This is a genomic window from Qipengyuania aurantiaca, from assembly GCF_019711375.1.
In the GTDB taxonomy this organism is placed as follows: domain Bacteria; phylum Pseudomonadota; class Alphaproteobacteria; order Sphingomonadales; family Sphingomonadaceae; genus Qipengyuania; species Qipengyuania aurantiaca.
In genome coordinates, this window is the sequence record NZ_CP081295.1 from 2,256,391 (window position 1) to 2,311,782 (window position 55,392).

The following is a 55,392-nucleotide window of genomic DNA, read 5'->3' on the forward strand; positions in this document are numbered from 1 at the left end:
GGCGCCTCTTCAGCCGCGCCGATGAAGCCGACCAGATCGACGTGCTTCTGGCCCAGCGCTTCGCAGGGGCCGCGGGGCAGGGCCGCCGTGCGGTGACGATCGAGTGGGACGGGGTCGAAGAAATGAACCCCTGGCGCTTCGCGCTGTCCCATGCGCTGGGCGAGCCGATCCCGGAAAACCTCGCAGAAGACCTCGGGCCTTATTACCGCAAATCCACCGCGCTGATCCCCGCGCTGCCTGTTGCGCAGCGCCTCGGCGGCGCGGACGATGCTGCGGAAGCGGGTATCCTCTCGGCGCGCGCGATGGTGGATCTCTATTCGCAGCTTTATGCAGCGCGCGAAGAGCAGCAGGACGATGCGGCCGTGGCGCTCTCCACCCGCCTGCGCGACGCCTATACCGACCCGTCTCCTTCGGGGCGTCTCGCCGCGATCAAGGATGTCTGGGGCAATGACCCTTCGGCCTATGGGCGACTGGTGCTGACCGCCTATGCGGCCGCGCGCCTGACGCCGAGCGAGGATTTCGAAGAGGATGCGGGCGCGCTGATCGCCTCCATGCTCACCGCCGGGCTCGACCGGGACGCGATGCGCTGGTCGGGCGTGGTCGAAGAAGGCTCGCTGGGCTGGGCGCTGCTGGCGCTCGCCAATCCGCAAGGGGGACAGGTGAGCGACGGGCAGCTCGACAGTTTCCAGGACGCGGACGAATCCAGCGGTCAGCGCAAGTCCCGCATGCTGCTGGCGGGCCTCGCCGGTCTTGGCCGGACGGATGCGGACAATGTCGCCGAATACAGCGGGCGGCTAGGTTTGAACCTTTCCGCGCCCACGGCATGGACGCGGATGATCGACAAGGCAGCCGAGGCGGGCAATCCTGCGCTGGTCTCGATCCTTGCCGGGCTTGGAATGCAGGGCACGGACTGGGACCAGATGACGGCGCGCCATCTCTATCACATCGTCTCGGCGCTTAACCGCGTCGGGCTGGAGGCCGAGGCCCGGATGATCGCCGCGGAGGCGGTCGCGCGCGCCTGACCGTTCGAGTGACCGGGGGCCGATGAGCGATATCGACGATTTCCTCGCCATGCTCGCCGCCGAACGCGGCGCGGCGCACAACACGCTGCTCGCCTATGGGCGCGATCTCAACCAGGCGGAGGAATTGCTGGGCGGGAAGCTCGCGAGCGCCACCCCGGCGCAGCTGGCGAAACTGGGACAAGGCTGGTCCTCGCTGGCTCCCGCGACGCTGGCGCGCAAGATTTCGGCGCTGCGGCAGTTCTTCGGCTTTCTCGTCGACGAGGGCGAGCGCGAGGACGATCCGACCCACGCCCTCCCACGGCCCGCGACCCGGCGTCCTTTGCCGAAGATATTGTCCCATGCGCAGGTGGAGGCGCTCTTTGCCCGTGCGGAGGATGAAGCGGCGAGTGACCGGCCGCAGGCCGTGCGCCTCCTCGCCATGCTCGAATTGCTGTACGGCTCGGGCCTGCGCGCCAGCGAACTGGTCTCGCTTCCTCTCTCGGCGGTCCCGCGTGACGAGCCTTTCCTCACGGTGACGGGGAAGGGCGGACAGGCGCGGCTGGTCCCCGTCAGCACGCGCGCCAAGCAGGCACTCTCGCGCTGGTTGGCGCTGCGGCCGCAAGGCTCGAACTATCTCTTCCCCTCGCGCAGCGGCCATCTGACCCGGATCCGGCTTTACCAGATGCTCAAGGAACTGGCGGCGCGGGCCGGGCTGCCGCCGGACAAACTGAGCCCCCATGTCCTGCGCCATGCATTTGCGACCCATTTGCTGGAGGGCGGGGCGGATTTGCGCGCGCTCCAGACCCTGCTCGGCCATGCGGACATCGCGACCACCCAGATCTACACGCATGTCGATGCCGCGCGGCTGGTAAAGCTGGTCAACGAGCGTCACCCGCTTGCGCAAGGAAGCCGTAGCGACTAGCGGCTTGGGCATGGTTTCCTATCTCGAATTCGAAAAACCGGTCGCCGAGCTTGAACAGCGTATCGCCGAACTTCGCGCCGCCTCCGAAGGCGACGATGTCGACATCTCGAACGAGTTGCGGCGGCTCGAGGTCAAGAGCAGCACGCTGCTCGAAACGACCTATGAATCGCTGTCGCCCTGGCAGAAGACTCAGGTTGCGCGGCATCCCTCGCGCCCGCATTTCCGCGACTATGTGGAACACGCCTTTGAAGAATTCATGCCTTTGGGCGGCGATCGCAGTTTCGCCGAGGACGAGGCGATCATGGGCGGCTTTGCCAAGCTTAACGGTCGCAAGGTGGTGCTCATCGGGCACGAGAAGGGCAACGACACCGCCAGCCGCATCCGGCACAATTTCGGCATGGGCAAGCCCGAAGGCTACCGCAAGGCGATTCGCCTGATGGAATTGGCCGACCGTTTCGGCCTGCCGGTCGTGACGCTGGTCGATACCTCGGGCGCGTTTCCGGGCGTGGAAGCCGAAGAGCGCGGGCAGGCGGAGGCCATCGCCCGCTCGACCGAGGCCTGCCTCGCGCTGGGCGTGCCGATGGTGGCCAGCATCGTGGGCGAAGGCGGATCGGGCGGCGCCGTGGCGCTGGCCAGCGCCGAACGCGTGCTGATGTTCGAGCACGCGGTATATTCGGTCATTTCGCCCGAAGGCTGCGCCTCGATCCTGTGGCGTACGGCGGAAAAGGCGCCCGACGCGGCCGAAGCGATGAAGATCACCGCGCAGAATCTCGAACAGCTTGGCGTGATCGACCGCATCGTCAAGGAACCGGTGGGCGGGGCGCATCGCGATCCGGCTGGGGCGGCGAAGGCGCTGGGCGAAGCGATCGGTGAGGAACTCGACATGCTTTCGCGCCACGCGCCCGACGAACTGCGGCGGATGCGCGAAGAGCGCTTCCTCACCATGGCAGGCTGACACGGCCCCCCCTGCGGGTGGCGGCGGGAACAAAGCCGCCGCTGCCCAAGTTTCTCCTTGCATAGACAGAACTTACGGGCGTGAGGGCATGAGCTCCTGCACGCCCTTGCAAGGGGAGCCTACCTTAATGCCCAGCTTCAAATCACTCGCCGCCGCATCCACCGCGATGGCTTCTTTCGCCCTCGCCGGATGCGCCGCGCTGCCCGGTGGTGGCAACATTCCCGATTCGAATACGCCGATCACGCAGAGCGAAGCGCAGATCGGGGCCGAAGCCCACCCGCAGCTGCTCGCCGAATTCGGCGGCGCGATGAGCGGCAGCCAGGCCCAGTATGTCGAGCAGGTCGGCAAGACGATCGCCGTCCAGTCGGGTCTTGGCAACGCGCGTGACAGCTTTACCGTCAGCCTCGTCAACAGCCCGGTGAACAACGCCTTCGCGATTCCCGGCGGCTACATCTACACCACGCGCCAGCTCGTCACGCTGATGAACAACGAGGCGGAACTGGCCGGCGTGCTCGGCCACGAAGTCGCCCACGTCGCGCTGCGCCATTCGCAGCGCCGCCAGGCGGCCGCCCAGCGCAACTCGCTGCTCGGTGCGGCGGGCGCGATCCTCTCGAGCGTGCTTCTTGGCGGTAACCCGCTCGGCCAGCAGCTCGGGCAGGCCGCGCTGCAGGGTTCGCAGATGCTGACGCTGAAGTTCTCGCGCAGCCAGGAACTGGAGGCGGATACCGCCGGCATCCAGTATCTGAACTCGGCCGGTTACGATCCGCGTGCGATGGCAACCGTGCTCGCAAGTCTCGCCGCGCAAAACGCGCTCGATGCGCGCCTCCAGGGCCGCGACGATGCGCGCCTGCCGGAATGGGCGTCGACGCACCCCGACCCGGCCAGCCGTGTGCAGACCGCGCTGAGCCAGGCGCAGGGCATGTCGGGTGTGACGAATCGCGACACTTTCCTCAGCCGGATCGACGGGCTGACCTATGGTGACGATCCCAAGCAGGGTATCGTCGAAGGCCGCCAGTTCATCCATCCGGACCTGCGCCTCGCTTTCACCGCGCCGCAGGGCTTCTACATGGTCAACGGCACCCGCGCGGTGACGATCAACGGGCAGAGCGGGAAAGCGCAGTTCACGCTCGCGCCCTACAACGGCAATCTCCAGACCTATGTGAACAGCGTGTTCTCAGGGCTGAGCGAGCAGCAGCAGATCCGCCCGTCGAGCATCCAGACCACCACGGTCAACGGTCTTCCGGCTGCCTACGGCACGGCCCGCGTCAACAATGGCAACAGCCAGGTGGACGTGACGGTCTTCGCTTACGAGTTCTCGAACGATCGCGCTTACCACTTCCTCGCGCTGACCCCGGCGGGACAGTCTGGCACGTTCAACAGCCTGTTCTCCTCGGTTCGCCGCATTTCGGCGCAGGAAGCGGCCAATGTCGTGCCGCGTGTTCTCGATGTGATCACGGTCAGCAGCGGCGACACGGTTGCCTCGCTCTCGCGCCGCATGGCTTATCCCAGCGCGCAGGAAGAGCGGTTCCGCGTTCTCAACGGCCTGCAGTCGGGCGAAGGCGTACGCGCCGGCCAGAAGGTCAAGATCGTCGTTCGCGGCAGCTGACATGGAAACGGCGCGGCCCCGAGAGGGACCGCGCCGATTTCAGGCAAAAGAAAAGGCGGCGAGGGAGACCTCGCCGCCTTTCTTTTAGCTTTCGCCGTCGATTAGACGTTGGCGGCGCTTGCCGTCGACATCGCACCCGAAACGGTGTTGAAGGTGCCGCTGAGCTCGCCACCGAGGCTCTGCATTGCAGCGATCGCGGCGACCGAGATCAGAGCAGCAATGAGGCCGTATTCGATTGCGGTGGCGCCTTCTTCGTTACGACGCAGCTTGTTGATGAACTTCATAATATGTCTCCTGGTTCAGTCTTCGGTACCCGACTCTCACCGCGTCCTAACGGCTTGAGCTATCCTTGCTTTTGATGCCGACTGATTGATAAATCCCTAATTCAGCCGACAAAAATTTTCAGACGTTGGCGCGGGCTGAGGAGACGGCCGAGCTGACCGTGTACCACATCTCGACTGCGGTCTGACCGAAGTTCGAGACCGCTGCCATCATCGAAACGAAAATCAAAGCGAGGATCAGCCCGTACTCGACAGCGGTTGCTCCCCGTTCGTCGTGTCCCAGTTTTTTCAGAAATTGGACCACTTGGTTTGCCCCCAAAGTCAATTCGTAGCTGACACCTATGAAGTAGTCCGGCAGGTCTTAAGAAAGTGTTGCGAGGATCGATAAGTTTGGAAAATTATCCGACATGGATGCCCGTCGTGGCGGTCGCCCTATATAAAGAGGACGGGCGCTGGCTGATGCATCGCCGACCGGCCGGAAAACAGCATGGCGGTCTGTGGGAATTTCCCGGCGGCAAGGTCGAATCGGACGAAAGTCCCGCAAATGCGCTGGTTCGCGAGATTCGCGAGGAGCTGGGAATCGCGATCGACGCGAGCGATCTGAAGCCGGCTGGATTCGCTCAGGAGGGTGAGGGAGAACGGCCGCGCCCGATTGTCATCATGCTTTACACTTGTACTGTCTGGGAGGGGGAACCGCAGGCGCTGGAAGGCGGAGCGATCGACTGGTTCACGCCGGATGACGTGCTGGCGCTCGACAAACCACCGCTCGATCGCGCCCTGTCGTCCACTCTTTTTCAAAAAAGGCCGGATTAGGTGTTGCCAAGCTTCGACCCCCTGCCTATGTGCCGCCCTCCAACGCGCCAGTAGCTCAGCTGGATAGAGTACCTGACTACGAATCAGGCGGTCGGAGGTTCGAATCCTTCCTGGCGCGCCATTAAAGGCCATCCCTCGCAAGAGGGGTGGCCTTTAATGGTTCTGCCGTATGGAAGATTGGAAATTCGGAATCGAAGCACCGCAGGTGCGAAGATGGCCGAGCCCGCAGGGCGAGGACAATCCTTCCTGGCGCGCCACAAAAGCCCATGACCCCAAAACAGGGTCGTGGGCTTTTTTGGTGGGTCGGTATGATGGATCCGATTCGGACTCGAAGCGCCGCAGGCGCGGAGAGGGCCAGAGCCGCAAAGCGGCGGCGGCCAATCCGAGGAGCCGCAGGCGACGAGACGGGGCGGGCGCGCAGCGACCGGCCCAATCCTTTCCTCCCCAGACACCTTTCGTTCGCACGGAAGACCGTTTCTTTCGCGAGTCATACACGCTCCCCGCCCATGTCCCCCGACCGCGTGACGGATTCATGCAACACCGGTTAACCAAAAATCCCCAACCGCATGATTTGACGTGGTGAGTGCCGGATTTTCCGATAGCTCTCTGCCTTGCTCCTGCGAATCGATGGCCTGGGGACAAGGCTGCCGCAGGGGGAAGGGGCTGTATAATGATGGACAGGTCGCACATACTGTCGGCGGATGCGGGGGCATCCGCCATTGCACTTCGGAAGCGGGAGGCACGCCATGCAGGGTGAGCTACCGCAGGCATCCGAACAGGGGCGGGGCTCGTTCTGGGCCTGTCTCGCCAAACCGGGCCTGGTCGCCCAGCTGAGCGAGCCCGAACGTCACACCGAACGCGATTCGCGCGATGAGAGGGCCTGAAGCCTAGTCGGCATCATCCTCCAGCGCGTGCATGTCGTCGTCGCTGAAACCGAAATGATGACCCGCCTCGTGTATCACCACGTGGCGCACGAGGTCGTCCATCCGCACGCCGGTCTCGCGCCATTCGGCGATCAGTGGCTGGCGGAACAGCCATATGCGCGCCGGCATCCGGTGGCTTTCCCAGATCGAACGGTCGGGTAGCGCCTCGCCCTCGTAAAGGCCGGTCAGCTCCCACTTGTCCGAAAGCTCGACCGAGTGGAGCTGCTCGGGCGTGGCGAAATCCTCCACCCGCAGCACGATCTCGCCCATCTGCGCGCGGAACTCTTCCGGCAGCGCGGCGACGACCTGTTCGGCCATCAGCTGCATCTGTTCCTGCGTCGGCCCGGTTCGCTCGTGCATCATGCACCCGATATGCGGTGCGCGAGGCCCGGCTTCAAGCGCGCACGGAACCGGGTCCGCTCCCGCCTGTTCTGCAAGGGCAAAGGAGAAAACCGGACATGGCCGATACCAAAGAGATCTTCGACCGCCTGAAGAAGGACCACGACAAGCACCGCGAACTGCTGGACAAGCTGCTGGAGACGAGCGGCGACAGCCCGGAACGCGAATCGCTGTTCGAAGAGCTCACCAAGGAACTTAAGTCGCACGCCGCGGCCGAGGAGCAGGCGCTCTATTCGACCATGCTGCGCAAGCCGCCCACCACCGGCGAAACGCGCCATTCGGTGGCCGAACACCATGAGATCGAGGAAGCGCTCAACGATCTGGCCGCCACCGACATGTCCGAGGGCGGCTGGCTCACGAAGTTCAAGACCTTCGACCACGACTACCGCCACCACATCGACGAGGAAGAGGAAGAGCACTTCCCCGATTTCGCCAAGCACCTTACCGAAGAGGATATGGAGCATATGCGCTCGGTCTTCGAACGGCGTAAACAGGAAGAGAAGGCCGAGGCCGAGGTAACGCCCGAGAAGAAAGAGGACGCCAAGGAATAGGCATGGGCGAGGGGGCGAAGGACACAAGCGAAGACCTCAGCTGCACTTCGCAGCTGGAGCCGAGCGTGGAGCCGGGCGTGTGGCGTTACGAGAACGTCACGCGTGCCAGCGTCATTATCGATGCGGCGGACTATTTCGCCTTCATGCAGGAGGCAATGCTTGAAACGCGTCGCCGCCTGCTGCTGATCGGCTGGGACTTCGACACGCGCATCCATCTCGACCGCGGGCGGCGCTGGTGGCAGAGGCCCTGGAAACGCAGCTACCCCAGAAGGCTGGGCAGCTTCATTGCGTGGCTGGCGCGCAACCGCCCCAAGCTCGACATCCGAATTCTCAAGTGGAACTTCAGCATCTTCACGATGCCCACGCGGCCCACCATGCTGTGGGACCTGGCGCGTTGGGTTCGGCACAGCCGCATCAATTTCAAGTTCGACACCGCGCATCCCGTCGGCTGCAGCCATCACCAGAAGATCGCCGTGCTCGATGGGCAGGTGGCGGTGTGCGGCGGCATCGACATGACCGACAAGCGCTGGGACACGCGCGATCACCCCGAACATTGCGACAAGCGCAAGACGCCGAATGGTCGCCGCTACGACCCTTGGCACGACGCGACGATGATGCTCGAGGGCGATGCGGCAAAGGCGCTGGAGGAGCTGGGCGAGGACCGCTGGACCTGCGCCGGAGGAACTCCGCTGCCCGATTACGAGGACAGCCCCGGCTCGCCCTGGCCGGACGCGCTCGAGGCGCAGTTCGAGAATGTCGAGGTCGGCATCGCCCGCACCCGGGCCGAATATCGCAACTGGGACGGGGTTGATGAAATCGAGCAACTCTACATCCAGCAAATCAGGCGCGCGAAGCACTTCATCTACGCAGAGAGCCAGTACTTCGCTTCACGCGCGATTGCCGAAGCGATCCTCGAACGCGTGCAGGAAGAGGACCCGCCCGAGATCGTCATCGTCCATCCCGCCAATGCGGACGGCTGGCTGGAACAGCAGGCGATGGACCACGCGCGCGCCGAACTGGTGCGCTGTATAGAAGAAGCCGATCGCAAGGGCCGCTTCAGCATCTGGAACCCCTATTCGGGCGAGACCGCCATTTATGTCCATGCGAAGATCATGGTGGTGGACGATGAGATCCTGCGCATCGGCTCGGCCAATATGAACAACCGCTCGATGGGTCTCGACAGCGAATGCGATGTCTTCATCGACAAGACGCGCGCCGGAAACGAGCATGTCGGCGACGCCATCAGGGCTATCCGCTATTCGTTGCTGGCCGAGCATTGCGGGTTGGAGGAGGATGAAATCGGCGACCATTTGTCGCGCCATGGTTCGATGGCGGCGGTCATCGACCATTCGATCACCGAAGGCGGACGCAATTTGCTGCGCTACCATCCTCCCGAACTGAACGATGCGCAGGAGACGCTCGCGCAAAGCGGGCTGCTCGACCCCGAAGACCCGGACGACATGTTCGAGCCGTTTGCAAAGGGCGGCCTTTTGCGCAAGGGAAGCCGCCTCCACCGCATGCGCGAAAAGTTCAGAAGGAAAAACGGCACGTGAGCAGCCTGGTCGGCCCCGACGAAGACGATCCCCGCGGGAAACCTCCTGTCCCCCAGAATGTGCAGGACGCGATCCGCACACTGATTGAGTGGACGGGCGACGATCCGGAGCGCGAAGGCCTGCTCGACACGCCCGCCCGCGTCGCGCGCGCGTGGAAGGAATATTGCATCGGCTACACCGAGGATCCGGCCGTGCACCTGGGGCGCGTGTTCGAGGAAGTAGGCGGCTATAACGAGATCGTGCTGTTGAAGGACATCCCCTTCCAGTCGCATTGCGAACACCACATGGCCCCGATCATCGGCAAGGCGGCGATCGCCTATCTGCCGAACGACCGCGTGGTCGGCATCTCCAAGCTCGCCCGCGTGCTCCACGGCTTTGCTCGCCGCCTGCAGGTGCAGGAACGCCTGACCGCCGAGGTCGCCGACTGCATCTGGGAGAACCTACAGCCGCAAGGCGTTGCCGTGGTGATCGACGCCCAGCACGCCTGCATGACCGCCCGCGGCGTACGCACCCCGGGCGTCGGCATGGTCACCAGCCGTATGATGGGCACCTTCCTCGAAGACCAGCGCAGCCGCAAGGAAGTGCTGAGCCTTATGGGGTATGGGTAAGGGGCGACCGGCACAAAGCGGTCACTAGAGCGACGCGCCGCTTGACGAAATCGAACTTCTAATTCCAACTATGATGGAAATCGTGGCAAGCCTGTATCAAGGTTTACAGGCTGACACGACTTGCCGAGCGTCTGAAGACGCAGTTCGAGTGCAGTCAAATGGGGGCTAGGTTCTGTGGCCGACATCTTCTTGTCTTACGCTCGGGCCGACCAGCCGCGCATCGAAAAGCTCGCTGCCGCGCTTGAAGAAGCGGGTTTCACCTTGTGGTGGGACAGTCATCTGCGATCGGGAGCCGAGTTTGCAGATGATATCGAAGCGGCCCTGAACGAAGCAGGGCAGGTCATCGTCGCCTGGTCGGCCGACGCCGTGAAATCACGCTGGGTGCGCGACGAGGCTTCGGAGGCTGCGGAACAGAATAAGCTGGTCTCGATCAGTCTCGACGACACCGCTCCGCCCATGGGTTTCCGGCAGTTTCACGCCACCGACATGAAGGGCTGGAAGGGCGGCGCGCTACCGGCCGCCTTGCTGGACGCTTTGGGAAAAGACGTGCCGGCAAGCGCCCGTCCCGCCCCATCGTCCGGCCTCAAGAAGCGGGTCGTCCTGGCTGGCGCGGCTATCGCCCTTGCTCTGGCAGGAGGCACCTATGTCGCCACGCAGGGCCTGCCGGGCAGCGCGACTATCGCCCAAGCGCCTGTGAGCCTCGCCGTCCTGCCGCTTACCAGCAGCGACGAAGAACTGGCCGCCAAGGGACCGGGCCTGTCGAGCGCGCTCAGCAACGGCCTCGCCAGTGCCAGCGGCATAACGATGATCGCCGGCACTTCGACTGGGGCGGCCGCCGCCCGCAAGCTCTCGGCGCGCGAAATCGGCACCGAACTTGGCGCAACCCACCTCCTCGAAGGCCAGATTCTACCGGTGGATGATGACGCGGTGCGGGTTATCCTGTCGCTGGTCGATACCGCCACCGGCCGCCAGATCTGGAGCGACAGCATCGAAGGCAGTCGCCAGATCACCCCGCGCCTGACACGCGAACTCGTCTCTGCGGCTGGCCTTGCCATGAAAGCCCGGCTTGGAACGGGTGCCGCCCAGCGCCTAGCCGGAAGCGACATATCTTCGGAGGCTTACGAAGCCTACCTTAGTGCGCTGGAGAAAATTTCCCTGCGCTTCGACGACGAGGACCGTATCGGCGCCTACCGGCTCCTGCGCCGCGTCACCGAACTGGCGCCCGATTTCGCGCCGGGCCATGCTTCCCTGGCTTATATCATCGCGAACAGCCCCCGTTCGGCGCTGGGCGATGAAGATACGATCCGTCGCCAGTATAACGCGGCGATCGAGCGGGCGCTTTCGCTCGACCCCGGCAATGTCGAAGCGCGCGCGGCACAGGCGATCGGCGCCTATCCATGGGACCGGGACGTCGAGGCGGCGATGACGCTGTCCAGCGCGCTGATCAAGGACCACCCCAACGAACCCATGGCGCAGGAAGCCATGGCCTATGCGCTCGATAACGCAGGACGGCATGTCGAGGCGCATGACTATTACGAACGCGTTCTCGCCTCCGATCCGCTCAGCGAGCAGAGGCGTGTCAATATGTACAACAACTATTTCAAATTCGGCACCTTCGATGGCCTCGAAAAGCTCGTTGCGCGCTGCAAGGATTGCGCCACTACGCCCGACTGGCTGCTGTTCGGGTTCGTCATGCTCGACGGGGACATGGCTGACTATGAGAGGCTATGGCCCGATCTCTCCAAGCAACTTGTCGGGGGCAGCTTGTCGCAGGAGGAGATCGACGTGCTGGGAGCTTATCTCCCGGCCTACATCGAAGGGAGTCCGGCACCGGTCCCGAAGCTTATTCTGGACGCAGCAAACCCTTTTACCGTGACAGCCGCCTACCGCACCGTTGGCGAGGAGGAAGCGCTACGCCAGCTTCAACGACTGCTCGACCGGGACTGGCCGGCCGGGGGCGTCGATTTCCTGACCGACAAACGCAGCCGCTTGTCCCCAAGGCTCCGGGCGACACCGACATACCACGCCTTGTTCGAGGGCTTTTACCAGCAGCAGCTGGTCGAATACCGACGCAAGAATGGCGTCATGGCCGGCTTGCCGCTCGATTCCAATGAAGTTGCCGCCGAAGAGCGCCGACTCGCCAAGCTCGATCGCTGATGGCCTTCGCTCTCGTATGGAGCTGAGGCTCGAAACTTTATTCTGACTACCAGATCACTGACAAAAAACGCCCCGCCGTGCCGGGTGGCAGGGGCGGGGCGCTTTTTCATCCTTTAGGATGCGCGAGGCCTACATCTGGCCGAGCATGTGCTCCGCGCTCGAGACCGAGAAATCGCCCGGCGCTTCGACGTTGAGCTGCTTCACCACGCCGTCTTCGACCAGCATCGAATAGCGCTGGCTACGGTGGCCCATGCCGAAGCCGGTGAAATCGGCGTCGAGGCCGGTTTCCTTGGCGAATTCGCCATTGCCGTCGGCCAGCATGGTGATGTCGTCGCTGCCCGCGCTCTGCTTCCATGCGCCCATGACGAAAGCGTCATTGACCGAGGTCGCGACGATCTCGTCCACGCCCTTGGCCTTCAACTCCTCGGCCTTTTCGACGAAGCCGGGCAGGTGCTTGGCGGAGCAAGTCGGGGTGAAGGCGCCGGGCACAGCGAAGAGCGCCACGGTCTTGCCGGCGAAGTAATCCGCGGCCTGGACCTGCTCGGGGCCTTCGGCGGTTGCCTTGAGCAGTTTCACGTCGGGAAGGCGGTCGCCCACAGCGATTGTCATAGGTTAAAACTCCTGTGTCTTTTCGTCCACACCCAGCATCTAGTGAGACGGGCCGTGCATGCAAGGGCGGCGGATGGTTAACCGCGGTTTACTTTGCGGGTTTAAATTTTCGTAAATCCTTTGCACCCACACTCTCCTCAACAGGCACGGGATGCCTGTCAGACGGGAGTATTGGGACATGTTCAAGAAGACGATTGCAGCCGCCGCGACGGCCGCTGCCCTTATGATGACGCCGACCACCGCTGCTGCTGCGAGCCAGGACGAACAGGTCCGCAAGCTCGACATCATGCTGATGGTCACCTCGCTGCGCTGCCGCATGGGTTCGGACGATTTCCAGCCTCAGTACCGCAAGTTCTCGGCCAGCCACATCACGGCTCTGAATGCGGCCGCACGCCGCCTCGAGAGCGGTCTTGTCGCTCGCCACGGGAAGAAGGGCGCTGCACGCGCTCTCGATCGCATCAGTGTCGGCATGGCCAATCAGTACGGTCAGGGCCACCCCTGGCTCGGTTGCGCCGAACTGAAGGAAATCACTACCGACCTGGCGCAGAGCAAGGATCCGGCAATTCTCGCCCAGGCAGCCGACGAGCTGCTGGGACCGGCGCCGCGCAGCGGGGGGCGCTGGGCACGGCGTTAAGGCCTTTCGGGATCGTATGACCGGAAGGGCCAGGGGCTAGCTTGCCCTGACGGTGACGAAAGGCTAGGGGCGGCGCCAGATTGGTGCCGCCCTTTTCGTATGCGCGGTCCATTTTTTCGAAACTGTATCTATCGCTAAATACTAAGGACCGCCCGTGGCCCAGTTCAACGACTACGTCATCAAGGATATCAGCCTCGCCGATTACGGCCGCGAGGAAATCCGTATCGCCGAAACCGAAATGCCGGGCCTGATGGCCACGCGCGAGGAATATGGCGCAGAGCAGCCCCTGAAGGGCGCGCGCATCGTGGGCTCGCTCCACATGACCATCCAGACCGCCGTGCTGATCGAAACGCTGGTCGCGCTGGGCGCCGAAGTGCGCTGGGCGACCTGCAACATCTTCTCGACCCAGGACCACGCCGCCGCCGCCATCGCCGCGCAGGACATCCCCGTCTTCGCCGTGAAGGGCGAAAGCCTGGCCGATTACTGGGACTATGTCGGCAAGATCTTCGACTGGTCGAGCGAGGCCGATGAAGACCTCACCGCCAACCTCATCCTCGACGATGGCGGCGACGCTACCGCTTTCGCCCTCTGGGGTGCTCGCATCGAAGCCGGCGAGGAAATGCCCGAGCCGCAGAACGCCGAAGAAATCGAAATGCAGCGCGCGCTGAAGGAATTCCTCAAGCGCAAGCCGGGTTACCTCACCAAGTCGGTGAAGGCGATCAAGGGCGTTTCGGAAGAGACCACCACGGGTGTCCACCGCCTCTACCACCTCGCCAAGGCCGGCAAGCTGCCGTTCCCCGCGATCAACGTGAACGACAGCGTCACCAAGTCGAAGTTCGACAACCTCTACGGCTGCCGCGAGTCGCTGGTCGACGCCATCCGCCGCGCCACCGACGTCATGCTTTCGGGCAAGGTCGCCCTGGTCGCCGGCTTCGGCGATGTCGGCAAGGGCTCGGCCCAGTCGCTCCGCAACGGCGGCGCGCGCGTGCTCGTCACCGAAATCGACCCGATCTGCGCCCTGCAGGCCGCCATGGACGGCTTCGAAGTCGTGACCATGGAAGAAGGCGTGAAGCGCGCCGACATCTTCGTCACCACCACCGGTAACGAAGACGTGATCACCGCGGAGCACATGAAGGCGATGAAGCCGATGAGCATCGTGTGCAACATCGGTCACTTCGACAGCGAGATCCAGATTTCGGCGCTCGACAATTACGAGTGGACCGAGCTGAAGCCCGGCACCGACCTCGTGAAGTTCCCCGACGGCAAGGAAATCATCGTGCTGGCCAAGGGCCGCCTGGTGAACCTCGCCTGCGCCACCGGTCACCCCAGCTTCGTGATGAGCTGTTCCTTCACCAACCAGGTGCTGGCGCAGATCGAGCTGTGGAAGAACACGGACAGCTACCAGAACGACGTCTACGTCCTGCCCAAGAAGCTCGACGAAAAGGTCGCCGCGCTCCACCTCGACAAGCTCGGCGTCCAGCTGACCAAGCTTTCGCAGAGCCAGGCCGATTACATCGGCGTGCCGGTCGAAGGCCCGTTCAAGCCGGAGCACTATCGCTACTAAGCGGATATTATCGCTACTAAGCGGGTAATTTCGGGGCGGTTCTCAATTTGGGGGCCGCCCCGCATTGCAGTTGCATCCTGCCAGTTAGCCTAATAGCTGGAGCGTAATGGAAATTACGCCTGTATCCGCGGTCATCCTCGGCCTGCTGCTTGCGCTGTGGTCGGTCGGTGCCATGTGGTTGATGTTCAAGGCCAGCCGCGAGACGCAGGGCGCTGCCGGACATCGCAAGGTCGCCCGCCGTCTTTCGCGCATGATCGAGGAAGGCCCGGCGATCCCGCTGCTGGTGCGGGTCGATGGCCGGATCGAGGCGCCGGACCGCTTCGCCCGCTGGGTCGGGCTCGACAAGGTCCCCGAATATCTCACCGAACTCGCAGGCCGCGACGGGATGGGCCTGTCCGAAGAGCAGGTCGAGCGCCTGTCCGCCCATGTGCGGCGCACGCAGAAAAGCGCCAAGCCTTTCAAGATGGCCCTGCGCCCGCCCGGTTCGCGCAAGACGCTGGCGCTGCGCGGGGCGCTGGCCGATCCGGCGGTGTCGCCCAGCGGGGCGGCGCTGATCTGGGTCTTCGACTTTACCGAGACCGAGGACGAACTGGCGCGCCTTGGCGAGGAAGCGGCGCGAGCGCGTGACGATTTCGGTGCGCTGGTCGGCCTGATCGAGGCCGCGCCCATGCCGATGTGGTTCCGCGGCGCCGACATGCAATTGCGCCTCGTAAACAAGGCCTATGTCGACGCGGTCGGGGCGCAGAGCGCGGACCAGGTCGTGGCCGAGCAAATCGAACTGGTCGAACAGGTCGGCGGACGCACCGCCGCGCAGGTCGCGCAGCAGGCGGCCGACCGCCGCCAGCCGATCGAGCGCATTCTTTCGGCCACCATCAACAACGCCCGCCGCACCGTGCGCGTGACCGACCTTCCGCTCGTGGGCGAGGGGATCGCGGGCTACGCGGTCGATATCGAGGAAATGGAAGAGCAGGCGCGCGAATTCCGGGCTTTCCGCGAGGCGCAGCGTTCGATGCTCGACCAGCTGTCCATCGGCGTGGCACAGTTCGATGCGCAGCATCGAATGACCTTCGCCAATCAGCCGTTCCACCGCGTCTTCGCGCTGCCGCCGGGCGTGGTGAGCGAGCGCATCCGCTTCGACCAGATGCTGATGATCGCGCGCGAGAACGGGCGCATTCCCGAAGTCCGCGATTTCCCCACCTGGCGCAAGGAACTGGCCGAGTGGTTCCTCAAGGACGAGCCCGAGGAGCACCAGTGGCCGCTGCCCGACAGCACGCATTTGCGCCTCGTCTCCCAGCCGCTGCCCGATGGAGGGCTGGTGCTGATCGCGGAAGACCGGACTGAACAGCTGGCGCTCTCCGCCACCCGTGACACGCTGCTGCGCACCCGGACCGCCACTTTCGACAGCCTGTTCGAAGCGCTCGCCGTCTTCGCGCCCGACGGGCATCTCGAATTGTGGAACCGCGGCTTCCCGATTGCCTGGGGCCTCGAAAGCGAAGTGCTCGACGGGCACCCGCAGGCAGAGCAACTGCTTGAGGCGATCGGCAAGCAACTCGCCGACCCGAAGGAAATTTCGCAGATCGGGCAGACGATCCGCGCCGCCACGCTCGACCGCAAGCCGCGCGACGGGCGCATCCAGCTCGCCGATGGCCGCACGCTGACCTACGCCGGCGTGCCGCTGCCCGATGGGAACGGCCTCCTCACCGTGCTCGACGTTACCGCCTCGCAAAAGGCGGAAGAGGCTTTGCGCGAACGCAACCGCGCGCTGGAGGAAGCCGATGCGGTGATGACGCGCTTCCTCGCCAATATGTCCTACGAATTCCGCACCCCGCTGACCTCCATCGGCGGCTTTGCGGAGCTGCTGAACCAGGGCATTGCGGGCGAGCTGACCCCGCAGGCCAAGGAATATATCCAGGCGATCACCCTCTCGGTCGGCAAGCTGACCGAGCAGGTCGAAAACGTGCTCGACCTCTCGCAGTCCGAGGCGGGCCTCATGCCGCTGCGCAAGGCCAAGGTCGAACTGCTGCCCTTCATCGAACAGATCGTGCGCAAGCGCGAGGAGGCGATTCTCGGTGCCGGACTGACGCTCGATCTCAAGGGCAATGCGAACAAGGTCGTGGAAGCCGATCCGCAGCAATTGCAGCGCGCGCTTGGGCAATTGCTCGATAACGCCATTTCCCACACCCCGCGCGGCGGGCGCATCCTGATCGATATCGCCAAGCGCCGCGGATTGAACCGCATCGCGATCTCCGACAATGGCGAGGGCATGAGCCAGCACGAACTCGCCCGCGCGCTCGAAGGCATCCGCATGAGCGAGGACGGCAAGGGCATCGAACGGCGGCAGGGCCTCGGCATCCCGCTCGCCCGCCAACTGGTCGAAGCCCATGGCGGCACGCTGGAATTCCAGACCCGCAAGAACGCCGGCACCACGGCAACGATAACGCTGCCGTGATCGAGGACCTGCCCGATCTCGGCGCGATGGAGTCGCTCGGCCAACGCATTGCGGCGCGCCTCCAGCCGGGTGACGTGGTGGCGCTTACGGGCGGGCTGGGCGCGGGCAAGACCACACTTGCGCGGGCCATCATCGCCGCGCTGGGCCATACGGGGGAAGTCCCGTCGCCGACCTTCACCATCATCGAAACCTACGACCATCTGCGCCTGCCGCTGGTCCATGCCGATTTCTACCGGCTCGAAGACCCGTCCGAAACGCAGGAGATCGGCCTCGACGACTACCGTGACGGCGCCGCGCTTATCGCCGAGTGGCCCGATCACGCGGGCGGTTTCGAGCATGAGCCGGAATGCCTCGCAATTACGCTGGAAACGCCAGCAGAAAATGGGGGCGATGGTAGACAAGCCATTGTGAAGGGAGGCAAGGCTTGGCAAAGCCGCATGCCATGAGCGACGCGATCTTCGAAGACATCCAGAGCTTCCTTGGTGCCACCCGCTGGGAGGGCGCCGAAATCGCCCCGCTGGTGGGCGATGCCAGCTTCCGCCGCTATTTCCGTATCCGCCGCGGCGGGCAGAGCGCGATGCTGATGCACGCACCGCCCCCGCATGAAGACCCCAAGCCCTTCCTCCACGTGGCCGAATGGCTCAACGCCAACGGTATGCGCGGACCGGAAATCTACCGCGAGGACGCAGGGCAGGGTTGGGTGCTGACCGAGGATTTCGGCGACACTCGGATGAAGGAATGGATCGACGATCATCCGGGCGACGAGCACGATATCTACGCCAAGGCGATCGAAACGCTGGTGCAGCTGCACCAGCTCCCGCCGGGACCCTTCGAACCCTATGACATGGCCGTCTACCAGCGCGAGGCCGCGCTCTTTACCGAATGGTATTGCCCCGCCGCCGGCCTCACGGTCGACGAGGCAGGCTGGACCGCTGCATGGGAAGAGGCGCTTGCCCCCATGCTGGAGCGGCAGGACCCGGGCGTCACCGTCCTGCGCGATTACCACGCGGAAAACATCATGCTGCTCGAAGAGCGCAAGCTGGCAGGCGAACAGGGTCTGATCGATTTCCAGGACGCGCTGGTCGGCCACCCGGCCTACGATCTCGTCAGCCTGCTTCAGGACGCACGGCGCGACGTGTCGGAACAACTCGAACACGACATGCTCTGCCGCTACCGCGCCGCCGCTGATCCGGGCGAGCATTTCGAAGCCGATTACGCCCGCCTCGGCGCGCAGCGCAACGCCAAGATCGTCGGCATCTTCACCCGCCTCTACAAGCGCGACGGCAAGCCGCGCTATCTCGGCATGATCCCGCGTGTGTGGAAGGCGATGGAGCGCGACCTTGCGCATGAGGCCATGGCCCCTGTGGCCGCGTGGTTCGAAGCCAATATCCCGCAGGACCTGCGCGACAGCCACGGCGGGGAAATCGCGTGAGCGCGCTCGTTTCCGACACGGCCATGCTGATGGCGGCGGGCTTGGGCAAGCGTATGCGCCCGCTCACTGCCACCATGCCCAAGCCCATGGTCCGCGTGGCCGGCAAGCCGCTGATCGACCGCGCGCTCGACCGGCTGGAAGACGCCGGTGTCGAGAAGGCGGTGGTCAACGTCCACTACCTCGCGGAATCGATCGAGGCGCATATCGGGCCGCGGCGAGCCCCTGCCATCACCTTCTCCGACGAGCGCGAGGAACTGCTCGAAACCGGCGGCGGCATGGTCAAGGCGCATGGGGCGGGGCTGCTGCCCGATCCCTTCTTCGCCTGCAACGCCGACAGCATCTGGCTCGACGGGCCGCGAAACGCCTTCGCCGATCTCTCGGCCGCCTGGGACCCGGAGCGGATGGACGCGCTGCTGCTGGTCGTGACCCACGCGCGCGCCCGCAATTTCGACGGGACGGGCGATTTCTACATGGACGGCGCAGGCCGCCTCAGCCGCAAGCGTCCCGACCGGATCGCGCCCTTCATTTACACCGGCATCCAGCTGGTATCGCACCGCCTGTTGCGCGAGGCGCCGCAAGGCAAGTTCTCGACCAATATCCTGTGGGATCGCGCGATCGAGGAAGACCGCCTGTTCGGCGTCGCCTTCACCGGCATGTGGTACGAAGTCGGCACGCCGCAGCATATCCGTCCCACCGAGGAGGCGTTGACGGGTGGCTGACGCGAAGGGCGGGCCGAACGTCTATTCCATTGCCGCGCACCGCGGATTTGCCGATGCCCTCGTGGCCGGCCTCGTGCCGCGTTACGCCGATGACGAGCTTGGTCTTGCCCGCCTGACCCTGCTTTTGCCGAGCGCGCGTGCGCGCCGCACCGTGTCCGAGGCCTTTATCCGCCACGCAGGCGAAAGCGGGCGAGCAGGGCTCCTGATGCCGCGGATGGCCGTGGTGGGCGACCTCGATCTGGACGAGGCGCTGGGGCCGCTGCTCGATCCCCTGGGGGCGAGCGACATTCCCCCCGCCATCGATCCGCAGCGCCGGATGTTCGCGCTCGCTCGCCTGATCGCGGAGGAAATGGGCGACGAGGCTCCCAAGGGCGCGACCCTGCTGCGCCTCGCCCGCGAAACCGGCGCGACGATGGACCGCTTGCTGGTGGAGGATGTCGGGCCGGAAAAGCTGGTCGACGAGAAGGTGGTCGATATCTTCCCCGACCTGTCGAAACACTGGCAGGATTCCATCCGCCTCTTTGCCAATGTGCAGGCCAAGTGGCTCGCCTGGCTGAACGCCGAGGGCATGCTGGACGCCGCCGCGCGTCGGAACCGCCTGTTCGACAAGGCGCGGCACGCTTGGAAGGCACAGCCGCCCGCGACCCCCATCGTCGCCGCCGGTGTGACCAGCGCCGCGCCCGCTCTGGCGAAGTTGCTGCGGGTTGTCAGTGAGCTTCCGGAAGGCGCTGTAATCCTGCCCGATTTCGACCTGACCATGGATGAGGGCGTGTGGGACGAACTGGGCCGCGCGGGCGCCGCGCCAACGCCCGGGGATACGGTCTTCGCGCGCGAGGACGCGGTCACTCATCCGCAATACCACCTCAAGCTGCTGCTCAACCGCATGGGCGTGGCGCGCGAGGAAGTGCAGCCGTGGCATCGCAAGGGCATGACCGCTGCGCCGCCCGAGCGAAGCCACGCCATCTCGGCGCTCTTCCTGCCGCCCGAATCGAGCAAGGTCTGGGTCGATCTCCCGTCCGAGAAACGCCGCCTGTCGGGCGTGCGGATCATGGAGGCCACCAACCCCGAAGAGGAAGCGCAGGCAATTGCGCTGCTGGTGCGCGAGGCGCTGGCTGAACCGGAGCGGCGTGTGGCCGTCGTCACGCCCGACCGGCCGCTTGCTCGCCGCGTGGTGCATCACCTCGCGCGCTGGAACATCGTGGCCGACGATTCCGCCGGTCGCCCGCTGTCGCACACGGCAGCGGGCCGCGCCTTCCTGCTCGCCGCCGAAGTGATGGCGGACTGCGCGAGGGCGGTTCCGCTGATGGCGCTGCTCGGACATCCGCTGGTCGATGGCGGGATGGAGCGAGGGGCTTGGCTGCGGCGGCTGCGGCGGCTGGAGCGTGCCTTGCGCGGTCCGCGCCTTGCGTCCGGCCTCGAACCGGCGCAGGCGGAGGTCGCGCGGCTGGCGGAGAAGTGGCCCGAGATGGCGGAGTGGTGGGCACCTGCCGAGGCGCAGCTCACCCCGCTCGTCGAACGCGACCGCGATACTCCGGAAAGCCTCGCCGATCTCATCGACACGCTTGCCGCCAGTGCGGAGGCTCTGTGCGGCGAAAAACTGTGGGCGCAGGAAGACGGGCGCACGCTGGCCGCATTTGTCGAGGAATTCCGTCTGCATGCTCGCGAGGCTGGCTTCGAGACCGCCCCGCGCGATGTGGGCCAGGTGCTTGCCGACGCGATGGAGGAACGCGCCGTACGCCCGCCCTATGGCGGCCATGCCCGTGTGCAGGTGCTCGGCCTGCTCGAAGCGCGTATGAACCGGGCCGACCTCGTCATCTGCGCAGGGCTCAACGAAGGTATCTGGCCGGCGCGCGGCAGTATCGACGCGCTGCTCGCCCCGCCGGTGCTGCGCACGCTCGGCGTGCCGGGCGGCGATTTCCGAATCGGCCTTTCGGCGCACGACCTTGCCGGGGCGATGGGCGCGCCCGAAGTGGTGCTGAGCCGGTCGCAGCGCGACGAGGGCGGCCCTGCCATTCCCAGCCGGTTCCTGCTGCGCGTGCAGGCTTTGCTTAGCGATCTGCTGCCGCGGCACGAGGAACAGGCGGCCATCGCACTCGCCCGCGCGATGACCCGCGCCGAGCCAGCGCCCGAATACCCGCGGCCCATGCCCAAGCCCTCGGCCGATCAGCGCGATGTCGACATCTCGGCCACCGCGCTCGACCGGCTGCTGGGCGATCCCTACCAGTTCTTCGCGCAAAAGATCATGGGACTCTCGGACCTCGACGCGCTCGATGCCGATCCGAACCCGCTGTGGCAGGGCAATATCGCGCATGCGATCCTCGAACGCTGGCACATCGCGAGGCGGACCGACCCTGCCGCCCGGATCGCGCCGATCATGGAAGAGGTGCTGGACGAGGAAAACGCCGATCCGCTGGTCCGCGGCCTGTGGCAGCCGCGCCTCCTGAAGGCTCTCGAATGGATCGAGGAGACGGTCGGCAACTACACGGATCGCGAAGTGCTGGCCGTCGAGGCGAAGGGCTCGATGCATGTCGAGGATGTTTTCGTCCACGGCCGAGCGGACCGGATCGACCGGCTGGAGGACGGGACCCTCGCCATCATCGATTATAAGACCCGCAAGCCGCCCAGCGCCGGGCAGGTGGAGCAGGGCTATGCGCTCCAGTTGGGCATTCTCGGGCTGATCGCCCAAGACGGCGGGTTCGAGGGGCTGACGGGCGATCCGGGAGGTTACGAGTACTGGTCGCTGGGCCGCGCGAAGGACGATAACCCGCATGGCTTCGGCTATGTCGACGTGCCGCTGAAAACCGGCAACAAGCGGAGCGGTCTGGAGCCGGAGGAATTCCTGCCGAGGACGCGCGAGAAGCTCAGGCTTGCCATCGGGAAATACATCAAGGGCACCGACCCGTTCACCGCGCGCGAGAACCCCGATTACCCGGCCTATGACACTTACGACCAGCTGATGCGGCTCGAGGAATGGCTGCCCAGACAGGCGGATGAGGAGGACCGGGCATGAGCGGCAAGGTCTATCCCCTGAAGGACGCGCAGGGCCTCAGCGTAAATCCAGAGGAGAGCGTGTGGCTGTCCGCCAGCGCGGGCACGGGCAAGACGCAGGTGCTCTCCGCCCGCGTGCTGCGCCTGCTGCTCCAGCCCGGCGCCGATCCTTCCCAGATCCTCTGCCTCACCTTCACCAAAGCGGGCGCGGCGGAGATGGCGGTGCGCGTCAACGCCGTGCTCGCGCGCTGGGTTCGCATGGATGCGGGCCAGTTGGCAAAGGAGCTGGGCTATCTTGGTGCGTCCATAGACCCCGAAACCCAGTCGCGCGCCCGTTCGCTGTTCGCCCGGGTGCTCGACTGCCCCGGCGGCGGCCTCAGGATCGATACGATCCACGCCTTTGCGCAATACCTCCTCGGCGCCTTCCCGAGCGAGGCGGGTGTGCTCCCCGGCAGCCAGCCGATGGAGGACCGCGACCGCGACTTGCTGAGCCGCGATGTCCTCTCGGACCTCCTCTCCGAAGGCGACCCGCACATTCGCGAGGCGGTGGCCGAAATGAGCCGCCGCAAGGGGCCGGACGCAGTGCTTAGCTGGCTGATGCGCTGCGCTCGACACAAGGAGTTGTGGGGCCAGCCTGGCTGGCAGCACGGGCTCGATCAGCCGGTGCGTCGCCTGCTCGGCATTCCGGTCGATGTGGACGAGGACTGGGTGGCCGAAGCTTGTTCGGACAGGCATTTCCCGGTCGATACCCTGCGCGCCATGCTGCCCGCGTTCGATGGGTGGAACACCAAGGGCGCAGAGACGAGCAGGGGCTTCATCCAGCACTGGTTGGCGCTCGAACCCGAAGCACGCCTCGCCGAGATAGACGGGTTCCGCCAGCGCAACTGCATTCTCAAGAAGGATGGCGACCCGACCTCGATGAAGGGAGCCGAGAAGAACGACCCCTCATTCGGCGACAAGCAGCAGGTGATTGCCGACGCCGTAAGGGAAGTGGCCGAACGCGCTGCCCTGCTCGACCTCGCCGCCTTCCTCGCCCCGCAACTCGAAGCCGGCCGCGCCTTTGCCAAACGCTGGGAGGAGGCCAAGGCGCGCGAGGGGCTGGTCGATTTCGACGATCTGATCCACCGCGCCGCGCGGCTCCTGTCCTCAAGCCAGATGGCCGACTGGATCCGCTACAAGCTCGACCGCAGCTTCGACCACATCCTCGTCGACGAGGCGCAGGACACCAACAAGGCGCAGTGGGCGATCGTGAAGGCGTTGACCGACGATTATTTCGACGGGCTGGGGGCGCGCGGCACGGCGGTGCGCACGATCTTCACCGTGGGCGATTACAAGCAGGCGATCTTCGGCTTCCAGGGCACCAGCCCGGAAAACTTCCGCGAGGCGCGTGACTATTTCCGCGAAAAGATGGACCGCGCCGCCGTGGCCGCCGAGGAAGCGCGCGCCAACGCCAACGCGGGCCGCCTCCAGGAGTTCGACCTCGAGCGCAGCTACCGCACCAACCAGACCGTGCTGAGCTTCGTCGACGACGCCATCTGCGCCATCGGCCCGGAAGGCCTCGGCCTCGACAAGAGCGATGGCGAACACCGTGGCAGCGACACACCCGGCATGGTCACGCTGTGGAAGGAAATCCGCATTGCCGAAGGCGGCGACGATGCGGACGAGGAAAAGGGCTGGCTCGCCCGCCACGACCGCAAGCTGGCCGACAACATCGCGCGGCAGGTCGCCGAATGGCTCGATCCTAAAGGCGAGGGCTTCACGCTGGTGAAGGGCGAGGCACGGCGCGCACAGGCCGGCGATGTCATGGTGCTGGTGCAGAAGCGGCGCGAACTGGCTTCGCTGATCGTGGCGCGGCTTTATGCGCATGGCGTCCCCGTGGCCGGGGTCGACCGCCTGCGCCTCGGCAACCCGCTGGCGGTCAAGGACCTGATGGCGGCGATCCGTTTCGCCGCGCAGCCGCTCGACGATCTGACGCTGGCCAATCTCCTCGTCTCGCCGCTGATCGGCTGGAGCCAGGAGGATTTGTTGGTCTTCGGATATCGCACCAAGGGCGTGCGCCTGTGGCAGCATTTGCGCAGTTCGGACGAGCCGCGCGTTGCCCAGACCGTCCATACCTTGCGCGAAATCCTTCGCCGGGCCGATTTCGACAGCCCGCAGCAATTGCTGCACTGGATTCTGGTCGGCCCGATAGACGGACGCCGCGCACTTGTCGCCCGGCTGGGGCGCGAGGCCAACGACCCGATCGACGAACTGCTCAACGCTGCCAACGCCTTCGCCGCCAGCCATGTGGCCAGCCTGCAAGGTTTCATCCGCTGGTTCGACGCGGGCGATGGCGAGTTGAAGCGCGAGGCGGGCGAGGGCGGGGACCAGGTTCGCGTGATGACCGTCCACGGCTCCAAGGGGTTGCAGGCCCCTATCGTAATCCTTGCCGATGCGGCGATCCGCCCCGATGCCTCGGGCGAGCTTACGCTCGAGGAACAGGTGCTGGGTGCGGAAGAAAGCAATGTGGTTCCGCTGCCTGCGCTGACGAGCGACGAGAAGGTCGGCCCGGTGCGCGCGGTGGAGGAGGTGAACGCCGCGCGCTCGATGCAGGAACACTGGCGGCTGCTTTATGTCGCCATGACCCGCGCGGAAGAGGCGCTGTTCATTGGCGGCTCGCTCGGCCCGCGCGATGCGAAGAACGGCCCGCACGAGGACAGCTGGTACGCGCGTCTTGCGGCGCTGTTCGATACCGACGCGGCGCTGGACGACCCGATCTGGGGCGCGCGCTGGGAGGGCGGGGAACGCGCTCCGTCCGTGCCGCCTGCCGAGACTTCCATCCCCGAACCAGCGCGCGAATTGCCGCTCTGGGCCAGGCAGCCCGTCGGTCCCGAACCGCGCCCGCCGCGTCCACTGGCTCCTTCGGGACTGGGCGAGGTCGAAGGAAGCGATCCGCCGCTGCCGCCCGAGGTTGCAGCCGGTGCCGCAAGACGCGGCGTGCTGATCCACGCGCTGCTCGAACGCCTGCCCGAAGTGCCTCGCGTGCACCGCGACGAACGGGCGCGTGGCTGGCTCGCCCAGCAGGCACTTGACCTCGACAAATCGGAGCGCGAGGAAATGCTCGCCCGCGCGCTCGCGGTGCTAGAGGAACCGGGCTTTGCCGATATCTTCGGCGCGCAGGCTCTGGCCGAGATCCCGCTTGCCGCCACGGTGGAGGGGCAGGTCGTCATGGGCACGGCCGACCGGCTGCTGGTGACGCCCGAGAAAATCACCGTGGTCGATTTCAAGACCGCGCGCCGTCCGCCCACTTCGCTGGACGGCGTTCCCGACAGCACCCTGCGCCAGATGGCCGCCTATGTCGCGGCGCTGCAGGCGATCTATCCGGGCCGCGCGGTGGAGGCGGCCGTCCTCTATACCCAGACGCCGCAGCTCATCGCCTTGCCGGGCGAGCGCCTCGCTGCCTACAAGGCGGCGTTTGCGGATCGGCAGGAAAGCTTTGGCCTGCCACCCGTTGAGTAATCGAACCCCGCGCCCATATGGGCGGGCAAGACATCAGATATCAGGAGTATTCCCATGGCCACCATCAACGTCACCGACGAAGGTTTCCAGAAAGACGTTCTCGACAGCGACAAGCCCGTTCTCGTGGATTTCTGGGCCGATTGGTGCGGGCCGTGCAAGATGATCGCCCCGGCGCTGGAAGAGCTGTCGGACGAGCTGGGCGACAAGGTCACCATCGCCAAGATGGATATCATGGAAAACACTGGCGTGCCGGGCGCGATGGGCGTGCAGTCGATCCCCTATCTCGTCCTGTTCAAGAATGGCGAACCGGCGGCCCATATGCGCGGTGCCGCGCCCAAGGGCCAGCTCAAGCAGTGGCTCGAAGGCGAACTCTAAACCGCCCTTCCGGCTCCCAATGTGCCGCATTCTTGTTTTGCGGCGCAACATTGCTAAACGCGTGAGACCATGAAGCGCACGCACCTGCCCCTCAACGCCCTGCGCGTCTATGACGCGGCGGCCCGTCACCTGAGCTTTACCCGCGCTGCGGACGAGTTGGCGGTGACGCCGGCTGCCGTCGGCCAGCAGATCCGCGCGCTGGAAGACCATCTCGGCACTGTCCTCTTTCGTCGCACCAGCAAGGGGCTGGAACTGACGCAGGAAGGCTCGGCCGGTCTCGACGCTTTGCGCGAAGGTTTCCTCAAGTTCGAGGAAAGCGTTTCCGCCATGCAGGCGGGGCAGGCTTCGGACAGCTACACCATTGCCTGTCCGCGCGAATTCTATGCCCAGTGGCTGGCGCCGCGGCTGGCCGAGTTCGCGAAGGAAAGGCCGGACATCAAGTTCACCTTCGTTGCCGACGAGAACGCCGATTTCACCGAGGCGAACCTCGATTGCGCGATCCGGCTGGTCGATGGTCCGGGCGATCTGCAGGGCGTCGAACTGGCCGCCGCGCGCCGTGTTACGGTTGCGGCTCCCGGCGCGCCCGACCGGTGGATCGACTGGGGCCTGCCGCTCCAGGACGGAGTGCAGGCGCATGTCACCGTGAGCAATGCCGGCCAGGCGCTCTCGGGCGCGATGGCGGGACTGGGCAAGGCGATCCTGCCCGAATTGCTTGCCAAGGAAGCGGTCGAGGCAGGCCGGTTGCAAGTGCTTGACGGCCCTGAAACCGGTACGCGGGCCTACTGGCTCGTCGCACCGACGCCGCAATGGCGGACCAAGAAGGTAAAAGCGCTCGTCGCATTTCTGGCGGGGTAATGGCTTCTGTTCCCTTTCTGAAGACCGAACGCTTCACCCTCCGCCCTTTGCGGCGTGAGGATACTGCGGCGCTGCTTCCCACTTTCGCGGATGGGGGTCAGAGCCTCTACCTCACGCGCCCCGCCTTCGAGAGCGAGGAAGAGCTGGCCGGCTGGCTCTTCGATCCGGACTGGAACGGGCGCACCTGGATTGCGGAGGATGCCGAGAGCCGCGTCGCGGGCCGCTTCGTCGCCGTGCCGGGGCTGGACGAGGGCGTGGCAGAGATTGGCTATGTCGTCTGCATGGACCGACAGCGCGAAGGCGTGGCGCGCGAATGCACGGCCGCGCTGGTCCGCCATCTCATAGAGGGAGAGGGGCTTCGCAAGCTTACCGCGGAGGTCGATGTTGAAAATACCCCATCGGTCCGCCTGCTCGAACGCCTCGGTTTCACCCGCGAGGCGTTGTTTCGGCAGCACGAGATCACGCACAAGGGGCTGTGCGACGTCGCGGTCTATGGCCTTCTGGCGACGGACCCGCTGCCCTAGACCGTTATCAGCTTGAGCTTGAGCGCCTTCACGGTCGCTCCCACACGGTCGCTCGCGCCGAGCTTGGCATAGAGACGCTTCACATAGGTCCCGACCGTATCGGCTGAAATCTTAAGCAACTGGGCGATGATCGTGTTCGACTTGCCCCGCGCAATCAGGCGCAGGACTTCCAGCTCGCGCTGCGATAGGCTGACCTCGCCCTCTTCGATGGTGACCAGCTGGCACACCCGGTCATGCGCCGCGCGGGCGACCATGGTGAGGGCGACGATCTGTTCCTCGGTGGGAGTCGCGTCGACCGGAAAGCCGAATGCGGCGTAGGCATCGCGGTTGTCGGGGCCATAGAGCGGTACGCCGAAGCCGTTGGCGATCCCGTGTTCGCGCAGCGCCGCGATGAAGCGTTCGACTTCGGGTGTGCGTTCGGCCCGGTCCAGCGCCTCTTCCCAGGAGATCGTGTGGCCGGCCCGCATGACCTCATCGGGGATCGGATCGCACTGGCGGAAGTCGGCGCTGTCGTAGAGGTCCAGCCAGTCCATCGAGAAGCCGCGCGACATGACCTGCGTCTCCCTCGAGACCTGCGAAGCGAAGACCGGCGTGAAGTGATAGCTGAACTTGTCCGCCCCGAAATGGTCCACCGCGCCGCGCACGTTCTGCCACAGCGAGGTGACGCAGGGGCTGCAGGCCAGTTCGACGAAAAGCGAATCCATAAGCTGCAATGCCTATCACGTGACGCTACGGCATCCTAGTATCCGCGCGACGATGTCACATTTTTTCAAAGGCATCGAACACGGCGAGGATGCCGGGCGGATCGCCGGCCTGGCGGAGGCGGTCCAGCGCCTCGTCGACCAGCAGCTCGTAAGCTACCACTGTCCCGTCGGAGCCGGTTCGCTGACCGCCCAGCAGGCGCGCGAAGGCGATGGCGCTGCGGTTTTCGGCCAGCGTGTTCATGGCGAAGCGTGCGATGCCTTCCGCCTGCGCTTCCAGCAGGAGGGTCGCGGTGAGGATCTTGCCGAGGCCCTGTCCGTGCCAGTCGTCGAGGATGGCGACCGAGAATTCGGCCAGTTCGCGGTCCTCTTCCTCGCGGAAGGCGTGGACCGCGCCGATCGCGGGCTCGCCCGGCACCGACATGTCGATCGCACCCCAGGCCAGGTGCATGTCCCCATCGGCGTCGAGCAGCCGGTCGATCACCCAGTCGGGCGGGGTCGCCGCGCCGGAGAAGAAGCGCATGTAGCGCGAGCGCGGGCTCATCCGCGCGATGCCTTCGCGAATGCGCTGCTCGTCGCCGCGGTCCACGCGGCGCAGGCAGACGGGCGTGCCACCTTCCAGGCGCGTTTCGATGATGGCGGGGGAGGAGGCGATGGGATCAGGCTCCTGAGAGGCGAGGGCAGGGAAGCACACGCCATAGCAGTTTTGGCGCGGCAGGAAGAGGCCGGATGGCACGAAAGCTCCGCCCCACACAGCAAAAGGCGGCGCCCGTCGCTAAACGGACACCGCCTCTGTCATGGTCAGGCCGCGAGGGCCGGACCGTGTGGCTTACATGCCTTCGTCGACCTGGTCTTCGGCCGCGTCGCCAGCTTCGCCCATGGCGTCGGCTTCGGCGTCGAGAGCTTCTTCGGTCGCTTCATCGCCCTGTGCTTCGGCGAGGTCGGCCTGCTCTTCAAGCAGGTCTTCCTGCGATTCAGCCTGCTGCTCGACCAGGTCTTCCTGGGCTTCCTGTTCGCTTTCCGCACAAGCGGCGAGCGAGAGAGCGGCGGCCGAAACGGCGACGAGTGCTGCAGTGTTGAACTTCATGGTATTTTCCCCTTCTTGGTGGATCATGAACGCGGCAAACCCCGCGCTTTCACAGGGTCTACGCACCGCAGCCCCATTTGTGCCACATTTTTTTCAATTTCGCCTTTTTTTCGCCAAAAATGCGACGAACCGTTGCGACTAGCCCTGCGGGCAGGGCTGGGCCTGAGCCTCGTGAGCCGGCACGCAAGGGTTAGGGCGCGTCGCCCGCTCCTCGGCCAGCACCTCGTCGCGGATGCATTCGTAGACTGGATGGCCGGGCACGATCAGCCGCACGTCCTCGCGGGTCCGGGTGCGATAGGCGAGCACGAAGCAGAGCAGGGAATTGGCGCGCGGGTTGGACAGCCCCTCGGCAATCGCCCGCTCCATCGCGCAATCCTCCAGCCGCCAGAGCCCGTATTCCAGCGCCGCGTCCCAAGCGGCGGCAAACCCTTCCGCCCCGGGCCGCGCCCGCAGCTTGTAGAGCGCCTCCATGCTCTTCCCGATGGACCGCGCCGCCTGCACGACGATCCCGGTGGCCGCGAGCGTAGCGACAAAGCGCCGCTGGAGCTGCGGCGTGATGGAATTGCGGCGCGGAGCGGTGTGGATGAAGGGCGCGAAGGCGAGCAGCGGATCGTCCTCCTCCGGCTCGGGCGCAACATGCGCGACGGCGGAGGTGGCCTGGCGGGCGAGCTTGCGGGTGGGTTCGGTCATGGCCCATGCCACGATGCAGATTTTGGCGGAGTAGGAAAATGATCATCCTAACTTGATCGTTCAAGCACTCTAAAGCGAGAATGCGCTTTCGTGCCAAATTGCGACCAAAATGCATATTATATTGGCGTTAGAAACGGGGATCCGCACTACGGTGTCGCGGCGCAAAATATTTCGCGCCTAAAACGCTAAGTGATCGAAAATGCGTTATCTCTAATCATCGATTGAAGATAGCGATATCCGTCCATCTTGGCGACCTCTTTAGCCACATCCCCATTTTCTAACAAAACTTTGTCGATCACTGTCAAAAACACTTTGCTGAACGCCCTGTCTCGTAACGAACTCGTGTTAGCATCGCTTGGAAATAGCATCGGAACTGCACTCGCCAGAAGAGCCTTGTTATTGCAGTGGAAGTACATGTCAGATGGGCTGACGCCATCTATTTCATCTTCACTTAGAGGTATGAGCCCAAACAAAATAGGACCTGAAAATTCGAAACTAGCTTTCCAGCCTTGAGACGCTATCTTCTTGCGGAATAGCGCTCTAAGTTGAACTATTTGCTCTTTGGAAACTTTAGATCCACTTACATTCGAATTTTGGCGGTACATAAATTCCGCGATTGGCGGCTCTATTAACATTGAAGCGGCTATATATAGAGAGTTATCTTCTATAAGCCTCGCGATTAATGCCGCTTTATCGATGTTCGCTGAACTCCAATAAATTGTTCGACTGAGCGAGCATCCTGCAGTGAGAATATCGTCGCGATTAACACGATGTCGAGACTTTTTATTCACACACTGTTGTTCGAACCATCGGGCAACAGTTCGACAATATTTGGTCAGCTGCTTTTCTCCCATGTCGTAGGAGTGCGGTTCTGCTGAAAGTATGTGGGAAGCAGCCCTCCTAGTGCTTCCTTTAGCGAACACTTTTTGCGCATTACCTGAGGCGACTTGAGTGGCAATGTTTCGTCCTAGTCCAAGTTCTTCTTCTAACTTCTCCCCATCGTGCTTCAAAACCGCGATGAGAGGTGATTTATTGTATATTCGGTCTTTCCTAGGCTTCGCGTCTAGCTCTGAGACGGTGTCGAAATGCGGCCAAAGGAAGTTGCAGACATGGTCATTCCAACTTTGTCCCTTCTCGAGATATACGTATCGCAAATTCAACGATCGAGGGGTTGATTTGAATTCGAGAAAAGATGCATATTGAGATACATTATCGAAAGCGACATCGACGTTCCGAGAAAGCAATACGTCTTCGACTTGACGTACTGCTGGTGATTTTTTGTTTTCCAGAACACATATTGCGAGGCAATCGATTGGGTTTACTAAACCATCGAGCGCCAATAGACGGCCGGACAAATCTTGAAGGATACGATTAATATCACGACTGGTTTGGACACCTCTGGGCACTACAATCTTCAGAAGTTTGGCCAAGCGCTTTTTGTCAAGTTCATCCAAAGTTATTTCGGATGTTTTTAACGTTGAATAGACCTTGCTTTTAAAAAGGTTTTCTATTTCTTCAGAGTTGAGAAATGGGGCTACAGCTCTTACTTGAACAATCTTTTCCAAGTAGGCCCGTCCGCGGTCTAAATCGCCATCCTTACCGGCAAGCGCCTGTTCCACACGCTGCTCATCATATGCTGCGACATAGGAGATTTGATCGAAGTCTCCAACAGCTTTGAGGAGTTTCGCCATTTCCCGTACTTCGTCATCCTCAATCCGATCCATTTCATCGATAAGTACGATGATTGGGAATGAGAATGATTTAAGCCCTTCCTCGGCTTCCTTTCTTTTGGTGAAGATGCTTTCCGAGATTGAGTTTTGAGCTTTGGACCACCTGGTTAAAAGGTTGGACCCTGCCGCAAGCGCTGGTGAAATCATTCTAAGGAATGGCGAAAGTTCATCGCCGTAATCCCTCATAGCCTTAATGGCTTTATCCTGAGCCTGTTGGCGACCGTCATTGTAAACGTCATAAGTGCCAAGATGCGACCTCAATGCTTCAGAAAGTTCTAAAAAAAATTGAGAAAGCAAATCATTTCGGCCAGATACTAGCCATGGATTAAATCTAATTATTAATGGTTTTAAGTCGCGGTATTCATTCTCGATATGGTTTTGCAGGAGGTTCAGAATAGATGATTTTCCGCAACCCCACGGTCCAACCAATCCGAGGACAATACCAGTACTGCGTCCTTCGGAGATGAGACGGCGAGTTATGGATTTTACGAACGCCTCACGTTCCAGAAGGTCCTGCTCAAAAGTATCAATTGCGCGATGGCTACTAAGGTCCAAGATTACTTTCCCTGTGCAATTTTGCATTCAGCTTTCACGGGAGCGGGTAATTTGCAACCTCGCCAAGTAGATTCCCCCACCATCCCTTGACCCATCCCCCCTCGCACACTATGTGCGCGCCCATCCGGTGAGGGAATCGCCCTGCGCGCTTCCAACGCCGGCCAGATAGAGCTGAACATTGCCGGTCTCGTCCCGGGAGCCTGTCGCACATGGGATCCCATCAAAGTAGTACTTTGATGGGTGCCCGATGCGACGAGGCTCTTTTCTATTGCAGCGAAGGTCACCCAAAGTGATCGATGCTCGGGGCAGCCGTCAAAGTAACCCGGTGGCCGTGTGGGCCGATGGGTGGAGCGTTTCAGGCTCGTGCGAACAGACCGCCCCGGTGCTTTCCAGCGCCGCGCGCGTCGCAACTGCACGAACCCGACACACCACCGATCAACCCGCTAGTCGCCACTCATTGGGAAAGCGGTTCGCCCTTTTCCGTTCGCCCTGAGCTTGTCGAAGGGCCGTACTGTTCTTGGAAGAAACCTGTCCTGAAGAGAAGGGCGGTGCTTCGACAAGCTCAGCACGAACGGACTTGGGGCCGATTGCCGACCCGCCAACGGTGAAGAGAAGAGAATCTATGCCGACTATTAACCAGCTGGTCCGCAAGGGCCGCGTTCCGCAGAAGGCCAAGAGCAAGGTCCCTGCAATGGAGCAGAACCCGCAGAAGCGCGGCGTTTGCACCCGCGTCTATACGACGACCCCGAAGAAGCCGAACTCGGCTCTGCGTAAAGTTGCCAAGGTTCGCCTGACCAACCAGCGCGAAGTCATCTCCTACATCCCGGGCGAAGGCCACAACCTGCAGGAGCACAGTGTTGTGCTCATCCGCGGCGGCCGTGTTCGCGACCTTCCCGGCGTTCGCTACCACGTCCTTCGCGGCGTGCTCGATACGCAGGGCGTGAAGGACCGCAAGCAGTCGCGCTCGAAGTACGGCGCGAAGCGTCCGAAGTAAGAGTTTTCGTTTGGTGCGCTGACGGCATCCGCCGCCAGCTTTGCCGAGCCTACCCTCTCCCCCGCCCTTCCACCCGGAAGCATACCCTCAAGGCGGAAGGGCGGGGGAGAGGGTAGGCCCGGCCCCACTCCGAAGGAGTTTGAAAAAATGTCACGTCGTCGTCGTCCCGAGAAGCGGGAAATCCTGCCTGATCCGAAATTCAACGATCAGGTCCTTTCGAAATTCATGAACAACCTGATGTATGACGGCAAGAAGGCCGTTGCAGAAGGTATCGTCTACACCGCGCTCGACACCGTCGAGGCCAAGGCGAAGTCGAACCCGGTGGAACTGTTCCACGCAGCGCTCGACAACATCAAGCCGCAGGTCGAAGTTCGTAGCCGCCGTGTCGGTGGTGCGACCTACCAGGTGCCGGTCGAGGTTCGCCCCGAGCGTGCGCAGGCTCTCGCCATCCGCTGGCTGATCTCGGCTGCGCGCGGCCGTCCGGAAACGACCATGGCTGCCCGTCTCTCGGGCGAGCTGCTGGATGCTTCCAACAACCGCGGCAACGCCGTCAAGAAGCGCGAAGACACGCACCGCATGGCGGACGCGAACCGCGCCTTCTCGCACTACCGCTGGTAAGGCGAGGCAGGGATGGGACCGGGGGATGCCTCCCGGTCTCGAAACTGTCGCACTAATCCCTACATGGGGGCGGAGCTCGCTCTCCCCCGATTTACGAGGAATTCCACATGGCACGCGAATATCCGCTCGAGCGGTACCGCAACATCGGCATCATGGCGCACATCGATGCTGGCAAGACCACCACGACCGAACGCATCCTCTACTACACCGGCAAGTCCTACAAGATCGGCGAAGTCCACGACGGCGCCGCCACCATGGACTGGATGGAGCAGGAGCAGGAACGCGGCATCACGATCACCTCGGCTGCGACGACCACCTTCTGGTCGGCCGAAGACGGTGAAGGTCCCAAGCACCGCATCAACATCATCGACACCCCCGGCCACGTCGACTTCACCATCGAAGTCGAACGCTCGCTGCGCGTCCTTGACGGCGCGGTTGCAGTCTTCGACGGCGTTGCCGGCGTTGAACCGCAGTCCGAAACCGTCTGGCGCCAGGCTGACAAGTACGGCGTTCCGCGCATGTGCTTCGTCAACAAACTCGACCGTACCGGCGCAGACTTCTACTACTGCGTCCAGTCGATCATCGACCGCCTCGGCGCGAACCCGCTGGTCCTCTATCTCCCGATCGGCGCGGAAAGCGACCTTGAAGGCGTGGTCGATCTCGTCAATAACCGCGGCATCGTCTGGGAAAACGACGGTCTGGGCGCGACGTTCAACTACGTCGACATCCCGGCCGACCTCGCCGACAAGGCTGCCGAATATCGCGAGAAGCTGATCGAGACCGCCGTCGAACAGGACGACGATGTCATGGAGCAGTACCTCGAAGGTAACGAGCCCGACGCGGCGACGCTCAAGCGCCTGATCCGCAAGGGCACCATGGCGCGCGACTTCGTTCCCGTGCTGTGTGGTTCGGCGTTCAAGAACAAGGGCGTCCAGCCCCTGCTCGACGCGGTCGTCGACTACATGCCGTCGCCGCTCGACGTTCCGGCCATCAAGGGCGTCCTGCCCGATAGCGACAAGGAAGACACCCGCCCGTCGTCGGACGAAGCTCCTTTCGCTGCGCTGGCCTTCAAGATCATGAACGATCCGTTTGTCGGCTCGCTCACCTTCACCCGTATCTACTCGGGTCACCTCACCAAGGGTTCGGTCCTGAACTCGGTGAAGGACAAGAAGGAAAAGATCGGCCGCATGCTGCTGATGCACTCGAACAACCGCGAGGACATCGATGAAGCGTTCGCTGGCGACATCGTCGCTATCGCAGGCCTCAAGGAAACTACCACCGGCGACACCCTGTGTGCGTCGAGCGCTCCGATCATTCTCGAGCGCATGGAGTTCCCCGAGCCGGTGATCGAACTGTCGGTCGAACCGAAGACCAAGGCCGACCAGGAAAAGATGGGCGTCGCCCTCAACCGCCTGGCCGCTGAAGACCCGAGCTTCCGCGTCACCACCGACCACGAGTCGGGCCAGACGATCATCAAGGGCATGGGCGAGCTTCACCTCGACATCCTCGTCGATCGCATGAAGCGCGAGTTCAAGGTCGAAGCCAACGTCGGCGCACCGCAGGTCGCGTATCGCGAATACCTCGGCAAGCCGGTGGACGTCGATTACACCCACAAGAAGCAGTCGGGTGGTTCGGGTCAGTTCGGCCGCGTCAAGGTCAAGGTCACCCCGGGTGAGCGCGGCCAGGGCTTCGTGTTCGAAGACAGCATCAAGGGCGGTAACATTCCGAAGGAATATATCCCCGCGATCGAAAAGGGCTTCCGCGAGCAGGCCGAAAGCGGCCATCTCGTCGGCTTCCCGATCATCGACTTCACGGTCGAACTTTACGACGGTGCGTACCATGACGTCGACTCGAGCGCGATCGCGTTCGAAATCGCCGGTCGCGGTGCCATGCGCGAAGTCGCCGAGCGTTCGGGCATCAAGCTGCTGGAACCGATCATGAAGGTCGAGGTCGTGACTCCCGAGGATTACCTCGGCGACGTCATCGGCGACCTCAACTCGCGTCGTGGCCAGATCCAGGGCACCGACAGCCGCGGCAACGCACAGGCTGTCGAAGCCAACGTGCCGCTCGCGAACATGTTCGGTTACGTGAACGAGCTGCGTTCCTTCACCCAGGGCCGTGCTCAGTACTCGATGCAGTTCAGCCACTACGACGAAGTTCCGGCGAACGTGGCTCAGGAAGTCAAGGAGAAGCTTGCGTAAGCGAGGCTTCCAGTCTAGGGGCGGCGCCTGATTCCGCGGGCGCCGTTTCCAACCCGCAGAAATTCACTTTCAGATTAGAGGTTATTGGAAAATGGCGAAGGAAAAATTCGAGCGTAACAAGCCGCACGTCAACGTTGGCACCATCGGCCACGTCGACCACGGCAAGACCACGCTGACCGCAGCAATCACCAAGGTTCTCGGCTCGGCCGTCGATTTCGCAAACATCGACAAGGCTCCCGAAGAGCGTGAGCGCGGCATCACCATCTCGACCGCGCACGTCGAATACGAAACCGACGCGCGTCACTACGCACACGTCGACTGCCCGGGTCACGCCGACTACGTGAAGAACATGATCACCGGTGCAGCCCAGATGGACGGCGCCATCCTGGTCGTGAACGCAGCTGACGGCCCGATGCCGCAGACTCGCGAGCACATCCTGCTTGCACGCCAGGTCGGCGTTCCGGCCCTGGTCGTATACATGAACAAGGTCGACCAGGTCGACGACGAGGAAATCCTCGAGCTCGTCGAACTCGAAGTTCGTGAACTCCTCAGCTCGTACGACTTCGACGGCGACAACATCGCCATCGTCAAGGGCTCGGCTCTGGCCGCTCTCGAAGGTCGCGATCCGGAAATCGGTGAGAACTCGATCAAGGAACTGATGGACGCCGTTGACGCGAACATCCCGACCCCCGATCGTCCGGTCGACAAGGACTTCCTGATGCCGATCGAAGACGTGTTCTCGATCTCGGGTCGTGGTACGGTTGTCACCGGCCGCGTCGAAACCGGCGTTGTGAACGTTGGCGACGAAGTCGAAATCGTTGGCATCAAGGACACCACCAAGACGACCGTCACCGGCGTCGAAATGTTCCGCAAGCTGCTCGATCGCGGTGAAGCTGGCGACAACATCGGTGCCCTGATCCGCGGCGTCGGCCGTGAAGAAGTCGAGCGTGGCCAGGTTCTCGCGAAGCCGGGTTCGGTTACGCCGCACACCGAGTTCAGCGCAGAAGTCTACGTCCTGTCGAAGGACGAAGGCGGCCGTCACACGCCGTTCTTCGCGAACTACCGTCCGCAGTTCTACTTCCGCACCACCGACGTCACCGGCGAAGTGATCCTTCCCGAAGGCACCGAAATGGTGATGCCGGGCGACAACGTGACGATCGACGTCAAGCTGATCGCTCCGATCGCCATGGACCAGGGCCTGCGCTTCGCAATCCGCGAAGGCGGCCGTACGGTCGGCTCGGGCGTCGTCGGCTCGATCAAGAAGTAAGCTTCGAACTTTCGAAGTCAGCTTCTGCTGAAATAGCGGGGCCCGCCTTCCTTTGAGGGGAGGGCGGGCCCTTCGCTTTTGGTGTGAGCGGTGAAAACGGCAGAAATGCACACTTCACCGCACGCGATGGACGGCAGTTCGCGCTGTTGGAAATCGGGGGTTGTCAGATCGGGGTCTCCCCCGTATATGCGCGCCCACAGACAGGGATTCGTCCCTATCGATAGAATTCACGGAAGGTCGCCCGCAACCGGGAAACCGGGCTCACAGTGGGGCTGACCTTTCTTTTTGTTTGCGGGCCACCCGCTGGTCCGCTTGGCTCTTTCGCATCGGTGTAGGTAATGGAAGCACAGAATATCCGCATTCGCCTCAAGGCGTTCGACCATCGCGTTCTCGACCAGGCAACTGGCGAAATCGCAGACACCGCGCGTCGCACGGGTGCCCTTATTCGTGGTCCCATTCCCATGCCGACGCGTATCGAGAAGTTCACCGTGAACCGCGGCCCGCACATCGACAAGAAGTCGCGCGAGCAGTTCGAGGTGCGCACCTACAAGCGTCTGCTCGACATCGTGCAGCCCAACGCCCAGACCGTCGATGCGCTGATGAAGCTCGACCTCGCTGCTGGCGTGAACGTCGAAATCAAGCTCGCCTAGGCGATCTCGATTGGTCCTCCTGCCGGACTTGAAACGGCAGGGAAGTTTCAGGGGCGCTCGATAGCCCCGCCGGTTCGCAAGAGCAGGCAAGACATCGGGATACCGCCGGATTTCATCCGGGACTGCGTCCCCCGTCTGCTTCCTTCGGGAAGCAATCAGCCCGGACGGGGGCACGCATCGCACAATCGGGCTGGCACGCACCCTGGGGATGAGCTCCTTGGTGCCTCTGTTGAGGAGTTTGACGATGCGCACAGGCGTTATCGCAAAGAAAGTCGGGATGACCCGCCTCTTCCAGGAGGACGGACGGCACGTACCCGTGACCGTTCTTTCGCTGGAAGATTGCCAGGTCACCGCACATCGTACCGAAGACCGTGACGGCTACTACGGCGTCCAGGTCGGTTCGGGCGAAGCGAAGCAGAAGAACGTGAACAAGCCGCAGCGCGAAGCTTTTGCCAAGGCAGAAGTCGCGCTGAAGATGAAGGTCGGTGAATTCCGCGTGGACAGCGAGGAAGCCCTGCTTCCGGTCGGCGCCCGCATTTCGGCCGAACACTTCATTGCCGGCCAGAAGGTCGACATCACCGGCCACACCCAGGGTAAGGGCTTTGCCGGCGCCATGAAGCGTTGGGGCTTCGGCGGTCTGCGCGCCACCCACGGTGTTTCGATCTCGCACCGCTCGCACGGTTCGACGGGTAACCGTCAGGATCCGGGCCGCGTGTTCAAGGGCAAGAAGATGGCCGGTCACATGGGTGACCGCCAGCGCACGCAGCAGAACCTCGAGATCGTGCGCACCGACGCCGATCGCGGTCTCCTCTTCGTCAAGGGCTCGGTCCCGGGTGCGAAGAATGGCTGGCTGATGGTTCGCGACGCTGTGAAGGTCGCTATGCCGGAGAACCTCCCGTTCCCGGGCGTGATGCGCCGCAACGAAGACGAGTTCAAATCGGAAGAAGCCGATGCTGGTCTGATCGAAAGCGCAGCCGAACACGAAGTCGGCACTGAAGTTTCCGCTGAGCAGCAGGAAAAGCTGATGCAGCAGCAGGAAGCCGGTGCAGACGCCGAAACCACCACCGATGGTGCAGCCGATGCTGCCACCGACGGTGAAAGCAAGGAGTCCTGATCGTGAAGGTCAAGGTCCAGAAAATCGACGGCAAGGCGTCGGGCGACATCGAGCTGAACGATGACGTGTTCGGGGTCGAGCCGCGTGCCGACATCCTGCACCGCGTTGTCACCTGGCAGCTCGAAAACCGCCGCGGCACCGCACGTCCCACGCGTGAGCGTTCGGACGTTGCCCGCACCGGCAAGAAGTTCGGTCGTCAAAAGGGTGGTGGTACCGCCCGTCACGGCGACCGCGGCGCTCCGATCTTCATCGGCGGCGGCAAGGCTCACGGCGCGCGCAAGCGTGACTTCGAGCAGTCGCTCAACAAGAAGATCCGCGCGCTCGGCCTGAAGATGGCTCTTTCGAGCAAGGCTAAGGACGGCCTCGTCGTCGTCGACAGCCTCGAGCTCAAGGATGCCAAGACCAAGGCGCTCAAGGGTCACTTCGACAAGAACGGCTGGAGCGGCAAGGTCCTCATCATCGACGGCGAAAGCGTCAACGACGGCTTCAAGAAGGCTGCCGGCAACCTGCCGGGCGTCAACGTGCTGCCGGCGATGGGCGCCAACGTCTACGACATCCTGAAGCACGACACGCTGGTCCTCACCAAGGACGCGGTCGAGAAGCTGGAGGGCCGTTTCAATGGCTAAGAAGCAGGCAATCGACGCGCGTCACTACGACGTGATCCTTGCTCCGCACATCACCGAGAAGTCGACGCTTGCGTCGGAAAACAACGCGGTGGTGTTCAAGGTCGCAGGCGATGCGACCAAGCCGCAGATCAAGGAAGCCGTGGAAGCGATCTATGCCGATCAGAAGGCAAAGGTCGTCGCGGTCAACACGATCAACGTGAAGGGCAAGACCAAGCGCTGGAAGGGCAAGCCCTACAAGCGCAACGACGTGAAGAAAGCGATCGTTACCCTCGCTGAGGGTGCCATGATCGACATCACGGAAGGTGTGAGCTGATGGCACTCAAGAACTACAAACCGACGAGCCCCGCACGCCGCGGCCTCATCCTCGTCGACAAGTCGGGCCTGTACAAAGGCAAGCCCGTCAAGTCGCTGACGGAAGGCAAGCGCAAGACCGGTGGCCGGAACAACAAGGGCCATGTCACCTCGCGTGGCATCGGCGGCGGTCACAAGCAGAAGTACCGCTTCATCGACTTCAAGCGTCGCAAGTGGGACGTCGAAGGCACCGTGGAACGGATCGAATACGATCCCAACCGCACCGCTTTCATCGCACTCGTGAAGTACGAAGACGGCGAGCAGGCCTACATCATCGCTCCGCAGCGTCTCGCTGTCGGCGACAAGATCGTAGCCGGCGAAAAGACCGACACCAAGCCCGGCAACGCCATGCTGCTCGGCCAGATGCCGGTCGGTACCATCTGCCACAACGTCGAAATGAAGCCCGGCAAGGGCGGTCAGATCGCACGTTCGGCTGGTGCCTACGTCCAGCTGGTCGGTCGTGACCGCGGCATGGTCATCGTCAGGCTCAATTCAGGCGAGCAGCGCTACCTGCGTGCCGACTGCATGGGCACCGTCGGCGCCGTGTCGAACCCGGACAACCAGAACCAGAACCTGGGCAAGGCCGGTCGTCGTCGCTGGATGGGCATCAAGCCGCTGACCCGCGGTGTCGCCAAGAACCCGGTCGACCACCCGCACGGCGGTGGTGAAGGCCGGACCTCGGGCGGCCGTCATCCGGTCACTCCGTGGGGCAAGCCGACCAAGGGCGCCCGTACTCGCAAGAACAAGCAGACGGACAAGATGATCATCCGTTCGCGCCACGCGAAGAAGAAGAGGTAATCCGACATGGCTCGTTCCGTCTGGAAAGGTCCGTTCGTCGAACTCAGCCTTCTTAAGAAGGCAGAAGAGGCGCAGGAAGCAAGCAACGCCAAGCCGATCAAGACCTGGTCGCGCCGCAGCACCATCCTGCCCCAGTTCGTCGGTCTCACGTTCAACGTGTACAACGGCCACAAGTTCATCCCTGTATCCGTTTCGGAAGAAATGGTCGGCCACAAGCTCGGTGAATTCGCGCCTACGCGCACCTTCCCGGGTCACGCTGCCGACAAGAAGGGCAAGCGCTGATGAGCAAGCAGAAAGCACCCCGTCGCGTCGCCGACAACGAGGCTCTGGCCGTAGGTACCACCATCCGTGGTTCCGCGCAGAAGCTGAACCTCGTTGCCGAGCTCATCCGCGGCAAGAAGGCCGAAGAGGCCCTCAACATCCTGGCCTTCTCGAAGAAGTCGATGGCCAAGGATGCCACGAAGGTTCTCGCCTCGGCGATCGCCAACGCGGAAAACAACCACAACCTCGATGTCGACTCGCTGGTCGTCGCTGAGGCTTCGGTCGGCAAGTCGATCACGATGAAGCGCTTCCACACCCGTGGTCGCGGCAAGTCGACGCGCATCCTGAAGCCGTTCAGTCGCCTTCGGATCGTCGTCCGCGAGCAGGAAGAGGCGTAAGATGGGCCATAAGAGCAATCCGATCGGTCTGCGCCTGCAGATCAACCGCACCTGGGACAGTCGCTGGTACGCCGAAGGGCGTGACTACGCCAAGCTGCTGGCCGAGGACATCGAGATCCGCAAGTACATCCTCGAGAACGCTGCCCAGGCCGCAATCTCGAAGGTCGTGATCGAGCGTCCGGCAAAGCTTTGCCGCATCTCGATCTACGCTGCGCGTCCCGGTGTCATCATCGGCAAGAAGGGCGCGGACATCGAGAAGCTGCGCGCCAAGCTGGCGACCATGACCGAAAGCGAAGTAAAGCTGAACATCGTCGAAATCCGCAAGCCGGAAGTCGATGCCAAGCTCGTCGCCCAGGGCATCGCCGACCAGCTGATCCGCCGTGTGGCGTTCCGCCGTGCGATGAAGCGCGCCATGCAGTCGGCCATGCGCCTTGGTGCCGAAGGCATCAAGATCATGTGTGGCGGCCGTCTCGGCGGCGCGGAAATCGCCCGCGTCGAACAGTATCGCGAAGGCCGCGTGCCGCTTCACACGCTGCGCGCCAACATCGATTACGCTGAAGCCGAAGCGCTGACCGCTTACGGCATCATCGGCATCAAGGTGTGGGTCTTCAAGGGCGAAATCCTCGGCCACGACCCGACCGCGCAGGACCGTCTCATGATGGAATCGCAGACGTCCGGCGTCCGTCCGGCTCGCTGATTGCAGGTATAGGAAAGAACCATGCTGCAACCGAAGAAAACCAAGTACCGCAAGGCGTTCAAGGGCAAGATCCACGGCAACGCCAAGGGCGGCACCACGCTCAACTTCGGCTCGTACGGGCTGAAGGCTCTCGAGCCCGAGCGTATCACCGCGCGCCAGATCGAAGCGGCTCGCCGCGCGATCACGCGTCACATCAAGCGCCAGGGTCGTCTCTGGATCCGCGTCTTCCCCGACGTGCCGGTTTCGAAGAAACCTGCCGAAGTCCGTCAGGGTAAGGGCAAGGGTTCGGTCGAATACTGGGCCGCTCGTGTGAAGCCGGGCCGCATCCTGTTCGAACTCGACGGCGTTGCCGGTCCGCTGGCCGCCGAAGCGTTCAGCCGCGCAGCCATGAAGCTGCCGGTCAAGACCAAGGTCGTGGCCCGCCTGGGCGACACCTCGCACCTCGGAGGCGAATAATGAGCAAGATCGAAGATCTGCGCCAGAAGAGCGACGACCAGCTGGACGAAGAGCTCACCACCCTGAAGCGCGAGCAGTTCAACCTGCGCTTCCAGGCGGCGACCAACCAGCTCGAAGCCCCGGCGCGCATTCGTGAAGTCCGTCGCACGATCGCCAAGATCAAGACGCTTCAGACCGAGCGTGCCCGCGCGGCCGAAGCCAAGGCTTAAGGAGTAGACCATGCCCAAGCGTATTCTGATCGGGACCGTCACCTCCGACAAGACCGACAAGACCGTGACCGTACTGGTCGAGCGTAAGGTGAAGCACCCCCTCTACGGGAAGATCATCCGTCGCTCGAAGAAGTACCACGCCCACGACGAGAAGAACGAGTATCAGCTCGGCGACGTCGTGCGCATCGAAGAGACCAAGCCGATCTCGAAGACCAAGACCTGGATGGTCAAGGATCGGGTGACGGCAGGCGGAACCCAGGCTGTCGAGGCCGACCTCGAAGTCGAAGCCGCAGGCAACTGACGTATTAGGAACTGCCGGGCGCCTGGAAACAGGGCCGTCCCGGCAAGCCAAGAGAAGGAACCGGATCAATGATCCAGATGCAATCCAATCTCGACGTCGCGGACAACAGCGGCGCCAAGCGCGTCCAGTGCATCAAGGTACTGGGCGGCTCGAAGCGCCGTACCGCGTCCGTCGGTGACGTGATCGTGGTTTCCGTCAAGGAAGCCCAGCCGCGCACGAAGGTGAAGAAGGGCGATGTCCATCGCGCTGTCATCGTGCGCACGAAGAAGGACGTACGCCGCCCCGATGGCAGCGTGATCCGCTTCGACAGCAACGCCGCAGTTCTCGTCAACAAGAACGAAGAACCCATCGGCACCCGTATCTTCGGACCGGTGGTTCGCGAACTTCGCGGCCGCGGCTTCATGAAGATCATCTCGCTTGCTCCGGAGGTGCTGTAATGGCTTCTGCAAAGATCAAGAAAGGTGACACCGTCGTCGTCCTGTCCGGCAAGGACAAGGGCAAGACCGGTACCGTGTCGAAGGTCAGTCCGAAGGACGGCAAGATCGTCGTCGAGGGCGTTAACATCGCCGCGCGTCACCGCAAGCCGACCCAGCAGAACCCGCAGGGCGGTATCGATCGCTTCGAAGCGCCGATGCCGATCAGCAAGGTTGCTGTGGCCGATCCCAAGGATGGCAAGCCCACCCGCGTCCGTTTCGAAGAAAAGGACGGCAAGAAGGTGCGCGTTGCCGTGAAGAGTGGGGAGACCATCGATGGCTGATTACACCCCCCGTATGAAGCAGCGCTACGACGACGAGATCGTCAAGGCGATGACCGAGAAGTTCGGTTACAAGAACCGTCTCGAAGTTCCGAAGCTGGAAAAGATCACGCTCAACATGGGCGTCGGCGAAGCCAGCCAGGATAAGAAGAAGGTCCAGACCGCTGCGGAAGAAATGGCCAAGATCGCCGGTCAGAAGCCGGTCATCACCAAGGCCAAGAAGTCGATCGCGCAGTTCAAGCTGCGTGAAGGCATGCCGATCGGTGCGAAGGTGACCCTTCGTCGCGAGCGCATGTACGAATTCCTCGACCGCCTCGTGACCATTGCAATGCCCCGCATCCGCGACTTCCGTGGCCTCAACGCCAAGTCGTTCGACGGTCGTGGCAACTATGCAATGGGCCTCAAAGAGCAGATCATCTTCCCCGAAATCTCCTACGACCAGATCGAGAAGGTTCGGGGCATGGATATCATCGTGACCACTACGGCGAAGACCGACGAAGAAGCCCGCGAGCTTCTCAAGCTGTTCGGTTTCCCGTTCCCGTCCGAAAAGACGGAAGAGAAGGAGGCGGCGTGAGCCGCTTCCGGATCGCAGGATAAGGAAGGAACTTAAGTCCAATGGCGAAACTGAGTTCGATCAACAAGAACGAGCGTCGCAAGAAGCTCGTCAAGCAGTATGCGGACAAGTACGCAAAGCTGAAGGCTATCGCTGATGACGAGAGCCTCGACGACGGCGAACGCCTGATGGCGCGCCTGAAGATGGCTGAGCTGCCCCGCAACGCGAACCCGACCCGCGTGCGCAACCGCTGCGCCACCACCGGCCGCCCGCGCGGCTATTACCGCAAGTTCGGCCTCAACCGCATCGAACTGCGCGACCTCGGCAACAAGGGCCTGATTCCGGGCCTGACCAAGTCGAGCTGGTGAGGTACTGACAGATGGCTATGACCGATCCCCTGGGTGATATGCTCACCCGCATCCGCAACGGCCAGCAGGCGAAGAAGGACAGCGTCCTTTCGCCCGCTTCCAAGCTGCGTGCGAACGTCCTCGAAGTTCTTCAGCGCGAAGGCTACATCCGTGGCTACAGCGACGATGCTTCGGGCAAGCACCCGCAGCTGCGGATTGAACTGAAGTATTTCGAAGGCGAACCGGCTATCAAGCACGTCGCCCGTGTCTCCAAGCCTGGCCGCCGCGTCTACGCGGGTTCGAAAGAACTCCCCGTCGTGCGCAACGGCCTTGGCATCACCATCGTCTCGACGCCGAAGGGCGTGCTTTCCGACGCGGAAGCTCGTGCTGACAACGTCGGCGGCGAAGTGCTGGCGGAGGTGTTCTGATGAGCCGCATCGGCAAGAAGCCGGTAGCGATCCCGAGCGGGGTCACTGCCAATATCGACGGCGACACGCTTTCGGTTAAGGGTCCCAAGGGCACCCTTTCGATGGGCCTGTCGGAGCTGGTCGAATACAAGCTCGAGAACGACGAAATCTCCGTCACTCCGGCCAACGACACGCGCGCCGCTCGCAACCACTGGGGTATGCAGCGCACGCTCGTTTCGAACCTGGTCGAAGGCGTGACCGAAGGTTTCACCAAGGTTCTCGAAATCAACGGTGTCGGCTACCGTGCGCAGGCGCAGGGCAAGAAGCTCAAGCTTCAGCTCGGCTACTCGCACGACGTCGATCTCGACGTTCCCGAAGGTATCGAGGTGAAGACCCCGGACCAGACGACTGTCGAAATCAGCGGCACCGACAAGCAGGCCGTGGGCCAGTTCGCGGCGAATGTCCGCAAGTGGCGCAAGCCCGAACCCTACAAGGGCAAGGGTATCAAGTATCGCGGCGAGTATATCTTCCGCAAGGAAGGGAAGAAGAAGTAAGATGGCAAAGCTTTCTCTTTTCGAACGTCGCCGTCGCCGTGTCCGCACCGCTCTCAAGAGCCGTGCCGGTGGCAAGCCCCGCCTGTCGGTGCACCGCACCGGCAAGCACATCTACGCACAGGTCATCGACGATGCCGCCGGCAAGACCGTTGCTTCGGCTTCGACGCTGGGCGTGAAGGGCTCGGGCGCGAATGTCGATGCCGCCAAGCAGGTTGGCACCGACATCGCCGCTGCCGCCAAGAAGGCCGGCGTGACCACCGTCGTGTTCGACCGCGGTGGCTTCCTGTTCCATGGCCGCGTGAAAGCGCTGGCCGACGCCGCCCGTGAAGGCGGGCTGGAGTTCTGATCATGGCTGACGAAAACAAGACCGAAAACACCGAAGAAAAGGTCGTGACGGCCGAGACCGAACACGCTGTGACCAAGGAAGAGCCGGCGATCGCCGACACTCCGAGCGAAGCAGCTGCCAACCAGGACCCTGCCCAGGGTGCCGAAGGCCAGCCGCGCGAGCGTGGTGGCCGTGGTGGTCGCAGTGGCAACCGTGATGGTGGTGGCCGTGGCCGTGGTGGTCGCGACAACCGTCGTAACAACCGCCGCGAAGAAGAAGACGACGGCATCATCGAGAAGCTCGTCCACATCAACCGCGTCAGCAAGACGGTGAAGGGCGGTAAGCGCTTCGGTTTCGCTGCTCTCGTGGTCGTGGGTGACGGTTCGGGCCGTGTCGGCTTCGGCAAGGGCAAGGCCCGCGAAGTACCCGAAGCGATCCAGAAGGCTTCGGCCGCTGCGCGCAAGAAGATGATCCGTGTCCCGCTGAAGGAAGGTCGTACCCTTCATCACGACGGCAACGGTCGTTTTGGCGCCGGCAAGGTTACCGTGCGCACGGCGCCTCCGGGTACCGGTATCATCGCCGGTGGTCCGATGCGTGCCGTGTTCGAGAGCCTCGGCGTTGCCGACGTGGTGACCAAGTCGGTCGGCACCTCGAACCCCTACAACATGATCCGCGCCACCTTCGACGCGCTGACCGACCAGACTTCGCCGAAGTCGGTTGCCCAGCGTCGTGGCAAGAAGGTTGCCGACCTGCTCGGCCGCGGTGGTGCTTCCGAGGCCGAGGCTGAAGCCGACGCCGCGGCAGTCGCGGAGTAATTCCAATGGCCAAAGCGAAAACCATCAAGATCAAGCAGATCGGTTCGCCGATCCGCCGTCCCGAAGGCCAGCGCAAGATCCTCATCGGTCTTGGCCTGAACAAGATGCACAAGGTCGTCGAGCGTCAGGATACCCCTGAAGTGCGCGGCGCCGTGGCCAAGGTGCCGCATCTGGTGACGATCGTCGAAGACTAAGGTCGGATACGATTACAATTTGACGGGGGCGGCCTGCTGCTTTAGCGGGCCGCTTCCATTTTACAGCGCGAACAAAAGCGAAAGCGAGTGCATATTATGAAACTGACAGATCTCCGCGACAATCCCGGCGCCCGCAAGGAGCGCATCCGTGTCGGCCGTGGCATCGGCTCGGGCAAGGGCAAGACCGGCGGCCGTGGCCAGAAGGGCCAGAAGAGCCGTTCGGGCGTCGCCATCAAGGGCTTCGAAGGCGGCCAGATGCCGCTTCACATGCGCCTGCCGAAGCGCGGCTTCAACAATCCGTTCGGCAAGGACTATGCCGAAGTGAACCTGGGCATGATCCAGAAGTTCATCGACGAGAAGAAGCTCGACGCCAAGAAGGACATCGACCACGCAGCGCTGAAGGCCGCCGGCCTCGCACGCGGCGGCAAGGACGGCGTCCGCCTGCTCGGCAAGGGTGAGATCAAGGCCAAGGCCAAGTTCATCGTCGCCGGCGCCTCGAAGGGCGCCATCGAGGCGGTCGAGAAGGCTGGCGGTTCGGTCGAGGTGATCGCCAAGGGCGAGAGCGAAGCCGAGAAAAAGGCCAAGCGCACCGAAGCGAACAAGGCCAAGAAGGCCAAGTAATACCGAAAATGTGGGGAGCGGGGTTCGACATTCGTCGCTCCGCTCCCTATCTGTCCGGTCAACGCCGGGACGGGCCGGCGACAAGCTAGGATCGAAGACGACCAATGGCATCAAGCGCCGATAATTTCGCGAGCAACATCAGCCTCGCCAACTTCTCCAAGGCCACCGAGCTGAAGAACCGCATCTGGTTCACCATCGGTGCGCTTATCGTCTTCCGCTTCCTGAGCTTCGTGCCGCTTCCCGGCATCAACGCCAGCGCGCTGGCGCAGCTGGCCGACCAGACCCGCGGCGGCGTCATCGACATGTTCAACATGTTCACCGGCGGCAGCCTCGAACGCATGAGCCTTATCGCGCTCGGCGTCATGCCCTACATCACCGCCTCGATCGTGGTGCAGATGGCCTCGGCCCTGCATCCCTCGCTCGCCGCGCTGAAGAAGGAAGGTACGGTCGGGCGCCAGAAGCTCAACCAGTACACCCGCTACGGCACGGTCTTCCTCTGCACTATTCAGGGCTGGTTCCTTGCCGCGGGTCTCGAAAGTTTCAGCTCCTCGAGCGGCATTCCGGCCGTCGTCGACCCTGGTTACATGTTCCGGATTGGCGCGGTGATCAGCCTCGTCGGCGGCACCATGTTCCTGCTCTGGCTGGGCGAGCAGATCACCAGCCGCGGCATCGGCAACGGCGTTTCGCTTATCATCATGGCGGGCATCGTCGCCCAGTTCCCGACCTTCGTGACCAACATGGCCTCGGGCTACAGCGAGGGCTCGATCGCCACCGGCATCCTGCTCGGCTTCATCGTCATGGTAGTCGGCCTGATCCTGCTGATCAGCTGGGTCGAGCGCGCACAACGCCGCCTGCTGGTCCAGTATCCGAAGCGCGCCACCCAGCGCGGCATGATGCAGGCCGACCGTTCGCACCTGCCGCTCAAGCTCAACACCGCCGGCGTGATCCCACCGATCTTCGCCAGCTCGCTGCTGCTGCTGCCGCTGACGATCACGCAGTTTGCCGGCAACTCGCTCGATCCCGAAAGCAGTGTTGGCGGTACGTTCAGCACCGTCCTGCAGTACCTGCAGCATGGCGAGCCGCTCTACATGACGCTCTACGCCATCGGCATCATCTTCTTCTGCTTCTTCTACACTGCCGTGGTCTTCAACCCCGAGGAGACGGCCGAGAACCTGAAGAAGAACGGCGGCTTCATCCCCGGTATCCGTCCGGGCAAGCGGACCGAGGAATATCTCGATTACGTCCTCACCCGCATCACCGTGATCGGCGCGATCTACCTGACCTTCGTCTGCGTAGTCCCCGAATACATGATCGCCCAGACCGGCGTTCCTCTGTTCCTCGGCGGCACCAGCCTGCTGATCGTTGTCAACGTCACCGTCGACACCATCAGCCAGATCCAGTCGCACCTGCTGGCCCACCAGTATGGCGACCTGATCAAGAAGGCGAAGCTCAAGGGCCGCCTGCGCTAACACCTGCGAACCCGAACCGAAGAGGACCGCTTCACATGGACATCATTCTTCTCGGCCCTCCGGGCGCAGGCAAGGGCACGCAGGCGCATCGCCTGGTCGAGCATCATGGCATGATGCAGCTGTCGACCGGCGACATGCTCCGCGAAACCCGCAAGGCCGATACCGAGCTGGGTCGCAAGGTCGCCGACATCATGGATTCGGGCGGTCTTGTCTCGGACGACATCGTCTCGGCCATGATCGACGCCAAGCTGGCCGACATGGGGCCCGACGTGGGCGCCATCTTCGACGGCTATCCGCGCACCGAACACCAGGCCGCGCAGCTTGATGAAATCCTCGCCAAGCATGGCCGCAGCCTCGACCATGTGATCGAGCTCGAAGTGAACGAGGACGCGCTGGTCGAACGCATCACCGGCCGCTTCACCTGCGCCAATTGCGGTGCGGGCTATCACGACACCTTCAAGCAGCCGAAGGTCGAAGGCGTGTGCGACGAATGCGGCTCGACCGAATTTAAGCGCCGCCCGGACGATAATGAGGAAACGGTGCGCCACCGCATGTCGGTCTATCGCAATGAGACCGCACCGATCCTTCCCGGTTACGAGAAGCGCGGCATCGTGAAGCGTGTGGACGGCATGGGCGCGATCGACGACGTGACGCACGCGATCGACGCAATCCTCGCGTAAGGCTTTCCAAACCCGGCAGCCGCTCATAGAACCGCCCTCGTCATGAGGGAGAAGGTGATGAGCAAACTCGCAATTTTAGCCGGCGCACTGGCGCTCGGCCTGTCCGTGCCGGCCGCTGCGGAGGTCGTCGCGAAGAGCGAGCAGGGCTTCGTCACCAAGGAAAGCGCCGACATCGCCGCCAGCCCGCGTCAGGTGTGGCTGGCGCTGATCAAGCCTGGCGAGTGGTGGAACGACAGTCACACCTGGTCGGCCGATGCCTCCAACATGACGCTCGTGCCCAGTGCGGGCGGGTGTTTCTGTGAAACGATCCCGGGCGAGGGCGACATCCCGCTCGACGGCAGCGCGCAGCACGCGGTTGTCGTCCAGGCGGTGCCCGACAAGGCGCTGCGCCTGCGCGGAGGCCTCGGCCCTTTGCAGGCCGTTCCCGCCACCGGTGTACTCACCATCTCGCTCGAAGAGATCGACGGCGGCACGCGCGTGACCTGGGAATACAATGTCGGCGGCCCGATGGGTTTCGAGATCGACATGATCTCCAAGGCCGTCGACGGCGTGATGAGCCAGCAGCTCGCGGGCCTGCGCGACCATCTCGGGGCGCTTTCCACGGACGACTGAGCCGCCATCCGCGCGGAACCTCGCCCCCTTGCATAGATTGATCCGTCAGAGGCTGCGCGTGTGCAGCCGGGTCATCGCTGGCTGGCTATCGACCGGCCCGAATGCAGGACAGCCCCGCAAAAACGGGGAGAGATGGGAGGTGCGCCTTGGCATCCGTCTACGACAGGCACGTCGATCTTCCGACCTTCATGGAAGGCGTGAAGAAGCGCAATCCGGGGCAGGATGAGTTCATCCAGGCCGTCCATGAGGTGGCGCAGGACATCTTCGATTTCATCGAGGACAAGGAGGAATACCACGAGGCGCAGATCCTGCGGCGGATCGCCGAGCCCGATCGCGTGGTCTCCTTCCGCGTCTGCTGGGAGGATGACAACCACAACATCCGCGTCCAGCGCGGGTGGCGCGTGCAGAACAACAACGCGATCGGCCCCTACAAGGGCGGCATCCGGTTCCATCCCAGCGTGAACGAAAGCGTCCTCAAGTTCCTCGCCTTCGAGCAGACCTTCAAGAATTCGCTCACCGGCCTGCCGATGGGCGGCGGGAAGGGCGGGGCGAACTTCAACCCCAAGGGCAAAAGCGACAGCGAAGTCATGCGCTTTTGCCAGTCCTTCATGACCGAACTCTATCGCCACATCGGCCCCGATACCGACGTGCCCGCGGGCGATATCGGCGTCGGCGCGCGCGAGATCGGCTATATGTTCGGCCAGTACAAGCGGATCACCAACCGCTGGGAAGGCGTGCTGACCGGCAAGGGCACTGAATACGGCGGCTCGAAGATGCGGCCCGAGGCCACCGGCTATGGCGCGGTCTACTTCCTGCGCAACATGCTGGAAAAGGACGGGCAGGATATCGAGGGCAAGCAAGCGGTCATTTCCGGCTCCGGCAATGTTGCAACGCATGCGGCGGAAAAGCTCTGCCAGCTCGGCGCCAAGGTGCTCACCCTGTCGGACAGCGACGGCTTCATCCACGATCCCGACGGCATCGACCAGGAGAAGATCGACTGGGTCAAACGCCTCAAGAACGAGAGGCGTGGACGCATCAGCGAATACGCCGACCACTTCACCAACGCGACCTTTCATGAGGGCAAGAAGCCATGGAATGTCGACTGCGACATCGCCCTCCCGTGCGCAACGCAGAACGAGCTGTGCGAGGACGATGCGAAGGCGCTGGTCGAGAACGGCTGCATGGCGGTCTCCGAAGGCGCGAACATGCCGACGACGCTCGAAGGGGTGAAGGTTTTCCACGAGGCGAAGATCCTCTACGGGCCCGGCAAGGCGGCAAATGCCGGCGGGGTGGCCGTGTCGGGTCTGGAAATGAGCCAGAACGCCGAGCGGATCAGCTGGAACCACGACAAACTGGGCGAGATGCTCACCGAACTCATGCAGGACATCCACGACAAATGCGTCGAGCATGGCGAGCAGGACGGCTATATCGACTATGTCCGCGGGGCCAATATCGCCGGCTTCAAGAAGGTTGCAGACGCGATGCTCGCCTTCGGGGTGGTTTAACCGGATTTTGACGGACGCCGCGCCATTGTCTATGACACCCTTGATAACACGGGCGGGGCAACCATATGGGCTGCCTTCGCGTGTTTGCGTGCGCGAGACGGTTGACCCTCGCGGCGAATCCGACTAAGCGCGCCTTTCATTCGACACTTGCGGCGAGTCCGGCAGGCGGTTGCCTATGTGCGCGCCATCCGGGCTTTTTGCGCTACCGGCGTCCACGGGTGTCAGTGAAAACAAAGCGTTGAGATGGGGTCCCGCTTCAAGAGACCCTGTGGAGCATGGAGATTTAAGTGGCTCGTATTGCCGGGGTAAACATCCCCACCAACAAGCGCGTTATCATCGCGCTCACCTATATTCACGGTATCGGTCGCACTAAGGCCGTCGAGATCGCCGACAAGCTCGGCATCGATCACACCACGCGTGTCCAGGACCTCACCGACGAGGAACTGCTTCGCGTTCGTGAAACCATCGATGAAGAGCATACGGTTGAAGGTGACCTTCGTCGCGAAACCGCGATGAACATCAAGCGCCTGATGGACCTGCGTTCCTATCGCGGCCTTCGTCACCGTGCCGGCCTGCCCGTTCGCGGCCAGCGCACCCACACCAACGCCCGCACCCGCAAGGGTAAGGCCAAGCCGATCGCCGGCAAGAAGAAGTAAGCTTCGGGTTTCCCGATAAGCTTTTGCCTTCTTGATAGAATAGAGGAATACACACCATGGCACGCGAACCAGGCCGCGTACGGCGCCGCGATAAGAAGAACATCTCTTCGGGCGTCGCGCACATCAACGCCAGCTTCAACAACACGATGATCACCATCACCGACGCGCAGGGCAACGCCATCAGCTGGTCCAGCGCCGGCATGATGGGCTTCAAGGGCAGCCGCAAGTCGACTCCCTATGCCGCGCAGGTTGCCGCCGACGACGCAGGCCGCAAGGCCGCCGAACACGGCGTGCGCACCCTCGAAGTCGAAGTGAAGGGCCCGGGCTCGGGTCGTGAGAGCGCACTGCGCGGTCTCGCGGCTGTGGGCTTCACCATCACCTCGATCCGCGACGTGACGCCGATCCCGCACAACGGGGTCCGTCCTTCCAAGCGTCGTCGCGTCTGATCCGTACCTGCCTGGTGGCTCGGATACGCTGAGCCACCGACACATTCACGGACCGGACGCTCGATAAAGAGCTCCGGTCCTGCCCGCATCCACACCAGGGGAAATCCATGTCCGTCAACATCAAGAACTGGCAGGAACTCAAGAAACCCAACACCCTCGACATCAAGGACGGTGGCGACAAGGGCCGCAAGGCGACCTTCGTGGCCGAACCGCTCGAGCGCGGCTTCGGCCTTACGCTCGGCAACGCGCTGCGTCGCGTTCTGCTGTCCTCGCTGCAGGGTGCAGCCATTACCTCGATCAAGATCGAGAACGTGCTGCATGAATTCTCCTCGCTCGCCGGCGTGCGCGAGGACGTCACCGATATCGTCCTGAACGTGAAGCAGATCGCGCTCAAGATGGAAGGCGAAGGCCTCAAGCGCCTCCAGCTCTCGGCCACCGGCCCGGGCGAAGTGAAGGCCGGCGACATCGCCGTCACCGGCGACATCGAGGTCATGAACAAGGACCTCGTCATCTGTCACCTCGACGAAGGTGCCACGCTGAACATGGAACTGACCGCGGACACCGGTAAGGGCTACCGCCCCGCCGTGATGAACCGTCCGGTCGACGCTCCGATCGGCCTCATCCCGGTCGACAGCCTGTACTCGCCGGTCCGCCAGGTGAGCTACAAGGTCGAGAACGCCCGTGTCGGCCAGGAACTGGACTACGACAAGCTTTCGCTGACCATCGAAACCGACGGCACCGTCACTCCGGAAGACGCCGTGGCCTATGCCGCGCGCATCCTCCAGGATCAGCTGACCCTGTTCGTCCACTTCGAAGACGGCATCCCGCAGCCCAGCTCGGCCATGATCGGCCAGGCTGCAGAGCCGCAGGAAAGCGACACCAACCAGCTCAACCGTTACCTCCTCAAGAAGGTCGACGAGCTGGAACTGTCGGTCCGTTCGGCAAACTGCCTCAAGAACGACAACATCATCTACATCGGCGACCTGGTCCAAAAGACCGAGGCCGAGATGCTCCGTACGCCGAACTTCGGCCGCAAGTCGCTCAACGAGATCAAGGAAGTCCTGAGCTCGATGGGTCTGCGCCTCGGCATGGACATCCCTGGCTGGCCGCCGGAAAACATCGAGGAAATGGCCAAGAAGCTCGAACAGGAGCTGCTGGGCTAATCCAGATACACGGGAGTGGGCCGGACCCGTTAATCCGGCCCGTATCGGGCTACCTAGAACGGGCCCCCTACGAACGAAGAAGGAAGTACTATGCGTCACAAGATTTCGGGCCGTAAGCTCCAGCGCAAGACCGGCCACCGCAAGGCCCTGTTCCGCAACATGAGCGCCGCGCTCATCAAGCACGAGCAGATCCTCACCACGCAGGCGAAGGCCAAGGAACTGCGTCCTTACATCGAGAAGCTGATCACGCTCGCAAAGCGTGGCGGTCTTTCGAACCGCCGCCTTGCCATGAGCAAGCTGCAGGACGAAACGCAGCTGAAGAAGCTGTTTGACGTTCTGGCCGAGCGTTACTCGGACCGTGACGGCGGCTACACCCGCGTCATCAAGGCTGGCTACCGCGGCAGCGACGCCGCCGCCATGGCCGTCATCGAATTCGTCGACCGCGATGTCGACGCCAAGGGCCAGGACAGCGGCCCGGTGATGACCGAGGAAGAGATGGAAGACGCGTAAGCGCTTCGCTCGACACGAGACATGGAAGAGGCCGGGGGAGAAATCCTCCGGCCTTTTTCTATGCGCGCTTGACTCTCGAACGGCTTTGACAGATATTTCTGTCATGACAGAAAAGAATGACAGGATCGAATTGTCGCCATCCATCGCGCGCTTCGTGCTGCATTGGGGCGATCTGGGCAGCCAGTGGGGCGTGAATCGCTCGGTCGCGCAAATCCATGCGCTTCTGTTCATCTCCGACGAACCGCTCAACGCCGAACAGATCGCAGCGACGCTGGGCCTCGCCCGCTCAAATGTGTCGAATTCGATCCGCGAGCTGCTTTCGTGGAAACTGATCGAGCGCGTGCCCGTGCTGGGCGAGCGACGCGATCATTTCACGGCCGAAGCCGACATCTGGGAAATGGCAACGCGCATCGCCCGCGGGCGCAAGGAGCGCGAGATCGATCCGGCGGAGGCGGCGCTCAAGCTGTGCAATGAAGAGGCCACGCGCGATCCCGCCATCAGCCCGCAGGCCCGCCAGAAGCTCGCCGACATGCTCGAGTTCGTCTCCACGATGTCGCGCTGGCACGACGAGATGCTCAACGTACCGAAGGGCGCGCTCATGACGCTGATCGGTCTGGGGTCAGGGATCGTGAAGGTTATCGGATGGAGGCCCGGCAAGGGC

General features: G+C 63.1%; 64 protein-coding genes and 1 tRNA gene (2 of these 65 cut by a window edge). 56 read left to right on the forward strand and 9 right to left on the reverse strand.

The annotated features are described in order from the left end of the window. From K3148_RS10985 to K3148_RS11000, 4 genes are all read left to right on the forward strand, one after another. Positions 1-1,022, forward strand: partial view of a hypothetical protein gene (locus K3148_RS10985; protein ID WP_221424834.1) — the 3' portion only. It extends 787 nt beyond the left edge of the window; only the last 1,022 of its 1,809 coding nucleotides appear in the window; its start codon lies beyond the left edge, outside the window; it ends in the stop codon at positions 1,020-1,022. 22 nt (positions 1,023-1,044) lie between these two features. Further along, a complete protein-coding gene (locus K3148_RS10990; protein ID WP_221424835.1) occupies positions 1,045-1,923 on the forward strand; it encodes a tyrosine recombinase in 879 nt (292 codons plus the stop codon). 10 nt (positions 1,924-1,933) lie between these two features. Next, positions 1,934-2,878, forward strand: coding sequence for an acetyl-CoA carboxylase carboxyltransferase subunit alpha (locus tag K3148_RS10995; RefSeq protein WP_221424836.1), 945 nt, complete (start codon positions 1,934-1,936; stop codon positions 2,876-2,878). Positions 2,879-3,044: 166 nt separating this feature from the next. Continuing rightward, the gene (locus K3148_RS11000) at positions 3,045-4,484 is read left to right on the forward strand and encodes a M48 family metalloprotease (RefSeq protein WP_247711556.1); all 1,440 of its coding nucleotides are present in this window, start codon (positions 3,045-3,047) and stop codon (positions 4,482-4,484) included. Between the two features lie 101 nt (positions 4,485-4,585). On the opposite strand, the gene K3148_RS11005 is transcribed toward K3148_RS11000, so the two are convergent. Continuing rightward, the gene (locus tag K3148_RS11005) at positions 4,586-4,768 is read right to left on the reverse strand and encodes a Flp family type IVb pilin (protein ID WP_221424838.1); all 183 of its coding nucleotides are present in this window, start codon (positions 4,766-4,768) and stop codon (positions 4,586-4,588) included. A gap of 118 nt (positions 4,769-4,886) precedes the next feature. Beyond that, positions 4,887-5,069: a Flp family type IVb pilin gene (locus K3148_RS13970; protein ID WP_221424839.1), complete on the reverse strand. Its 183-nt coding sequence runs from the start codon at positions 5,067-5,069 to the stop codon at positions 4,887-4,889. Between the two features lie 86 nt (positions 5,070-5,155). Here K3148_RS13970 and K3148_RS11015 point away from each other — a divergent pair, with 86 nt between their 5' ends. The 3 genes from K3148_RS11015 to K3148_RS11025 all read left to right on the forward strand — a co-directional run bounded on the left by K3148_RS11015 (position 5,156) and on the right by K3148_RS11025 (position 6,462). Further along, a complete protein-coding gene (locus K3148_RS11015; RefSeq protein WP_345719533.1) occupies positions 5,156-5,578 on the forward strand; it encodes a (deoxy)nucleoside triphosphate pyrophosphohydrolase in 423 nt (140 codons plus the stop codon). Between the two features lie 44 nt (positions 5,579-5,622). Next, positions 5,623-5,699: transfer RNA gene (locus K3148_RS11020), tRNA-Arg, on the forward strand. A 625-nt stretch (positions 5,700-6,324) separates the two neighbouring features. Next, entirely contained in the window at positions 6,325-6,462 is a 138-nt protein-coding gene (locus K3148_RS11025) for a hypothetical protein (protein WP_221424840.1), read from the forward strand. 3 nt (positions 6,463-6,465) lie between these two features. Here K3148_RS11025 and K3148_RS11030 read toward each other — a convergent pair whose 3' ends face one another. Then, positions 6,466-6,864 (reverse strand): metallopeptidase family protein, encoded by a 399-nt coding sequence (locus K3148_RS11030; protein WP_221424841.1) that lies wholly within the window; start codon positions 6,862-6,864, stop codon positions 6,466-6,468. A 95-nt stretch (positions 6,865-6,959) separates the two neighbouring features. Between K3148_RS11030 and K3148_RS11035 the strand changes: the two genes are divergently transcribed. From K3148_RS11035 to K3148_RS11050, 4 genes are all read left to right on the forward strand, one after another. Continuing rightward, positions 6,960-7,451, forward strand: a complete 492-nt coding sequence (locus K3148_RS11035) for a hemerythrin domain-containing protein (RefSeq protein WP_221424842.1) — start codon at positions 6,960-6,962, stop codon at positions 7,449-7,451. Between the two features lie 2 nt (positions 7,452-7,453). Then, a complete protein-coding gene (locus tag K3148_RS11040) occupies positions 7,454-9,004 on the forward strand; it encodes a phospholipase D-like domain-containing protein (protein ID WP_221424843.1) in 1,551 nt (516 codons plus the stop codon). Further along, positions 9,001-9,612 (forward strand): GTP cyclohydrolase I FolE, encoded by a 612-nt coding sequence (gene folE, locus K3148_RS11045; RefSeq protein WP_221424844.1) that lies wholly within the window; start codon positions 9,001-9,003, stop codon positions 9,610-9,612. Before K3148_RS11040 ends, folE begins: the two co-directional genes overlap by 4 nt. Positions 9,613-9,786: 174 nt before the next feature. After that, positions 9,787-11,769: a TIR domain-containing protein gene (locus tag K3148_RS11050; RefSeq protein WP_221424845.1), complete on the forward strand. Its 1,983-nt coding sequence runs from the start codon at positions 9,787-9,789 to the stop codon at positions 11,767-11,769. Positions 11,770-11,898: 129 nt separating this feature from the next. Here K3148_RS11050 and K3148_RS11055 read toward each other — a convergent pair whose 3' ends face one another. Beyond that, positions 11,899-12,378 (reverse strand): peroxiredoxin, encoded by a 480-nt coding sequence (locus tag K3148_RS11055; RefSeq protein ID WP_221424846.1) that lies wholly within the window; start codon positions 12,376-12,378, stop codon positions 11,899-11,901. Between the two features lie 178 nt (positions 12,379-12,556). Between K3148_RS11055 and K3148_RS11060 the strand changes: the two genes are divergently transcribed. The 11 genes from K3148_RS11060 (at position 12,557) to K3148_RS11110 (ending at position 27,416) form a co-directional block, all read left to right on the forward strand. Beyond that, the gene (locus K3148_RS11060) at positions 12,557-13,012 is read left to right on the forward strand and encodes an S-adenosyl-L-homocysteine hydrolase (RefSeq protein WP_221424847.1); all 456 of its coding nucleotides are present in this window, start codon (positions 12,557-12,559) and stop codon (positions 13,010-13,012) included. A 154-nt stretch (positions 13,013-13,166) separates the two neighbouring features. Further along, positions 13,167-14,576, forward strand: coding sequence for an adenosylhomocysteinase (gene ahcY / locus K3148_RS11065; protein WP_221424848.1), 1,410 nt, complete (start codon positions 13,167-13,169; stop codon positions 14,574-14,576). 106 nt (positions 14,577-14,682) lie between these two features. Continuing rightward, complete coding sequence (locus tag K3148_RS11070; protein WP_221424849.1) at positions 14,683-17,025, forward strand: sensor histidine kinase; 2,343 nt, start codon at positions 14,683-14,685, stop codon at positions 17,023-17,025. Next, on the forward strand, positions 17,022-17,471 hold the full coding sequence (tsaE, locus tag K3148_RS11075; RefSeq protein WP_221424850.1) for a tRNA (adenosine(37)-N6)-threonylcarbamoyltransferase complex ATPase subunit type 1 TsaE: 450 nt from the start codon (positions 17,022-17,024) through the stop codon (positions 17,469-17,471). Before K3148_RS11070 ends, tsaE begins: the two co-directional genes overlap by 4 nt. Further along, positions 17,468-18,457: an aminoglycoside phosphotransferase family protein gene (locus K3148_RS11080; protein WP_221424851.1), complete on the forward strand. Its 990-nt coding sequence runs from the start codon at positions 17,468-17,470 to the stop codon at positions 18,455-18,457. Before tsaE ends, K3148_RS11080 begins: the two co-directional genes overlap by 4 nt. Continuing rightward, positions 18,454-19,176 carry a nucleotidyltransferase family protein gene (locus tag K3148_RS11085; protein ID WP_221424852.1) on the forward strand — a complete coding sequence of 241 codons (723 nt, stop codon included), beginning with the start codon at positions 18,454-18,456 and terminating at the stop codon, positions 19,174-19,176. Before K3148_RS11080 ends, K3148_RS11085 begins: the two co-directional genes overlap by 4 nt. Then, the gene (addB, locus tag K3148_RS11090) at positions 19,169-22,186 is read left to right on the forward strand and encodes a double-strand break repair protein AddB (RefSeq protein WP_221424853.1); all 3,018 of its coding nucleotides are present in this window, start codon (positions 19,169-19,171) and stop codon (positions 22,184-22,186) included. Before K3148_RS11085 ends, addB begins: the two co-directional genes overlap by 8 nt. Continuing rightward, positions 22,183-25,662: a double-strand break repair helicase AddA gene (gene addA / locus K3148_RS11095; protein ID WP_221424854.1), complete on the forward strand. Its 3,480-nt coding sequence runs from the start codon at positions 22,183-22,185 to the stop codon at positions 25,660-25,662. Before addB ends, addA begins: the two co-directional genes overlap by 4 nt. Before the next feature lie 54 nt (positions 25,663-25,716). Further along, positions 25,717-26,037, forward strand: a complete 321-nt coding sequence (gene trxA, locus K3148_RS11100) for a thioredoxin (RefSeq protein WP_221424855.1) — start codon at positions 25,717-25,719, stop codon at positions 26,035-26,037. Between the two features lie 69 nt (positions 26,038-26,106). Continuing rightward, complete coding sequence (locus K3148_RS11105) at positions 26,107-26,892, forward strand: LysR substrate-binding domain-containing protein (RefSeq protein ID WP_221424856.1); 786 nt, start codon at positions 26,107-26,109, stop codon at positions 26,890-26,892. Continuing rightward, positions 26,892-27,416 (forward strand): GNAT family N-acetyltransferase, encoded by a 525-nt coding sequence (locus K3148_RS11110; protein WP_221424857.1) that lies wholly within the window; start codon positions 26,892-26,894, stop codon positions 27,414-27,416. The genes K3148_RS11105 and K3148_RS11110 overlap by 1 nt, the downstream gene beginning before the upstream one ends. Here K3148_RS11110 and K3148_RS11115 read toward each other — a convergent pair. From K3148_RS11115 to K3148_RS11135, 5 genes are all read right to left on the reverse strand, one after another. Further along, positions 27,413-28,120: a helix-turn-helix transcriptional regulator gene (locus K3148_RS11115; RefSeq protein WP_221424858.1), complete on the reverse strand. Its 708-nt coding sequence runs from the start codon at positions 28,118-28,120 to the stop codon at positions 27,413-27,415. The two genes, K3148_RS11110 and K3148_RS11115, sit on opposite strands and share 4 nt — an antisense overlap. 55 nt (positions 28,121-28,175) lie before the next feature. After that, positions 28,176-28,853 carry a GNAT family N-acetyltransferase gene (locus K3148_RS11120; RefSeq protein WP_247711558.1) on the reverse strand — a complete coding sequence of 226 codons (678 nt, stop codon included), beginning with the start codon at positions 28,851-28,853 and terminating at the stop codon, positions 28,176-28,178. A 93-nt stretch (positions 28,854-28,946) separates the two neighbouring features. After that, a complete protein-coding gene (locus K3148_RS11125; RefSeq protein WP_221424859.1) occupies positions 28,947-29,204 on the reverse strand; it encodes a hypothetical protein in 258 nt (85 codons plus the stop codon). Positions 29,205-29,342: 138 nt separating this feature from the next. Then, positions 29,343-29,894 (reverse strand): hypothetical protein, encoded by a 552-nt coding sequence (locus tag K3148_RS11130; protein WP_221424860.1) that lies wholly within the window; start codon positions 29,892-29,894, stop codon positions 29,343-29,345. A 185-nt stretch (positions 29,895-30,079) separates the two neighbouring features. Continuing rightward, the gene (locus tag K3148_RS11135; protein WP_221424861.1) at positions 30,080-32,179 is read right to left on the reverse strand and encodes a KAP family P-loop NTPase fold protein; all 2,100 of its coding nucleotides are present in this window, start codon (positions 32,177-32,179) and stop codon (positions 30,080-30,082) included. Positions 32,180-32,801: 622 nt separating this feature from the next. Between K3148_RS11135 and rpsL the strand changes: the two genes are divergently transcribed. The 34 genes from rpsL to K3148_RS11305 form a co-directional block, all read left to right on the forward strand. Further along, entirely contained in the window at positions 32,802-33,173 is a 372-nt protein-coding gene (gene rpsL, locus K3148_RS11140) for a 30S ribosomal protein S12 (RefSeq protein ID WP_006831873.1), read from the forward strand. 147 nt (positions 33,174-33,320) lie between these two features. Then, entirely contained in the window at positions 33,321-33,791 is a 471-nt protein-coding gene (gene rpsG, locus K3148_RS11145) for a 30S ribosomal protein S7 (RefSeq protein ID WP_221424862.1), read from the forward strand. A gap of 107 nt (positions 33,792-33,898) precedes the next feature. Next, positions 33,899-35,992, forward strand: a complete 2,094-nt coding sequence (gene fusA / locus K3148_RS11150) for an elongation factor G (protein ID WP_221424863.1) — start codon at positions 33,899-33,901, stop codon at positions 35,990-35,992. A 91-nt stretch (positions 35,993-36,083) separates the two neighbouring features. After that, positions 36,084-37,259 (forward strand): elongation factor Tu, encoded by a 1,176-nt coding sequence (gene tuf, locus K3148_RS11155; RefSeq protein ID WP_040963560.1) that lies wholly within the window; start codon positions 36,084-36,086, stop codon positions 37,257-37,259. Between the two features lie 338 nt (positions 37,260-37,597). Next, entirely contained in the window at positions 37,598-37,909 is a 312-nt protein-coding gene (gene rpsJ, locus K3148_RS11160; protein WP_006831877.1) for a 30S ribosomal protein S10, read from the forward strand. 244 nt (positions 37,910-38,153) lie between these two features. After that, positions 38,154-39,023 carry a 50S ribosomal protein L3 gene (gene rplC / locus K3148_RS11165; protein WP_221424864.1) on the forward strand — a complete coding sequence of 290 codons (870 nt, stop codon included), beginning with the start codon at positions 38,154-38,156 and terminating at the stop codon, positions 39,021-39,023. A gap of 2 nt (positions 39,024-39,025) precedes the next feature. After that, positions 39,026-39,649 (forward strand): 50S ribosomal protein L4, encoded by a 624-nt coding sequence (gene rplD, locus K3148_RS11170; RefSeq protein ID WP_006831879.1) that lies wholly within the window; start codon positions 39,026-39,028, stop codon positions 39,647-39,649. Further along, complete coding sequence (locus tag K3148_RS11175) at positions 39,642-39,962, forward strand: 50S ribosomal protein L23 (RefSeq protein WP_006831880.1); 321 nt, start codon at positions 39,642-39,644, stop codon at positions 39,960-39,962. The genes rplD and K3148_RS11175 overlap by 8 nt, the downstream gene beginning before the upstream one ends. Further along, positions 39,962-40,798, forward strand: a complete 837-nt coding sequence (rplB, locus tag K3148_RS11180; protein WP_221424865.1) for a 50S ribosomal protein L2 — start codon at positions 39,962-39,964, stop codon at positions 40,796-40,798. Before K3148_RS11175 ends, rplB begins: the two co-directional genes overlap by 1 nt. Before the next feature lie 6 nt (positions 40,799-40,804). After that, positions 40,805-41,080, forward strand: coding sequence for a 30S ribosomal protein S19 (rpsS, locus tag K3148_RS11185; RefSeq protein ID WP_006831882.1), 276 nt, complete (start codon positions 40,805-40,807; stop codon positions 41,078-41,080). Continuing rightward, entirely contained in the window at positions 41,080-41,457 is a 378-nt protein-coding gene (gene rplV / locus K3148_RS11190; RefSeq protein ID WP_006831883.1) for a 50S ribosomal protein L22, read from the forward strand. The genes rpsS and rplV overlap by 1 nt, the downstream gene beginning before the upstream one ends. Before the next feature lies 1 nt (position 41,458). Beyond that, complete coding sequence (gene rpsC / locus K3148_RS11195; RefSeq protein ID WP_221424866.1) at positions 41,459-42,154, forward strand: 30S ribosomal protein S3; 696 nt, start codon at positions 41,459-41,461, stop codon at positions 42,152-42,154. 21 nt (positions 42,155-42,175) lie between these two features. Further along, positions 42,176-42,610, forward strand: coding sequence for a 50S ribosomal protein L16 (gene rplP / locus K3148_RS11200; RefSeq protein WP_040963569.1), 435 nt, complete (start codon positions 42,176-42,178; stop codon positions 42,608-42,610). Beyond that, the gene (gene rpmC / locus K3148_RS11205; protein ID WP_221424867.1) at positions 42,610-42,819 is read left to right on the forward strand and encodes a 50S ribosomal protein L29; all 210 of its coding nucleotides are present in this window, start codon (positions 42,610-42,612) and stop codon (positions 42,817-42,819) included. The genes rplP and rpmC overlap by 1 nt, the downstream gene beginning before the upstream one ends. 10 nt (positions 42,820-42,829) lie before the next feature. Beyond that, entirely contained in the window at positions 42,830-43,120 is a 291-nt protein-coding gene (rpsQ, locus tag K3148_RS11210) for a 30S ribosomal protein S17 (protein ID WP_090478788.1), read from the forward strand. A gap of 68 nt (positions 43,121-43,188) precedes the next feature. Further along, entirely contained in the window at positions 43,189-43,557 is a 369-nt protein-coding gene (gene rplN, locus K3148_RS11215; RefSeq protein WP_006831888.1) for a 50S ribosomal protein L14, read from the forward strand. Beyond that, on the forward strand, positions 43,557-43,877 hold the full coding sequence (gene rplX / locus K3148_RS11220) for a 50S ribosomal protein L24 (protein ID WP_221424868.1): 321 nt from the start codon (positions 43,557-43,559) through the stop codon (positions 43,875-43,877). The genes rplN and rplX overlap by 1 nt, the downstream gene beginning before the upstream one ends. Continuing rightward, positions 43,870-44,448: a 50S ribosomal protein L5 gene (gene rplE / locus K3148_RS11225; RefSeq protein WP_034920903.1), complete on the forward strand. Its 579-nt coding sequence runs from the start codon at positions 43,870-43,872 to the stop codon at positions 44,446-44,448. Before rplX ends, rplE begins: the two co-directional genes overlap by 8 nt. A gap of 41 nt (positions 44,449-44,489) precedes the next feature. Further along, positions 44,490-44,795 (forward strand): 30S ribosomal protein S14, encoded by a 306-nt coding sequence (rpsN, locus tag K3148_RS11230; RefSeq protein WP_006831891.1) that lies wholly within the window; start codon positions 44,490-44,492, stop codon positions 44,793-44,795. A gap of 11 nt (positions 44,796-44,806) precedes the next feature. Then, entirely contained in the window at positions 44,807-45,202 is a 396-nt protein-coding gene (rpsH, locus tag K3148_RS11235) for a 30S ribosomal protein S8 (protein WP_006831892.1), read from the forward strand. Then, complete coding sequence (gene rplF / locus K3148_RS11240) at positions 45,202-45,735, forward strand: 50S ribosomal protein L6 (RefSeq protein ID WP_221424869.1); 534 nt, start codon at positions 45,202-45,204, stop codon at positions 45,733-45,735. Before rpsH ends, rplF begins: the two co-directional genes overlap by 1 nt. 1 nt (position 45,736) lies before the next feature. Further along, positions 45,737-46,081, forward strand: coding sequence for a 50S ribosomal protein L18 (gene rplR, locus K3148_RS11245; protein WP_006831894.1), 345 nt, complete (start codon positions 45,737-45,739; stop codon positions 46,079-46,081). Continuing rightward, positions 46,081-46,875: a 30S ribosomal protein S5 gene (gene rpsE, locus K3148_RS11250; protein ID WP_247711687.1), complete on the forward strand. Its 795-nt coding sequence runs from the start codon at positions 46,081-46,083 to the stop codon at positions 46,873-46,875. Before rplR ends, rpsE begins: the two co-directional genes overlap by 1 nt. Positions 46,876-46,880: 5 nt before the next feature. Next, entirely contained in the window at positions 46,881-47,069 is a 189-nt protein-coding gene (gene rpmD, locus K3148_RS11255; RefSeq protein ID WP_221424870.1) for a 50S ribosomal protein L30, read from the forward strand. Positions 47,070-47,165: 96 nt separating this feature from the next. Further along, the gene (gene rplO / locus K3148_RS11260; RefSeq protein WP_221424871.1) at positions 47,166-47,690 is read left to right on the forward strand and encodes a 50S ribosomal protein L15; all 525 of its coding nucleotides are present in this window, start codon (positions 47,166-47,168) and stop codon (positions 47,688-47,690) included. 104 nt (positions 47,691-47,794) lie between these two features. After that, positions 47,795-49,159, forward strand: a complete 1,365-nt coding sequence (gene secY, locus K3148_RS11265) for a preprotein translocase subunit SecY (protein WP_221424872.1) — start codon at positions 47,795-47,797, stop codon at positions 49,157-49,159. A gap of 35 nt (positions 49,160-49,194) precedes the next feature. Then, the gene (locus K3148_RS11270; protein WP_221424873.1) at positions 49,195-49,839 is read left to right on the forward strand and encodes an adenylate kinase; all 645 of its coding nucleotides are present in this window, start codon (positions 49,195-49,197) and stop codon (positions 49,837-49,839) included. Positions 49,840-49,896: 57 nt separating this feature from the next. Further along, positions 49,897-50,451, forward strand: a complete 555-nt coding sequence (locus tag K3148_RS11275; RefSeq protein ID WP_247711559.1) for an SRPBCC family protein — start codon at positions 49,897-49,899, stop codon at positions 50,449-50,451. Between the two features lie 188 nt (positions 50,452-50,639). Beyond that, entirely contained in the window at positions 50,640-51,956 is a 1,317-nt protein-coding gene (gdhA, locus tag K3148_RS11280) for an NADP-specific glutamate dehydrogenase (protein WP_221426699.1), read from the forward strand. A 287-nt stretch (positions 51,957-52,243) separates the two neighbouring features. Continuing rightward, entirely contained in the window at positions 52,244-52,612 is a 369-nt protein-coding gene (rpsM, locus tag K3148_RS11285; protein ID WP_221424875.1) for a 30S ribosomal protein S13, read from the forward strand. A 56-nt stretch (positions 52,613-52,668) separates the two neighbouring features. After that, complete coding sequence (rpsK, locus tag K3148_RS11290; RefSeq protein ID WP_006831904.1) at positions 52,669-53,058, forward strand: 30S ribosomal protein S11; 390 nt, start codon at positions 52,669-52,671, stop codon at positions 53,056-53,058. Positions 53,059-53,165: 107 nt separating this feature from the next. Beyond that, positions 53,166-54,221 (forward strand): DNA-directed RNA polymerase subunit alpha, encoded by a 1,056-nt coding sequence (locus K3148_RS11295; RefSeq protein ID WP_221424876.1) that lies wholly within the window; start codon positions 53,166-53,168, stop codon positions 54,219-54,221. A gap of 90 nt (positions 54,222-54,311) precedes the next feature. Then, positions 54,312-54,731, forward strand: coding sequence for a 50S ribosomal protein L17 (gene rplQ / locus K3148_RS11300; protein ID WP_221424877.1), 420 nt, complete (start codon positions 54,312-54,314; stop codon positions 54,729-54,731). Positions 54,732-54,834: 103 nt separating this feature from the next. Then, a protein-coding gene (locus tag K3148_RS11305; RefSeq protein WP_221424878.1) for a GbsR/MarR family transcriptional regulator crosses the window boundary here: on the forward strand, positions 54,835-55,392 show its 5' portion. The gene runs 9 nt beyond the window's last position; 558 of the gene's 567 nt are visible here — the first part of the coding sequence; the start codon lies at positions 54,835-54,837; its stop codon lies beyond the right edge, outside the window.

Coding starts and splice junctions, on each gene's coding strand:
- K3148_RS10990 (WP_221424835.1), top strand. CDS start 1,045: ATGAGCGATATCGACGATTTCCTCGCCATGCTCGCCGCCGAACGCGGC.
- K3148_RS10995 (WP_221424836.1), top strand. CDS start 1,934: ATGGTTTCCTATCTCGAATTCGAAAAACCGGTCGCCGAGCTTGAACAG.
- K3148_RS11000 (WP_247711556.1), top strand. CDS start 3,045: ATGGCTTCTTTCGCCCTCGCCGGATGCGCCGCGCTGCCCGGTGGTGGC.
- K3148_RS11005 (WP_221424838.1), bottom strand. CDS start 4,768: ATGAAGTTCATCAACAAGCTGCGTCGTAACGAAGAAGGCGCCACCGCA.
- K3148_RS11025 (WP_221424840.1), top strand. CDS start 6,325: ATGCAGGGTGAGCTACCGCAGGCATCCGAACAGGGGCGGGGCTCGTTC.
- K3148_RS11030 (WP_221424841.1), bottom strand. CDS start 6,864: ATGATGCACGAGCGAACCGGGCCGACGCAGGAACAGATGCAGCTGATG.
- K3148_RS11035 (WP_221424842.1), top strand. CDS start 6,960: ATGGCCGATACCAAAGAGATCTTCGACCGCCTGAAGAAGGACCACGAC.
- K3148_RS11040 (WP_221424843.1), top strand. CDS start 7,454: ATGGGCGAGGGGGCGAAGGACACAAGCGAAGACCTCAGCTGCACTTCG.
- K3148_RS11055 (WP_221424846.1), bottom strand. CDS start 12,378: ATGACAATCGCTGTGGGCGACCGCCTTCCCGACGTGAAACTGCTCAAG.
- K3148_RS11060 (WP_221424847.1), top strand. CDS start 12,557: ATGTTCAAGAAGACGATTGCAGCCGCCGCGACGGCCGCTGCCCTTATG.
- K3148_RS11070 (WP_221424849.1), top strand. CDS start 14,683: ATGGAAATTACGCCTGTATCCGCGGTCATCCTCGGCCTGCTGCTTGCG.
- K3148_RS11080 (WP_221424851.1), top strand. CDS start 17,468: ATGAGCGACGCGATCTTCGAAGACATCCAGAGCTTCCTTGGTGCCACC.
- addA (WP_221424854.1), top strand. CDS start 22,183: ATGAGCGGCAAGGTCTATCCCCTGAAGGACGCGCAGGGCCTCAGCGTA.
- trxA (WP_221424855.1), top strand. CDS start 25,717: ATGGCCACCATCAACGTCACCGACGAAGGTTTCCAGAAAGACGTTCTC.
- K3148_RS11105 (WP_221424856.1), top strand. CDS start 26,107: ATGAAGCGCACGCACCTGCCCCTCAACGCCCTGCGCGTCTATGACGCG.
- K3148_RS11110 (WP_221424857.1), top strand. CDS start 26,892: ATGGCTTCTGTTCCCTTTCTGAAGACCGAACGCTTCACCCTCCGCCCT.
- K3148_RS11115 (WP_221424858.1), bottom strand. CDS start 28,120: ATGGATTCGCTTTTCGTCGAACTGGCCTGCAGCCCCTGCGTCACCTCG.
- K3148_RS11125 (WP_221424859.1), bottom strand. CDS start 29,204: ATGAAGTTCAACACTGCAGCACTCGTCGCCGTTTCGGCCGCCGCTCTC.
- K3148_RS11130 (WP_221424860.1), bottom strand. CDS start 29,894: ATGACCGAACCCACCCGCAAGCTCGCCCGCCAGGCCACCTCCGCCGTC.
- rpsL (WP_006831873.1), top strand. CDS start 32,802: ATGCCGACTATTAACCAGCTGGTCCGCAAGGGCCGCGTTCCGCAGAAG.
- rpsG (WP_221424862.1), top strand. CDS start 33,321: ATGTCACGTCGTCGTCGTCCCGAGAAGCGGGAAATCCTGCCTGATCCG.
- fusA (WP_221424863.1), top strand. CDS start 33,899: ATGGCACGCGAATATCCGCTCGAGCGGTACCGCAACATCGGCATCATG.
- tuf (WP_040963560.1), top strand. CDS start 36,084: ATGGCGAAGGAAAAATTCGAGCGTAACAAGCCGCACGTCAACGTTGGC.
- rpsJ (WP_006831877.1), top strand. CDS start 37,598: ATGGAAGCACAGAATATCCGCATTCGCCTCAAGGCGTTCGACCATCGC.
- rplC (WP_221424864.1), top strand. CDS start 38,154: ATGCGCACAGGCGTTATCGCAAAGAAAGTCGGGATGACCCGCCTCTTC.
- K3148_RS11175 (WP_006831880.1), top strand. CDS start 39,642: ATGGCTAAGAAGCAGGCAATCGACGCGCGTCACTACGACGTGATCCTT.
- rplB (WP_221424865.1), top strand. CDS start 39,962: ATGGCACTCAAGAACTACAAACCGACGAGCCCCGCACGCCGCGGCCTC.
- rpsS (WP_006831882.1), top strand. CDS start 40,805: ATGGCTCGTTCCGTCTGGAAAGGTCCGTTCGTCGAACTCAGCCTTCTT.
- rplV (WP_006831883.1), top strand. CDS start 41,080: ATGAGCAAGCAGAAAGCACCCCGTCGCGTCGCCGACAACGAGGCTCTG.
- rpsC (WP_221424866.1), top strand. CDS start 41,459: ATGGGCCATAAGAGCAATCCGATCGGTCTGCGCCTGCAGATCAACCGC.
- rplP (WP_040963569.1), top strand. CDS start 42,176: ATGCTGCAACCGAAGAAAACCAAGTACCGCAAGGCGTTCAAGGGCAAG.
- rpmC (WP_221424867.1), top strand. CDS start 42,610: ATGAGCAAGATCGAAGATCTGCGCCAGAAGAGCGACGACCAGCTGGAC.
- rpsQ (WP_090478788.1), top strand. CDS start 42,830: ATGCCCAAGCGTATTCTGATCGGGACCGTCACCTCCGACAAGACCGAC.
- rplN (WP_006831888.1), top strand. CDS start 43,189: ATGATCCAGATGCAATCCAATCTCGACGTCGCGGACAACAGCGGCGCC.
- rplX (WP_221424868.1), top strand. CDS start 43,557: ATGGCTTCTGCAAAGATCAAGAAAGGTGACACCGTCGTCGTCCTGTCC.
- rplE (WP_034920903.1), top strand. CDS start 43,870: ATGGCTGATTACACCCCCCGTATGAAGCAGCGCTACGACGACGAGATC.
- rpsN (WP_006831891.1), top strand. CDS start 44,490: ATGGCGAAACTGAGTTCGATCAACAAGAACGAGCGTCGCAAGAAGCTC.
- rpsH (WP_006831892.1), top strand. CDS start 44,807: ATGGCTATGACCGATCCCCTGGGTGATATGCTCACCCGCATCCGCAAC.
- rplF (WP_221424869.1), top strand. CDS start 45,202: ATGAGCCGCATCGGCAAGAAGCCGGTAGCGATCCCGAGCGGGGTCACT.
- rplR (WP_006831894.1), top strand. CDS start 45,737: ATGGCAAAGCTTTCTCTTTTCGAACGTCGCCGTCGCCGTGTCCGCACC.
- rpmD (WP_221424870.1), top strand. CDS start 46,881: ATGGCCAAAGCGAAAACCATCAAGATCAAGCAGATCGGTTCGCCGATC.
- rplO (WP_221424871.1), top strand. CDS start 47,166: ATGAAACTGACAGATCTCCGCGACAATCCCGGCGCCCGCAAGGAGCGC.
- secY (WP_221424872.1), top strand. CDS start 47,795: ATGGCATCAAGCGCCGATAATTTCGCGAGCAACATCAGCCTCGCCAAC.
- K3148_RS11270 (WP_221424873.1), top strand. CDS start 49,195: ATGGACATCATTCTTCTCGGCCCTCCGGGCGCAGGCAAGGGCACGCAG.
- K3148_RS11275 (WP_247711559.1), top strand. CDS start 49,897: ATGAGCAAACTCGCAATTTTAGCCGGCGCACTGGCGCTCGGCCTGTCC.
- gdhA (WP_221426699.1), top strand. CDS start 50,640: ATGGAAGGCGTGAAGAAGCGCAATCCGGGGCAGGATGAGTTCATCCAG.
- rpsK (WP_006831904.1), top strand. CDS start 52,669: ATGGCACGCGAACCAGGCCGCGTACGGCGCCGCGATAAGAAGAACATC.
- K3148_RS11295 (WP_221424876.1), top strand. CDS start 53,166: ATGTCCGTCAACATCAAGAACTGGCAGGAACTCAAGAAACCCAACACC.
- rplQ (WP_221424877.1), top strand. CDS start 54,312: ATGCGTCACAAGATTTCGGGCCGTAAGCTCCAGCGCAAGACCGGCCAC.